This is a genomic window from Plantactinospora sp. ZYX-F-223, assembly GCF_039649625.1.
Classification (GTDB): Bacteria; Actinomycetota; Actinomycetes; order Mycobacteriales; family Micromonosporaceae; genus Plantactinospora.
This window is the reverse complement of the sequence record NZ_JBDJAV010000033.1, coordinates 57,672-109,425: the sequence shown is the minus strand read 5'-3', so window position 1 is coordinate 109,425 and position 51,754 is coordinate 57,672. Positions and strand designations below refer to the sequence as shown.

Genomic DNA, 51,754 nt, shown 5'->3' with positions numbered 1-51,754 from the left:
GCTAGTCTGGTACGCGCATCGACAGCCGACCCGGCCGGTAGCGCCGAGGTGCGGGTCAGCTGGCGGATTAGCTGGGCTGGTTGCCGAGAGCGAGGAAGCGGTCGACCGCCACCCGGGCATCGGCGCGGATGCGACGGATGGATGGGGGCGGCTCACCCAGCAGTGTCCGGATCTGCACGTCGCGGACCACCAGGCCGTAGAGGAGTTGAAAGGCGTCCGCGGGGTCTTCGACGCGCACGAGGCCCGCGTCGGCCAGCCGGGCGAGGAAGGCTTCGACCAGCGGACCGGTGGTGTGTCGGCCGTGTCGCAGCAGCAGCGCGGCGAGTTCGGCGGACGACATGGCGGCCCGGTTCAACGCCACCGAAGCGTCGCTGGTGAGCAGTCGCAGCAGGTTCTCGGCGATGGCGATCAGCGTCGCGCGGGGCTCGGCCGGACGGTCCAGCGCGGCCGACACGGCCGTGTTGACCTGCTCAGCTTGCCGCTCGATCAATGCCGAGAGCAGCCCGTCGCGGTTGTTGAACCAGGCGTACAGGCTCTCTTTCGAGCAGCCGGCGCGCGCGGCGACGGCCTGCATCGTGGTGCCTTCGATGCCATGGGTGACGAGTTCGGCCAGGGCCGCGTCGAGTGCGCCCTGGCGACGCACCGCCTGCTCCCCCGAGCGGGGTCGGCCGCGACGTGTCTGCCCGGTCAAGATGCCTCCTGAGGTCGACCTGGCGCTAAACCGAACTTGCCGGTACGGTTTAATCCGTACTCGCTGGTTCGATTCTAGCTCGGAGGTCTGGCGTGTCGCTGTCCGTGTCCGCACCCGTCATGGCGCCTGCGCCCCGCCGTACCACTCAGCTCGCCCGCGCCTGGTCGCTGGGCGGCGCTGTGGTCGCGATGGGGCTCATCGCCGGGTTCTTCTACGCCTACGCCTGCTCGGTCATGATCGGCCTGGCCCGGGTCGATGACCACACCTTCATCAGTACGATGCAGTGGATCAACGCGACGGTGCGCAACGGCTGGTTCGCGGCCAGCTTCTTCGGGGCGCTGCCACTGACCGCCATCGCCGCGATCCTGCACCTGCGCCGGGACGGCAGGCCCGTACTGCCCTGGATCGTCGCCGCCTTTCTGCTCTACGTGGTCGCCTTCGCCATCACGATGGGCATCAGCGTGCCGCTCAACGAGGAACTCGCGGCGGCCGGCGACCCGAGCGCCATCGCCGATCCGGCCGCCGTGCGCGCCGCGTACGAAGGGAGCTGGGTCAACTGGAACATCACCCGCGCCGTCGCCGCGACTGCGGCACTCGGTTGCCTCGTCCGAGCGCTCATCGTGCACGCCCGACTGATCCCGGCCGGTCCCACCCAGCGGTAGCCGCCGAACGGCGACGTACTCGCGCTTCTGACCACTTCTCCCGCACGCGCTCGCACCGACGGCGGTCGGGCGCTCAGAACTCCATTCCGTGCCGCCGGTCGCCGAGAATACGTTCGCAGTTCTCCTGCTCGGCGCGGGCCGAGAACGGCTCGTCGTCAGGGAACGGTGACGCCGTCCGCTCCTCGTCGCGCTGCCCCGCCCGCATGGCGTCGTTCTCGTCGATCATCGGTCGCCCTCCCGCCGCTTCGGCCCGGACTTCGGTTACCGGCACCGACGATCCGCCCGGTAGCGGCGTAGCGGCAAGTGAACTTGCCGACTCGGCAAACCGGGTCGGCGCGCCGGCCGACACCACCCGGGTCGGCGCGCCGGTCTACCTCGCGGAGTACCCGGTGGCGCCGTAGCCGGGCACCGGCGGCCGGCCGGGGTGTCCGGCCGGCCGCCGATCGCGGGCGAGGAACAGCTCGACCGGCGTCAGGAACAGGTCAACCGGGCGGCGGCCCAGTCGCCGTGGTCTTCACCGTTGCCGTTGCCGCCGTCGGTGATCCGCAACTCCAGCCGCTGGCCGCCGGTGACGTCGGCGGAGATCCGTTCGGGCCCGGCCGCACCGGTCAGCACCCCGGTCGCGGCCCGCCGCTCGCCGTCGACCCAGACCTCGAAGCCGACCGAGCCCCCGTCCACCTCGTCGTCGACCCCGACATCGGCCCGGAACGCGCTGCATCCGCCGGCCAGGTCGACCACGATCCGCGACGCTGCGTGCGCCCCGATCCCCTTGTCGTACGTCGTCGCGCCGATGCGCAGCGGCCCCCCGTCACCGGCCGGCTGCTCGCCGTTGCTCATGTCCCGCTCCACCGGCCCCCACCCGTTCTCGGCCTCCAGGAACGGCAGGTCGCTCACCCAGCGGTCGCCCGGCGGCAGCGGGGCGCGTACCGTCGTGCTGGCCTCGACGGTGCTCGGGAAGCCGTTGCCGACCGCGTCCAGCGTGGCGGTCAGCTGGTAGCTGCCGTAGTCGGTCTCCGGCGGCGCGGTGACCGTGAAGGCCGCCTCCTCGGGTGTCCCGAACGCCACCTCGGCCAGCGGGACGGCCGCCGGGCTGACCGTCCAGCCGGCCGGCGCGGCCAGCCTGACCACCGCATCCCGCAGGCCGTCGGCGCACCGGGCGGTGACCGTGACCGCCACCCGCTGCGGTTCGCCGGGGCGGATCTCCGCGCCGGCCGCCACCGCGACCTCCGGCGGGCAGGGCGCGGCCGCCCGGGAGTCGGGTACCCCGCCGGCCCGGATCTCCCGCTCATTCAGCGGGCGCAGCGTCAGGGTGTACTCGTGCGACCGGTTCGCCGGCACCCGGTACTCGTCCAGCACCGAGTTCGGCGTCTCGCCCATCCCGGTCTCACCGGCGGCGGCGTGCAGCGTCACCCAGCCCCGGTTACGGACCAGCGGAAGCTGGAAGTCGTATTCGGCGCGGGCCAGCTCGTCGTAGGGGGTGACGCTGACGTCGAGGTCGGCGCCGCTGGAGGTGCCGACCAGCAGTCCCCGCCGGCCGTCGGTCAGCGACGCCCACCGGGCCCCGGTGTGGTTTCCGTACGCCTGCGGCCGGGAGTAGCGCACGTACTCCTCGTCGACCGTGCTGCGCCAGACGCCGGTGAAGGCACCCCGCTGCCGGTCGTTGTAGGTCTCCTGCGGCCCCCGGCCGTACCAGGCGAACCGCTGCATCGAGTCCGGTACCCGGACCTGCACGCCGACCCGGGGCAGGTAGGGCAGTTGCCCGACCCCCGCCCCGCGCGGCGTGACCCGGTGTCGCAGCGTGATGGTGCCGCGCCCGTCGATCCGGTAGCGCATGGTCTGGTCGATCTCGAAGGCCGCCGAGCCCCGGGCGACGCTGCGCACCTCGACCACCGCCGCACCGCCCTCCAGCGCGGACGACACGCCGGTCACCTCGGTCCGCAGCCGGTCGAGGCCGAGCGCGTGCCAGACCTCCCGGTCGGCGGTGCCCCAGCCGTACGTCTCGTTGCTGGTCGGCGGCCGGTAGACGTCGAGTTCCGGACCCGTGCGCAGCAGTTCCCGCCCGCCGGAGGTCATCGAGCGCAGGATGCCGGTGCCGGTGTCGAAGCGGTACCGCCAGCCGGGACCGGAGACCAGCACGGTCTCGCCGTCCCGAGTCAACCGGGGGGCGGCGCCGGCCGGTGCCGGCGGGAGTACGCCGGGCACCGCCCGGCCGCCGGCGGCGAACTCGTCCCAGCCGTACCGGACACCGTCGGCGCCGATCGCCTCCAGCCGCAGCCGGCGCTGCCGGTCCTGCGGGTTCGGCGGCGCGGCACCGAGGGCGAGGTCGACGGTCTGGCCCGGGCCGAGCCGCAGCGAGCGGGTGCCGGAGCGGAGCGTCCGGTCCACCTCGACCAGCGACCAGCGCAGCCGCAGGTCGAGCGCGGCCGCCGGCTGCTCGTTCTGCACCCGGACCCGGCCCGTCGCCGCGTCGTCGGTACCGAACCGGACCGGCGCGTGTGCCCAGGCCACCTCCACGGTCTCCGGCTGGAGGTAGCGGTCGGTGCCGACCATCCCGTCCGTGCCGGAGAGGCTGAGGCCGAGGCTGTCGAACTCGCCGCGCGGCTGCGCCCGGTCGAAGTCCAGGGCCAGTGCGGCCCGGTGCACCGGATCGGCGGCCAGCTCGTCGGCGGTCAGCGCCGCGCCGTAGACCCGGACGTCGTCGACCAGCCCCCGGGCCAACCGGGTACCCAGGTCGTCCTGCTGGGTGGCGGCGTTGCGGCCGATGTTCACCTCGGACAGACCGGGATCCAGAGGGCCGGAGCGGGCGAGGCTGCCGACCTCGGTGCCGTCGACGTAGAGCCGCAACGCCGCCCCGTCGTAGCCGCCGCTGACCCGGTGCCAGCCGTCGTACCAGTCTGCCGGCACCGGCGCGGCCACCGAAGCCCAGCCGGCATCGGTGGTGACCCCGAACTCCAGGGTCGTGCGGTCCCGCATCTGCAGGGCGTACGCCCGGCCCTTGGTGACCACCGGGAAGCTGCCGGCCCACTCGCCGGGCCGTACCCAGGCGTCCAGGGTCACCGCACCGGTGAGGTCGAGCCGGGGATCGCGGAACACGTTGACGAAATCGTCCAGGCTGGACAGTGCGACGGCCTTGCCGCGCCGGCCGTCGGCCAGGGACGGCTTACCGACGAAGAACGCCTGGATCCGGTTGGCCGACGAGTCCGGGGTGAGGACCAGCGGTTGCCGCAGGTTGGCCTCGGCCCAGTCCCAGACGAAGCCGCCCTGTAGCGACGGGTAACGCCGGACGAGCGCCCAGAACCGGTCGAAGTTGCCGACGCTGTTGCCCATCGCGTGGGCGTACTCGCCGAAGACCACCGGCCGGGTGGTGGTGCGGGCGATCGACTCGACGTACCCGGGAGTCGGATAGCGCGGCCCCCACACGTCGGCGTACGGCGCGTCGCCGTTCGGGTTGTTGGACTGGTGGTAGAGCAGCCGGGTGGGCTCGTTGGCGTCCGCCCACTCGGCCATCGCGAAGTGCGCGGTGCCCAGGCCCGCCTCGTTGCCGGTGTCCCAGATGATCACACTCGGGTGGTTCTTGTCGCGGTGCACCATCGCCTGGAACCGGTCCGCGAACGCCGCCTGCCACTCCGGCCGGGAGGCGAGGCAGTCGTTCGGGCAGTTCTCGTGGGAGTGGGTCTCGATGTCCACCTCGTCGGCGATCCACAGCCCGTGCCGGTTGGCCAGGTCGTAGAGGTAGGGGTCCGAGGGGTAGTGCGAGGTGCGCACGGCGTTGATGTGCAGGCTCTTCATCAGCGCGACGTCACGGCGCTGCGCCGCCCGGCTGACGTGCCGGCCGGTCTCCGGGTCGGTCTCCGCCCGGTTGGTGCCCTTGATCAGGATGCGTTCGCCGTTGACCAGCAGTTGCGCGTCGCGCACCTCGACCTCGCGGAAGCCGACCGCCTGCGCGGTGGTGTGCACCACCCGGCCGTCCGGGTCGAGCAGCTCCAGCACCAGCGCGTACAGGTGTGGCGCGTCCGCGCTCCACTTGGCCGGGTCCCGCACGGTGGTGCTGAGCGTGCCCTGCCCGGTCATCGTGCTGACCGTCCGGCCGGTGGCGTCGCGCAGGGTGCCCCGCACGGTGTACCCGTCGACGGGTCCGGCCAGCTCGACCCGGGCGGTGAGGGTGGCGTCCCGGTACCGGTCGTCCAGGTCGGTGGTGACGTACGCGTCGCGCAGGTGGGTCCGCGGGGTGGCGTACAGCCAGACGTCGCGGAAGATGCCGCTGTAGCGCCACTGGTCGACGTCCTCCAGGTATGCCCCCGAACCCCACCGGTGCACCTGCACCGCGACCCGGTTGGTGCCCGGGCGCAGCGCGTCGGTCACGTCGAACTCGGCCGGGGTGTAGCCGCCCTGGTCGTATCCGACGTAGCGGCCGTTGACCCAGACGAAGTAGCCGCTGGTGACGCCCTCGAAGCGCAGGAACGTCCGCCGGCCGGACCAGGACGGGGAGACCTCGAACGCGCGCACGTAGGCGCCGGTGGGGTTGACGTCCCGGGGCACCCGGGGCGGGTCGTCGGGCCAGATCTCCTCCGGGATGTTGCGGAACATCGGGTGGTCGACGAAGTCGGACTGCCAGGTGTGCGGCACCGTGGCGATCGGCCAGCCGGAGACGTCGTAGCCCTCGGCGTGGAAGCCGGCCGGCACCTCGTCGGGGCGGTCGGCGATCGCCAGTCGCCAGTCGCCGTTCAGCGGCAGTATCCAGGGCGACCGGGCACTGTGCTCGGTGACGTCGGCGGCGGCGGTGCGGGCGTCCGGGTACGGGCGCAGCATCGCGTGCGGCGGCTGCTGCCCCTCACCGGTCATCCCGGGATCCTCCAGGTAGCGGTAGACGTCCTCGACGGTGACCGGACCGCCGGCAGCGGTGGCGCTGCCCCGGCGCTCGGCGGCGTGCGCGGCGGCCGGCGGCAGCACACCGGGCACCAGCAGGGCGAAGAGGGTGAACCCGGCGAGGATCCCTCGTGCTGGCATCAACACCCTCCCACCCGGATCTCGACAGATCCGCACAGAGATCGAAAATTATCAACTCTTCCTAACATCAAGAAGCGACGATATTCAAGAGAATCGGGGTCCCGACCGGACCGGACCGCAGGGCCGGAACGCGGCCGGGTCCGGGAACTACCGGCGGACGGCACCAGCACGCCCCGGCTGCTGGTGCCGGAGGCGGAGTCCCCGGCCGCTCTCGGCTGAGCGCGATCGGCGCCCCACCGGCCCGGCCGGGTCCGTCGGCCAGCGCCTCGGCTACGGGCCTCCCCGCGCTTCGCGGTGGAGAGGCCCGTAGCCAGCCGAGGTTGTCCAGTCAGGATCGGAGTTCCGTCAGGGCCGCCGCGAGGATCCCGGACAGCGATCTCCGCGCGATGTCGTCGCGAAGCGTTTGATAGTGCGGGTAGTAGTCCAGCATCCGACCGGGGTTGGCCGGATCGGGGTACCCGGCGAACGCCCCCCAGCGCCACAGCGCGTACTCATGCCGGGCCGCCATGGGTCCACCAGCGTGTTCCACACATTCGAAGTAACCGGGGATGAACAGCTCGGGGTAGATCTGCCACACCTCCTCCTCGTTCGGAATCGGAAGGTAGAACCGGTCGAAGTATGCGTTGCAGAACACCTGGAACGTGGTCTGGATCTTGGTGAAGGCGGCGATCAGGTACTGCTCCAGCTGTGCGGTCTGAAGGTTGGCCTGCGCCCGCGCCGCCAACGCGACCGGCCCCAGCGAGGTGAGCAGGACGCCGAGGTCGCGCATCGCCCCGAAGTTGAAGTTCTGCCCGACGACGTCGTAACGGACGTTGATCGCCGTGACGCAGGCGGTGGCGTCCTGGGCGAATCGCTGCTTGAGGCTCATCGAGAAGTCCTGGCTCTCGACGAACTCCAGCATGGCGTGCTCGGTGCAGCCCCGGACCTCGGCGACGGTCAGCGCGTCCATGTGGTTCTTGATCGCCTGCTCGGAGCGGCGGACCTCGCTGATCATCATGGTGACCGCCTGCTCCAGGGTCAGCCCACCGCTCCTCGAGTCGCTGTAGAGCGAGTACGCGGCGTAGGCGTACTGCGCCACCTGGATGATCGTGGCGGGGTCGATCGCCTGCGCCGGTCGCGGGGCGGCCGGCACCGCCACCCCGGTGGCCACCACCGCGGCGACCGTGCCTCGTACCGCCAACTTCCTCAGCCTGGCCCTCATCGTCAGATCCCTCCGTTGTCGATGTGGCGCTGGTTCCGGGAGCAACGTGCCATGCACCACTGGACAACGACTGGACGCGACGCCGTAGGAGCCCGGGACCGGGCCGCAGCGACCGCGCCAGCCCAGTCGGCAGCGCATGACGGGGCAGGGTCGCCACCTCGGCCGACCGGACCAATGCGGCGAGGTGCACCTGGACGGTTGCCGACACCGTTACCGACGACAACCGGACATGCCACTGCGGAAGTGACGTACCCGCGGAATAGACTCGGAAAAATCCTTGCGGGGGGAGGCAAGGGATGCGTTTCGGGATTCTCGGACCACTTGAGATCCACTCGGCTCGTGGTCCCGTGCGGATCGGTTCCAACCGGCAGCGGGCGCTGCTCGCCGCCCTGCTGGTCCAGCCGGCCCGGCCTGTCGCGGTCGACGAACTGGTGGCGGCCATCTGGGGTCCGGCCGCGCCGGAGAATCCCCGCGCCGCCGTGCACACCTGCGTGACCCGGCTGCGCCGCAGTCTCGACGAGGCCGGTGCCGAACCGGTCCGGATCGAGCGCCAGGTCGGCGGCTACCGGCTGGCGATCGACCCGCAGGACGTCGACGTCGGCCGGTTCGAGGTGGCGCTGCGGCGGGCCGAGGCGGCCAGGAAGGCGGCGGACCCGGCGACCGAGGCGACCTTCCTCCGGGCGGCCCTCGACCTCTGGCGGGGCGAGCCCCTGGTCGACGTCGGCTCGGACTACCTGGACCGCGAGGTCGTACCCCGGCTGGTCGAACTCCGGCTGGCCGCGCTGGAACGCCGCATCGACCTCGACCTGCGGGCACCGGGCGACCACTCGGCCCTGGTCGGCGAGTTGCACGGCCTGACCGGCCGGCATCCGTTGCGGGAGCGCTTCTGGGTGCAGCTCATGATCGGTCTGACCCGGTGCGGCCGGCGCGGCGAGGCGTTCGCCGTCTACCGCGACCTGCGGCGGCGCCTGCGGGAGGAGTTGGGTGTCGACCCCGGCGAGGAGGTGCAGCGGGTCCACCTCGCCCTGCTCCGGGGTGACCCGCCGCCGACCGGCGACAGCGACGACCCGACCCGGGCCGTCCCCGAGACGGCACCGTGGACGGCCTCCTGCCAACTGCCGCTGGACGTCGGCGACTTCGTCGGCCGGGGCAGGGAACTCAAGCAACTCCTCGACGAGCTACGGCAACCAGCGGGCGGCGGGCCGGCCGTGGTGGTCGTCAGCGGGCCGCCGGGGGTGGGCAAGTCCGCCCTCGGCATCCGGGTCGCCCACCAGGTCCGGGCCGACTTCCCGGACGGCCAGTGGTATGTCCGGCTGCGCGGCGCCGGACCGGGCCGGCGGGATCCGGCACACGTACTTGCCGAGCTGCTGCGTACCGCCGGGGTGAATCCGGTCGGTCTGCCGGACGGCACGGACGAACGCGCCGCCCTGCTGCGGTCCCGGCTCGCGGACCGTCGGGTGCTGCTGCTCCTCGACGACGCCGCCGACGCCGCGCAGGTGGCGCCGCTGCTGCCCGGTCGGCCGGGCTGCGCCGTCCTGATCACCAGCCGATCGGACCTCGGCGGGGTGACGGCGCTGTACGGCGCCCGCCGGCTGGTGCTCGGCCTGCTCGTCCCCGACGAGGCGCACGAGCTGCTCCGCCGGATCGTCGGGCCGGACCAGCTCGGTGCCGAAGAGGCGGCGGAACTGGCCGATCTCTGCGGCAGGCTGCCGCTGGCGCTGCGGATCGTCGCCGCGAACCTGGCCGGTCGGCCCTCGCTCGACCCGTCCCGGTACGCCAGCCAACTCGCCGCCGGGGACCGGCTGGCGAAGCTCACCGCCGACGGGGACGAGAATCTGACGGTCCGCTCGGCGTTCGACCTGTCCTACGCCGGCTCCGACGAGGCGCAGCGACGGGCGTTCCGGCTGCTCGGGCTGGTGCCCGGGCCGGACGTGTCGGTGCCGGGCGCGGCGGCGCTGTTCGGTCTCGACGAGGAGCGCGCCGGCCGGCTGCTGGACCAGCTCGCCGCGGCGAACCTGGTGGAGCGACACACCATGGAACGGTTCCGCCTGCACGACCTGCTCCGGCTCTACGCCGCCGACCGGGCCGCCGCCGACGAGTCGGCGGACGAGCGGGCGGCCGCGCTGCGCCGCCTCTTCGACTGGTACCTCTACGGCGCCAACGACGCGACGATCCGGTGCTACCCGATGATGTACCCGGCACGCCTCCCGGAATCACCGTCCGGGCTGCGCACACCCGAGCACGAATCCGCCCGGGCCGCTCTGGACTGGCTCGACGCGGAGCGGGCCGGCATCTGCGCCGCCGTGCAGTACGCCGCGCGGCAGGGCCCGACCCGGTACGCCTGGCTGCTCACCTATGCGATCCGGCCGGACATGCTGCTGCGCTACCACATGGCCGAGCTGGACGCGATGAGCGAGGCCGCGCTGGACGCCGCCCGGCGTACGGCCGACCAGCGGGCCGAGGCGATGATGCTGCTGACCCGAGGGACGCTCGGAGTGGCCACCAACCGATTCCAGGAGGCGCTCGGCCACCTCGCCGAGGCACAGCCGCTGGCCGAGGCGCACCAGCAGGCCGAGCTGGCCGCGAGCATCGCCAACATCTGGGGGCTGGTCCATCTCAACCTCGGCGAGCTGACGCAGGCCGCCGCGCAGTTCGACCGCTCGCTGCGCTGGGTCGACGTGATCGGCGAGTCGGCCCGGGCCCGGACCATCTCCACTCTGATCAACCTGGGCGTCGCCCGCCTCGAACTCGGCGAGCTGGACCGGGCCCGGACCTACTTCGCGCGTGCCCTGGAGCTGGCCGAGACGCACGGCTCGCCGTTCAGCGCGGCGACCGCCCTGGTCAACCTCGCCGCGGTCGAACTGGAACTGGGCAACCTGGACCGTGCCCTGGTCCTCTTCGAGGACTCGCTCGGCAGATACCAGGAGTGCGGGGCGCGCCCCGAGGAGGCGATCGCGCGGCAGGGGCTGGCAACGGTGCACCGGGACGCCGGACGCTACGACCGGGCCGAGAAGCAGGCCCGGCTCGCGGTCGAGCTGACCGAGCAGATCGGGCACCGGCGGTACGCCGCCGACTCGCTCGCCACGCTCGCCTCGATCTACCTGCTGACCGACCGACCGGACCTGGCGGTGGCGCACTACGCGCGCAGCCACGACCTCGCGGTCGAGTTGGGCTATCCCCGGGTCGAGATCGAGTCGCTGGCCGGTCTCGCCCTGCTGGAGGCCCTCGGCACCGACGGGGCCGCTCCGCCGCCGGGTCCGACGGTCCGGGAGCCGTTGCCGTCCCCGCCGGACGTGCCGATCACGGTGGTCGGTCCACCGGCAACCGGAGGCCCCGGCACGCCGGCCGGTCCCTCCGGCACCGTGCTTTCCGAGGCTCGGCCGGACGCGGTGGACCGGGCGAGGGCGGCCGGGCTGCGGCTGATGGAGGCGAAGGCCCTGGTGCTGCGCGCCCGGGTGCGGCTACGAGAGGGTCGCCTCGACGACGCGTCGGACGACGCGGAGCTGGCGCTGACGCTGCACCGCGAGTCGGGATGCCGACTCGGCCAGGCCCAGGCGCTGGTCCTGCTCGGCGAGGTCGCCGCGCTCCGGGAACGCCCGGAGGCGACGGGACGGTGGCGGGAGGCGGCGGAACTGTTCACCGCGATCGGTTCGCCGTTCGCGGCGGAGACCCGGGCACGGCTCGGTAAGCCGCTACCAAACCCCGCCTGATCCGGACGCGGCCTTGGGCACGCCGCGCCGGTCGGCGACCCCGCGCATGCGCGGCGCGGTCGTGACCGTCGGTAAGCGGCAGGTCCGGCGAACCGGCGAGCAGGTCGGCTCGACGGCGAGGGTGAGGGCGAGGTCCCGGCTGGGCCTGGCGGGCACCAGGCCCCGGTGTCGCCGGCCGGGGCCGTTCCGCCGGGCGGTCGAGGCCGGTCCGCCGGTCATGGGCGCACATAGCCGAGGGCGGCACGCACCAGTTCGACCAGGGGGCGCTCCGGATGGTCGGTCCAGTACTGGGTCGCCGCGCGCAGTGCGTGCAGAAACGTCCCGGCGAGTACCCGGGCGCGGAGCGGGGTTTCTGGTGCCTCGGGCAGGCGACGGGCGATCTCGGCGGTGAACTCCTGCTCGACGGTGCCGTACGCGGTGATCTGGTGGGCGGCGAGGCTGGGATGGTTGCGGATCAACCGCCGCTGGGCCAACCACAGCGGGTCGAGGCCGTCGCTCTCCCGGGCCAGTTGCTCGGCGGCGCGGGTGAGCGCGGTCCAGGGCTGCTCGTCGAGCGGCTGGGCGTGCACCAGCTCCAGCAGGCGCCGGATTCGCACCAGATCGGCGTGGAAGAGGGCTTCTTCCTTGTTTGCGAAGTAATTCGAGAACGTTCGGCGGGACACGTCGGCGGCGTCCGCGATCGCCTCCACGGTCACCCGGTCCGGCCCCTGCTCGGCGGCGAGCCGGAGCGCCGCCCGATGCAGTGCCTCACGCGTCGCGGCCTTCTTGCGCTCCCGCCGCCCCACCGTCTCATCCATCGGGAACAGCCTACGTGGCGGTGACTCACTTCTCAAAGCGAAAACTTGCACACTGGGCATCAACGCGGAATCCTTGTGTGTGACAACCAACCGACCGAGGAGGCGAGGTGGACACCACCGCTCGGCACACCGCGCTCGGTGACCGGCTCCGCGACCTGATGTCGGCCATGCGGCTGATCCGGCACCGGCGCGCGATCGAACGGCCGGCGGTGCCGTCCGGCCTGGTCGGCATGCTGTTGCAGATCGACGAACTGGCCGACCAGGCGGCCGGCTGCCACGCCAAGGAACTCGCCGACCGGTCCGGACTCGACCCGTCGACGGTCAGCCGAGCGGTCGCCGCGCTGGTGGCGCAGGGCCTGGTGACCCGGCGCGCCGACCCGGCCGACCGGCGGGCGAGCTTCCTCGTGCTCACCGACGAGGGAAGTACGGCACTGGCCGACGCCCGCGACTGGTACGGCGACCTGCTCCGCGCCGCGCTCGCCGGCTGGAGCCCGGCGGAGATCGACGCGCTGACCAGCGCGCTCGACCGGTTCGTCACCGACATCCAGGGCAGCCTCGACCAGGCCCCGGGACAGATCAACCCTCAAGAAAAGCTGGAGGCCGCGCGATGAGCGCACCGACAACCCTCGCACCCGCGCCGCAAGCGGAGCCGATGACCCATCGGCGCACCCTGGAGGCGCTCAGCGGCCTGCTGTTGGTGCTCTTCGTCGCGATGCTCAGCAGCACCGTCGTCTCGACCGCGCTGCCCCAGATCATCGGAGCGCTGAACGGATCGCAGACCCAGTACACCTGGGTGGTCACCGCCACCCTGCTCACCGCGACCGCGACCACCCCGATCTGGGGCAAGCTGGCCGACCTGTTCAGCAAGAAGGCCCTGGTCCAGACCGCCATCGTGATCTTCGTACTCGGCTCCGTGGTGGCCGGGCTGAGCCAGAACGCCGGCCAGCTCATCGCCGCCCGCGCCTTCCAGGGGATCGGGGTCGGCGGGTTGCAGGCCCTGGTCCAGGTGGTGATCGCCGCGATGATCCCGCCCCGGGAGCGCGGCCGCTACAACGGCTACCTCGGCGGCGTGATGGCGCTCGCCACCGTCGGCGGACCGCTGCTCGGCGGGCTCATCGTGGACACGTCCTGGCTCGGCTGGCGCTGGTGCTTCTTCGTCGGGGTACCTATCGCGATCATCGCCCTGCTCGTCCTCCAGGCCACCCTGCACCTGGTCACGGTCCGCCGGGAGAACGTGAAGATCGACTATCTCGGCGCCGCCCTGATCGCCGCCGGGGTCAGCGTGCTGCTCATCTGGATCTCGTTCGTCGACGGCTCGTTCGACTGGCTCTCCTGGCAGACCGGTGCCATGGTCGGCGCCGCGCTGGTGCTGCTCGGGCTCGCCGTCGTAGTCGAGGCCCGCGCCGCCGAGCCGGTCGTGCCGCTCGACATCGTCCGGCAGGGCACCACGGCACTGTCGATCGTCGCCAGCCTGGCGGTCGGGATGGCGATGTTCGGCGGCGCCGTCTTCCTCGGCCAGTACTTCCAGATCGGCCGTGGCTACAGCCCGACCGAGGCCGGCCTGCTCACCATCCCGATGATGGTCGGGGTGCTCGCGTCATCGATCGTCGCGGGGCGGCTGATCACCCGCAGTGGGCGGATCAAGCCGTACATCGTGGTCGGGGCGATCGTCCTGGTCGCCGGTTTCCTGATGCTCGGCACCATCGACCACCAGACCTCCCTGGTCTTCATCAGCGGGGCGATGCTGCTCGTCGGGATCGGGGTGGGGATGACCATGCAGAACCTGGTCCTCGCCGTGCAGAACGCCGTACCGCTGAAGGACGTCGGCGCGGCGAGTTCCTCGGTCGCGTTCTTCCGCTCGCTCGGCGGCACCATCGGGGTCTCGGTACTGGGTGCGGTGCTCGCCCGTCGGGTCACCGAGCAGATCACCCAGGACCTGACCGCGGCCGGGATCCCGGCCTCCGGAGCGGGCAGCGCCGGCGGCAGTCTCAATCTGTCCGGCCTGCCGGACGCCGTCGCGCACATCGTCCGCAACGCCTACGGCGACGCCACCGGGCACATCTTCCTGATCTCCGCGGCGATCGCGGTGGTCGGGGTGATCGCCGCCGCCCTGCTCAAGCCGGTCACCCTGCGGGCCAGCCTCGACCTGCCGGACCCGGCCACCAACGCGGCCACCGTCGCGGGTGCCATCGACGGCACCCCGATCGACGGTGCCCCGCCGGCCACCGACCCGGCCCGGGACGGGGCGGCGAGCCCGCGCTGACCCGCACACCGGTGCCCGCCGGCCGTGACCCGGCCGGCGGGCACCGCACCGATCCGGACGGCCAGCCCCACCCGGGCTGGTCGTCCGGCGTCGACCCCAGGCTCCAGCCCGGAAGCCCGCCGGGCGCCCCGCGCAGGCCGCGCAGCGCATCGTCAGCTCGACGGCTCCACCAGGGTGTTCCAGAACATCAGCTCGTAGTCGCGCAACAGCCGGCCGTACCGCCGGGCGTGCGGGAGCGGACGTCCCGCGTCCAGCCCGGCCTGCGCCGCGTCGACCGCCTGCCGCTCCAGATCCGGCGAGGGCGAGGCGAAGAAGTCCAGGAAGGCGCAGGCGGCGTCGTCCCACCCGTACCGGTCACGCAGTGCCCGGGCCAGCCCGGCACAGTAACCGCCCCAGTCGGCGAAGTTGACCGCCAGCGCGAGCGCGACCTCGGCCGGATCCGCGTTCACCGCCAGCCAGGCCACACATCCGGCGTACGCCTGGCAGCCCGCCCGGGGCTGGTAGCCGGCCAATTCCGCCTCTCCCATCCCGGCGCCGGCCGCCAACGCCGGCAGCAGGGGCAGCACCAGCCCCTCGCCCTGGGCGAGCGTGCTGAAGAAGTCGACGGCGGCCGGCTCGGCCGCCCGGGCGGCCAGCAGCAGGAAGGCGCGCCGGTCGGCGGGGACGATGTACCACTCCTCGGCGGCGAGCGCGGCCACCGCCGACAGTGGTGCCCGGCCCCGCACCACCGCCGAGACGAACCGGTTCTCCGCCGGTGCCGCCGCGAACTCCGTACGCATGGACTCCAGCAGTTCCGCCGCCGTGCTCGCCATTCCGGTGCTCCCCGATCTCCTCGTCGCCGTCGCCACCGACCGCCTCGGTACGGGCCCGCTGGTCACGCCTCCGTCCGCGCCACCAACTCGCCCGGCGCACCGTCCGGCACCTGCCCAGCATCGCCCAGCACTCGGCAAGGTCACCAGCGCCGGCCCGCCCGCACGCACACGTCGCCGCCCATGGCGCCGCCACGGTCACGCTGACGGTGAACGGCGGTGCCGCCCAGGTCGTCGACTATCCGAACACCGGCTGGGAGAACTGGCGGCAGGTGGCGGTCAGCGTCACCCTCGCCACCGGGGTCAACACCCTGCGGCTGGGTCACCGCAGCCGGTGGGCCGAACTCGACCACACCGAGATCGCCTGGGGACCGCGGCCGACCGTCGTCACCGTCCTGGCACGATGCCGGCGTCGTAGGCCCGGACGATGGCGCCGGCCCGGTCCCGGACGCCGAGTTTGAGGAAGATCGCCGAGACGTGCCCCTTCACGGTCCGCTCGCTCAGGTGCAGCGAAGCCGCGATCTCGACGTTGTTCGCGCCCGACGCCACCAGGCGGAGCACCTCCAGCTCGCGGCCGGTCAGCGCCGCCACCGAGGAGGCCGGCCGGCCGGCGCGGCGGCCCCGGACCAGCGCCAGCACCCGAGCGGCAACCTGTGGGTCGAACCACGAGCCGCCCCGGGCGGTGACCCGGATCGCGCCGACCAGTTCCGCCGCCGGCGCGTCCTTCAGCACGAAACCCGCCGCGCCGGCCTCGATGACACCCCAGAGCACCTCGTCGTCACCGAACGTGGTCAGCGCCAGCACCGGCGGTGCACCCTCCACGCCGGCCAACCGCCGGGTCGCCTCGATCCCGTCCAGCACCGGCATCCGGATGTCCATCAGCACGACGTCCGGGGCCAGCCGACCCGCGAGGTCGACACCGGCCCGGCCGTCGGCCGCCTCGCCGACGATCGCGAGGTCATCGTGGGCCGACAGGATCAGCCGCAGCCCCGCCCGGACGAGTTCCTGGTCGTCGACGAGTACGATCCGGATCACCCGGGCACCTCCGCGCCGGTACGCCGCACCGGCAGTGACGCCTCGACCAGCCAACCGTCGCCGTCCGGTCCGGCCGACACGGTGCCGCCGAGCGCCTCGACGCGCTGGCGCATGCCGGCCAGCCCGGTGCCGCCGCCCCGACCGCTCGGGGTGGGGATCCGGGCCGGAGCACCGTTGCGTACCGACACCGCGAGGCGGTCCGGGTGCCGGACGATCCGGACCACCGCCTCGGCCCCCGGGGCGTGGTGCCGGACGTTGCTGACCGCCTCCTGCACGATCCGGAACGCGGCGAGCCCGGTGTAGGTGTCGACCGACCCGAGGTCGCCGACCAGCTCGGTGCGGACCGGCAGACCGGCCTCGGCCACGCCCCGGACGAGGTCGACGATGTCCGCCGCACCGGGCAGCGGCAGTTGCGCCCCACCACCCTCGGCGGGATCGCGCAGCAGGCCGACAATCGCCCGTACGGACTGGAGACTGTCCCGGCCGACCTGCTCGGCCCGGTCCAGCGCCTCGGCCGCCGCCGCCGGGTCGCGGTCCAGCACCTGGCGGGCGCCGACCAGGTTGAGCAGCACGACGGTGAGCCCGTGCCCGACCGCGTCGTGCACGTCGTGCGCGATCCGGCGGCGCTCGGCCGCGGCGGCGGCGACGTCGAGTCGGGCCTGCGCCTCGGTCAGTGCGGCGACAAGCTGCCGCTCCCGCCGGAGGATGCGGCCGATCAACCAGGTGAACAGCGTCCCGGTGCCGAAGAAGACGACGGCGGGATAGTCCTCCCGCCACTCACCGTCGACCGCGACCAGCACCACCGGCACGGCGGCCGCGCCGACCGCGGCCACCGTCTCGGCCGGCCACGACCGGCCCATCGCCGCCAGCCAGGCCACCGCGAGCATGGCCAGGAAGATGGCGCCCGGCGCGTCGTACCAGAAGGTCACCAGCGCCGGTACGCCGACGCCGAGCGCCGCCATCGGCCACGGCCCGACCCGAACCTGGCCGGCCAGCAGTGCCCAGGGCAGCAGGGCGACGACGAGCGTGCCGACCAGGCCGACGGTGATGTCGGTGGTCAGGAAGACGAGCAGCGCCGCCGCCAGGGCCGCGAGCGGAAAGGCCAGGCCGGTGGTGAACGAACCGCCCCAGGCCCGCAGCCCCGTCTGCTCCACGCCCGCAGACTACCGCCGGGCCGGGTCGGTCGACCCCGTCCCCGGGTACGCCCCGACCCGGTCTCCGGTACGGGTCCGGACCCGGCCCGGGCCCGTACGGAAGCGTTCGCCGGTCCGATGTGGCCGGACGGGTCCGGAACAGACCATGGCGGGCAGCCCCTTCCCGCCACCCCAGGAGATCGCCGTGTTCCGCAGAATTGGTCACTTCGTCGTCCACCGCCGCCGGCTGGTGCTGGCCCTGACCGTCCTCTTCGTCGTCGCCGCCGGTGCGGCCGGATCGGGCGTCTTCGGCCAACTCGGCGGGGGCGGCTTCGCGGACCCGGACGCAGAGTCGACCCGGGCCGAAGCCTTCCTGGCCGAGGTCGGCGCGCCCCGACCCGAGTTGGTCCTGCTGGTCGAGGCCGCCGACGGCGCCGGGGTGGACGACCCGGCGGTGACGGCGGCCGGCACGGCGCTGACCCGGGAACTCGCCGACGGTCCCGGTGTGCTCGGGATCAGCTCGTACTGGTCGACGGGCGGGCAGCCGGCGCTCCGCTCGACCGACGGCAGCGCGGCGCTCGTCGTGGTCGACCTGGCCGGCGACGAGGAGCAGGTCGAGGCGGCCGCGGCCGGCATCGCGGCGGAGTACGCCGGAGGTCGCGGTCCGCTCACCGTCCGGGTGGGCGGCGGGTACGCGATCGACGAGGCCATCGGCGAGCAGCTCGACAGCGACCTGGTCCGGGCCGAACTGATCGCGGTCCCGGTGACACTGCTCCTGCTGCTGTTCGTCTTCGGCGGGATCGTGGCGGCGACCCTGCCGCTGGCCGTCTCGGTGGTCGCGGTGCTCGGCGCGCTCCTCGCGCTGTCCGGCGTCGCGCGCTTCACCGACGTCTCGGTCTATTCGATCAATCTGATGACCGGGCTCGGGTTCGGGCTGGCGATCGACTACTCGCTGTTCATCCTGAGCCGGTTCCGCGAGGAGTTGGCCGCCGGCAGGCCGACGGACGAGGCGGTGGTGCGGACCGTGCGGACCGCCGGCCGCACGGTGGCGTTCTCGGCGCTCACCGTGGCCGTCTCGCTCTCGGCGCTACTGGTCTTTCCGCTGTCCTTCCTGCGCTCGTTCGCCTACTCCGGGATCGCGGTGGTGCTCTGCGCCGCGGCGGGGGCCCTGCTGACCCTGCCGGCCCTGCTGGCGACCCTCGGCCCGAGGGTGAACGCCGGGTCGCTGCGGTCGCGCCGGCGTACGGCCCGGCTCACCGGTGGGCCGGGCGGCAAGGCCGGGCGGCCGGCCGGGCCGGGCTTCTGGTACCGGCTCGCCGGTGCGGTGATGCGCCGGCCGGTACCGGTGGCGACCGGAGCCGTCGTCTTCCTGCTGGCGCTCGGCATCCCGTTCCTCGGCGTCGACCCGGGACTGCCGTCGCACCAGGCGCTGCCGCCGTCCAACGAGGCCCGGCAGGTCGTCGAGGCGATCGAGAGCGGGTTCGCCGGCAACCGGACCGAGGAGTTCGGGATCGCCCTGCCCGGCGTCGACGCCGACGGCGCGGACGCCGAGGCGGTGGCGGCCTTCGCCGGCCAGGTCGGCGCGGTCGACGGGGTCGCCGACGTGACGCCGCGCGCGGCCCCGGGCGGCGCCTGGCTCAGCGTGGTGCCCTCCGTCGTACTGCGCTCCGCCGAGGGCGAGCGGCTCGTCGGGGAGATCCGGGCGCTGGATCCGCCCTTCGACTTCCGCGTCGGCGGCGACGCAGCGGAACTCGTGGACGCCAAGGCCGCCATCGGGGACCGGCTGCCGCTGGCGCTGGCGCTCATCGCGACGACCACCGCGATACTGCTCTTCGCCGTGTTCGGCAGCATCCTCGTCCCGGTCAAGGCGATCCTGCTGAACCTGCTGTCCCTGACGGCGACCTTCGGCGCGATGGTCTGGATCTTCCAGGAGGGGCATCTCTCCGGGATCCTCGGCTTCACCGCGACCGGCCAGCTCGACGTGTCGATGCCCATCCTGATGTTCTGCGTCGCCTTCGGCCTGTCGATGGACTACGAGGTCTTCCTGCTCTCCCGGATCAGGGAGGAGTACCTGCGCACCGGCGACAACAGGCAGGCGATCGCCACCGGGCTGGCCCGGACCGGTCGGCTGATCACGGCGGCGGCGGTACTGCTGGCCGTCTCGTTCGCCGCGTTCGGGATCAGCGGCATGAGCTTCCTGAAGCTGATGGGGCTCGGCCTGGCCCTGGCGATCCTGATGGACGCCACCGTCATCCGTGGGCTGCTGGTGCCGGCCGTCATGGCACTCGCCGGTAGGGCCAACTGGTGGGCGCCCGCCCCGCTCAGGCGGCTCCACCAGCGCTGGCACCTTCAGGAGAACTGACCGGCGGCGGCCCGGCCCCGGGCGCCGAGCCGGCGGTTGCGGTCCGGCCGACGGCGGCCCCGTCCCGGCCGTCGCCCAGAGTTCCCCAACCGTCAGAGGGCTCGTCTTCCCGGCCGGCAGGCCCGTCTCCCGCGTCGGCGTGTCCGGGCCGGCCGTCGGCGGGTGGGCGGGCGGCCGGCACCAGCAGGAGCGCGGGCAGCAGGATCAGCGGCACGACCAGCAGGGCCCGGAGGCTGCCGACCCGGTCGCCGAGCAACCCGACCAGGGGCGGCCCGGCGAGGAAGGCGGTGTAGCCGATCGCCGCCACCACGCTGACCCGGGCGGCGGCCCGGTCCTCCTGGTCGGCCGCCGCGCTCATCCCGATCGGAAAGCCGAGCGAGGTGCCGAGCCCCCACAGGACCACCCCGGCCATCGCCAGCGGCCACGGGCTGGCCAGTACCGCCACCGTGGCGCCGATCGCGGCCAACGTGGTGGTGCAGAGGAGCACCGGTACCCGGCCCCAGCGGTCCAGTGCGATCGTGCCGGCGGTACGGCCGACCGTCATCGCGGCGACGAAGACCCCGAAGGCCAGCGCGCCGACGGCGTCGGATACCCGGTGGCCGTCCACGAAGGCCAGCGCCAGCCAGTCGTTGGCGGTCCCCTCGGTGAAGGCCATCACCAGCACCAACAGGCCGATCAGCAGGGTACGGGGCTCCCGCCAGGCGGCCAGTGCACCGCCGCCCCGGGCCCGGCCGCTCTTCCCGTCGGCCGGCCGAGGGTCGCGATCCGGCAGGAACGACCGGACCGCGGGTAGCGTACCGGCGACCATCGCCACGGCGGCCAGCCCGAGATGCAGCCCGATCGGCACGCCGAGCCGGGCGCTGCCGGCTCCGGCGACCGCCCCGGCCACGGTGCCGAGGCTCCAGGCGGCGTGGAACCGGGGCATCACGGTACGGCCGAGCCGCCGTTCGACGGCCGCCGCCTCGACGTTCATGGCGACCTCGCAGGTGCCGGAGCCGCACCCGACGGCGAAGAGTCCGACCGCGACGGCCGGTACGGCGTGCCAGCTCCCGGCCGCGACTCCGGCCAGCGCCAGTCCGAGCGCGGCCAGCCCGGTCGCGGCGGCCACCACGCGGGCGGCGCCGAACCGCTGCGCCAGGGCCCCGGCGGTCGGCAGTGCCAGCAGGGCACCCGCGGAGAGCGCCAGCAGCAGCAGGCCCAACCGCCCCGGGGTGAGCCCGAGCGCGTCCCGGGCCGCCGGCACCCGGGCGAACCAGGAGGCGACGGCGAGCCCGTTGAGCCCGAAGACCACGGCGACGCCGGTCCGGGCGGCCAGGACCTGCCGGGGTACGACCGGTGGCCGGTGCGTATCGGTGGATGCGTTCACCTGCTGCTCCTCCGCTTCCTCGACGGCCAGCCTCTTCGCCGGCCCCGGCCGATCGGGTGAGCCACCGGGTGGCCCTGCCACCCGTGCGGTCCGTCGGTCGGCGGCTGGAGGTCGAGCCGTCCGCCGCGCTGCGCGGATCGAACCCGCCGCGCTGTCGCGATTGGATGTCTAGGTGATCGCACCCCTGGGAGCGCTCTCGACGCAACCCGACGACAACAAGACCTCGGGACTCGGCATTGCCCGGCGGCAGTGCTGCGAGCGCGTCCGCCGGTCGACCCGCCGCCGGGCACCGGCTCGCCGATCTTGCGTCGCGGGTGCATGATTTTCCCATGGCTCAGCCCGGTCGTCGCGTCTCCGCAGCACCATGCCCCGGTCAGGTCCGCTCCGGGGAGCTGGCGTGACCGGCGGGCCACCGCGGCGGGCCACCCTGGAGGACGTGGCCCGGGTGGCCGGGGTCTCCCGGTCGACGGCCTCCCGGGTCATCGCCGGATACGGCGCCGCTTCCGCGACCGCCCGGGACCGGGTCGTCGCGGCCGCCGCGCAGCTCGGCTACGCGCCCGACCCGGCGGCCCGGGCCCTGGCCACCGGTGCCGGGGTACGCCTGGTCGTGGCCGTCGCCGGCGCGGTGCCGACGGTGCTGCACGACCCGTACGTCGACCGGGTGGTGCGGGCCGCGGCCGAGGTCTGCGCGCCCCGGGAGGTCGGGGTCTCCCTGGAGTGGCTGCCGCTGCACGCACCCGCCCGGCTACGGCGGTTGGCGGAGGACCGCAGCGTCCGCGGGGTACTCGTGGTCAACACCACCGAACTGATCCTGGAGGCGGTGCCGACCGCACTACAGGGCCGGACGGTGTCGATCGGCATCGGCTCCCGGACCGTACCGTCCTTCGACGTCGACAACGCCGGTGCGGCCCGTACCATCTTCGGACACCTGATCGCCTCGGGCCGGCGCCGGATCGCGATGATCACCGGCTCGGACTGGATGCCCTGCAGCCGTCGACCGGTCGCCGCCTACCGGGAGGTGACGTGGGCGGCGGGGCTGCCGATCCGGTTGGTGCCGGGCGACTTCACCGCCACCGGCGGCGAGGCCGCGATGCTGACGATCCTGGAGCGCTGGCCGGACACCGACGCGGTCTTCGCGAACAGCGACGCCATGGCGCTCGGTGCGCTGGCGGCGCTGCGGCGGCGCGGGATCGACGTGCCGGGGGACATCGCCGTGGCCGGCTTCGACGACGTGCCGTTCGCCGCGCTGAGCGCGCCGGCCCTGACCACCGCGAGCCATCCGGTCGAGCAGATCGCCACGGCGGCCGCGACTGCGGTACTCGAGCGGGCCTGGGTGCCGCCGGCCACCGCATACCCCTCCGAGCTGATCCTCCGGGAGAGCGCCTGACGCTCGTCCTTCGGGGAAGCTGCTGCCGCTGATCGTCGAGGAGTGTGCCTGAGGCTCATCCTCCGCCGGTGGGAGGAGCGGGTCACAGGGGGTTGCGCACTGTGCCTTAGGGCAGGCTAACCTAACCGCACGACGTCGCCCTCCCCTGCACCCGATCGCACCCGAGACGACTGGAGAACCATGTCTGCGCACCTCGTGACCCGGCGCGGCTTCCTGTGCGGTGTCGGCGCCACCGGCGTACTGCTCGGACTGGCCGCCTGCGGTGACGCCGGCTCCCCGGGCGGCGGCGCCTCCGGCGGCACCTCGCCGTTCCGCTACACCGACGGGCGGGGCCGGACCGTCGAGCTGGCCAGCCGGCCGACCAGGGTGGTCGCGCAGAGCAGTGCCGCCGCCGCGCTCTGGGACGCCGGCTTCCGGGTGACCGGGGCGTACGGAGAGCTGAGCACCACCGACGGGAAGCTCAACTACCAGGCCGGGAACATCGAACTGGACAAGCTCGACGTCATCGGCAGGACCTGGGGCGAGTTCAACCTGGAGCGGTACGCCGCGCTGCGCCCGGAACTCCTGGTCGACCTCTCCTTCGACGACAAGACCCTCTGGTACGTCCCGCAGGCCAGTGTCGACGAGGTCGACGCCCTGGCCCCGTCGATCGGCATGAAGATGCCCGGCCTCGACCTGCCGCAGATCATCGACGGCTTCATGCGGCTCGCCGCGCAGCTCGGCGCCGACCCGGAGGCCGGGCCGGTGCGGGCGGCCCGGGCGGACTTCGAGGCGGCGGTCGCCGAGGTGAAGGCGGCGATCGCGGCAAAGCCCGGACTGCGGGTACTCGCCGTCTCCCGCGACGCGGAGAAGTTCTACATCGCCGACCCGAAGGCCCACCCGGATCTCAAGCACCTGGCGGCACTGGGGATGACGTTCGTGCTGCCGTCGGCGCAACTCGGACCCGGCGAGTACTTCCAGGAGATCAGCTGGGAGCAGATCGGCAGCTTCCCCGCCGACGTCGTCATTTACGACGGTCGGGAGGTGACCAGCGTGGCGGGCAAGGCCGAGAAGATCCCCACCTGGACCAACCTGCCGGCGGTGAGGGCCGGTCAGGTCTACCCGTGGAAGCCGGCCGCCCCGTACAGCTACCTGGCCAGCGCGCCCATCTATCGGGACGTGGCGGGCTGGCTCGGCAAGGCGAAGCCACTGGGCTGAGCCGCACCGGAAGCGACAAGCGGCATCCGGATCGGAATCGGGATCCAGTTTCAAGTTGCATACATTGCAATGTCCGCATATGTTGTCCCCATCGGCGTCGACGGCGGGAGGCTGGGCAGATGGGCGCGGGCCACGACCACGGCGGCCAGGCGATGCGGGCCGGCGAGCGCCATCGCAGACCGCTCTGGGCAGCAGTAGCCGTACTCGGCACCGTCCTGCTGCTGGAGGCCGGGGCGGCGTGGTGGACCGGCTCGCTGGCGCTGCTCTCCGACGCCGGGCACATGTTCACCGACGTGCTCGGCATCGGCCTGGCCCTGGCCGCGATCACCGCCGCCAGCCGGGCCGCCCGACACGCCCAGCGCACCTTCGGGCTCTACCGGCTCGAAGTGCTCGCCGCGCTGGCCAACGCGGTGCTGCTCTCCGGTGTGGCGATCTTCGTGATCGTCGAGGCGGTACGCCGGTTCGACGACCCGCCGGAGGTGCTGGCCGGGCCGATGCTGGTGGTCGCGATCGTCGGCCTCGCCGCCAACGTCGTGGCGTTCCTGCTGCTGCGCGCCGGCGCCAAGGAGAGTCTCAACGTCCGGGGCGCCTATCTGGAGGTGCTCGGCGACCTGCTCGGCTCGGTCGGGGTGATCGTCGCCGCCATTGTCATCGCCACCACCGGCTGGCGCCACGCCGACCTGGTCGTCGCGGTCGCCGTCGGCCTGTTCATCCTGCCCCGCACCTGGCAACTGGCCCGGGTCGCGGTACGGGTCCTGGTGCAGGCCGCGCCGCCGCACATCGACGTCGCCGCCGTGGCGACCAGCCTGACCGGCGTACCCGGGGTCGCCGGAGTGCACGACCTGCACGTCTGGACCCTGACCTCCGGGATGGACGTCGCCTCCGCACACCTCGCGCTGGCCCCCGGCGCCGACGTCGCCCCGGTACTCGCCGCCGCGCGGGCCCGGCTGCACGACGGCTTCGGCATCGACCACTGCACCCTGCAGATCGAGCCGCCCACCACACACCAGGTGTGCCAGGACGCCGACTGGTGACGACGGCCGGTCAAGCCCCCGGTGACCGACCTACCACCGGGCCGCCGTGGCACGCGGCGGCGCCGCCGGCGCTCAGCCGGGCTGCCGGAGTGGTGCGGTGCTCTCCCGTACGACCAGCTCGGTGACGAGGTCGATCCGGGTGGTCGACAGTTCCACCCCCCGGGCCAGGTCGAGCAGCATCTGCGTGGCGGTGCCGGCCATGTCCCGCAGCGGCTGGTTGACGGTGGTGAGGGCCGGGCCGACCCAGGAGGCCACCGGCAGGTCGTCGTAGCCGATCACCGAGAGGTCCGCCGGCACGTCCAGGCCGAGCTGCCGGGCGGCCCGGAGCACCCCCAGCGCCTGCATGTCGGAGCCGGCGAAGACCGCCGTTGGCCGGTCGGGCCGGGTCAGCAGCTCCAGCCCGTGCTGATAGCCGGCGTGCGCGGCGAACATGCCGTACCGGACCAGCTCGGGGTCGACCGGGATCCCGGCCTCGTCGTGCGCGGAGCGGAAACCGGCGGCCCGGGCCCGGCTGCACAGCACGTCCTCCGGGCCGGAGATGCAGGCGACCCGGCGGTGGCCCAGCTCCAGCAGGTGCCGGGTGGCGAGCAGTCCACCGTTCCAGTTGTTGGAGCCGACCGTCGGCACCGAGGCCGAGGTTGCGCTGTCGGTGTCGACCACCACCAGCGGAATCGACCGGCGCTGGAGCTGCTGCCGCTGCGGCTCGGTCAGGTGGCAGAGCACCAGCAGTACGCCGAGCGGCCGCCGCAGCAGCACCCCCTCCAACCACTGCTGTGAGGGCCGGTGCTCGCCACCCAACTGGGAGAGCACCACGTCGACCTTGGCAGCGTCGGTCACCGCGTGTACCCCGTGAATGATCTCCGTCGCCCAGCCCGAGTCGAGCTGGTGGAAGACCAGGTCGATCTGCTCCACCTCGGTCGGTTGGCGCTTCGCGCGACGCCGGTACCGGTGCCGTTCGAGACTGGCCTCGACCCGGGCCCGGGTATCGGGCGCCACGTCCGAACGGCCGTTGAGGACCTTGGAGACGGTCGTCAGGGAGACCCCGACCTCGTCGGCGATGGTCGCGATCGTCGCGGCACCAGTACTGACGATCCGCCGGGACCTCGTCATCGACAGCCTCCCGCAACTATCCGAAACTTTCGGTGCGAAACCCTAACACCGGGCGGACCGACCACGGTTCGATCTTGCGGTGGCATCCGGTTGACCGTCCGGACCGCTCTACGCACGATATGCGATGAGGTCACGGATCCAGCAGTTCAGCCACCCTTGACACATCTTCGCCACGACGCATAGGTTCCCCCGCACAGGTAACGCGGATATTGCCGAAAGTTTCGAAGACTCGCCGGCCTGACCAGCCCGCTGTCCGGATCGGACGGTGCCACGGTCGGCCCGAAGGGGTGGCATGAAGAGCCAGTTGCCCGTGGCCGCGGGCGCCACGACGGACATCGCCGCGCCATGGCGCGATCCGCGACTCTCCGCCGCCGAGCGGGCCGAGGCACTCATCCCGCTCATGTCGCTGGAGGAGAAGGTCGCCCAACTGGTCGGGGTCTGGGTCGGCGCCGACGCCTCCGGCGAGGGGGTCGCCCCACACCAGTTCGAGATGATGGACGACGCGCCGCAGTGGGACGTCGTCATCCGGCACGGGCTCGGCCAGCTCACCCGCCCGTTCGGCACCGCGCCGGTCGACCCGGTCGCCGGCGCGCGTTCGCTGGCGGCCTCCCAGGCCCAGATCGTCGCGGCGAGCCGGTTCGGCATTCCGGCCCAGGTCCACGAGGAGTGCCTCACCGGCTTCGCCGCCTGGCGGGCCACCGTCTATCCCGCGCCGCTGAGCTGGGGAGCCTCCTTCGACCCGGAACTGGTCGAGGAGGCGGCAGGCCGGATCGCCCGCTCCATGCGCGCGGCCGGGGTGCACCAGGGCCTGGCCCCGGTGCTGGACGTGACCCGCGACTACCGGTGGGGCCGGACCGAGGAGACCATCGGCGAGGACCCGTACCTGGTCGGCACGATCGGCGCGGCGTACGTGCGGGGCCTGGAGGCCGGCGGCGTCGTCGCCACCCTGAAGCACTTCGCCGGCTACTCGGCATCCCGGGGTGGCCGCAACCTCGCCCCGGTGCCGATGGGGCGCCGGGAACTGGCCGACGTCATCCTGCCGCCGTTCGAGATGGCCCTGCGCCTCGGTGGCGCCCGATCGGTGATGAACTCCTACGCCGAGATCGACGGCGTACCGGTCGCCGCCGACGAGAGCCTGCTGACCGGCCTGCTCCGCGACGAGTGGGGCTTCACCGGCACGGTGGTCGGCGACTACTTCGCGGTCCGGTTCCTCCAGACCCTGCACCGGGTCGCCGCCGGGCCCGGCGACGCCGCCCGGCTCGCGCTGCGGGCCGGGATCGACGTCGAACTGCCCACTGTGGACGCCTTCGGCGCCCCGCTGGTCGAGGCGGTCCACGCGGGCGCGGTCGACGAGGCGCTGGTCGACCGGGCCCTGCACCGGGTACTCGCGCAGAAGGCCGAACTCGGCCTGCTCGACGAGGACTGGCGGCCGATGCCCGACGACGTCGAGCGGCTGCGCCTGGACGACGAGGTCAGCCAGGACGTCTCGCTCCGACTGGCCCGGGAGTCCGTCGTCCTGCTCCGCAACAGCGACGGCGTGCTGCCGCTGGCCCCGGAGCAACGGGTGGCGCTGGTCGGCCCGCTCGCCGACGACCCGATCGGCATGCTCGGCTGCTACACCTTCCCCGCCCACGTCGGGGTGCGGCATCCCGAGCACGGGCTCGGAGTGGAGATCCCCTCGCTGCGCGACGCCCTGTGCCAGTCCCACCCCGGGCTGCGGTACGCGCCGGGCTGCGACATCACCGGCGACGACACCTCCGGCTTCGCCGAGGCGGTGGCCGCCGCGCGGGAGTCCGACGTCTGCGTACTCGCGGTCGGTGACCGGGCCGGCCTGTTCGGTCGGGGGACCTCCGGCGAGGGATGTGACGCCGTCGACCTGCGACTGCCGGGCGTACAGGCCGAGCTGGTGGCGGCGGTACTCGGCACCGGTACCCCGGTGGTGCTGGTGCTGCTGGCCGGCCGCCCGTACGCGCTCGGCGACGAGTTCGATCCGGCCGCCGCCGTCGTGGCGGGCTTCTTCCCCGGTCAGCGGGGCGGGCAGGCGCTCGCCGAGGTGCTCACCGGCGCGGTGAACCCGTCCGGGCGGCTGCCGGTGAGCGTGCCCCGGGACGCCGGTGGGCTGCCCGCCAGCTATCTCGCCCCGCCGCTGGGCCACCGCTCCGAGGTGTCGTCGGTCGACCCGACCCCGGCGTTCCCGTTCGGGCACGGACGCAGCTACACGACGTTCGAGTGGGGTACCCCGGAGGTCGTCGGACCGGACGGGCGGCCGGAGGCCGACCCGGACCTGGTCACCGACTGGCCGGTCGACGGCGAGGTGACCGTCCGGGTCGCGGTCCGCAACACCGGCTCCCGGGCCGGCACCGAGGTGGTGCAGCTCTACCTGCACGATCCCGTCGCGCAGACCACCCGACCGGTGGTCCGGCTGGTCGGCTACACCCGGGTCCCGCTGGAGGCCGGCCAGGCGGCGTACGCGACGTTCACGGTCCCGGCCGACGTCACCTCGTTCACCGGACTGCACGGCCGGCGGATCGTCGAGCCGGGCGACGTGGAGCTGCGGTTCGGCCGCTCCAGCGGTGACCAGGCGGCGCCGATCCGGCTCCGCCTCACCGGCGCCGAACGCGAGGTCGGCCACCGGCGGCAGTTGCTGTCGCCGGCCCGGGTCGAGCCGGTCCCCACGCTCCCGCCCACCGCCGCGGAGGTACGAGGATGAGTGCACCCACGACCGCGGGCCCCCCGCCCGTGACCGTCGAGCCCGACCGGCCGGACCCCGGCGGCACCGGCCGCCGGTCCCGAAAACACCGCCGGACGTGGCGGCAGGCGATCCGCCGGGACTGGCAGCTCTATTCGCTGGCGATCCTGCCGCTGCTGTTCTTCCTGATCTTCCGGTACCTGCCGATGCTCGGCAACGTCATCGCGTTCCGGCGTTTCCAGCCCGGCGGCAACGTCTTCGGCGAGTACTGGGTCGGCCTGCGGTACGTGAAGATGTTCCTCTCCGACCCGACGTTCTGGGAAGTCTTCACCAACACCCTGATCCTGGGCACGCTGACCCTGGTGGTCTGCTTCCCGCTGCCGGTCATCCTGGCGCTGCTGCTCAACGAGGTCCGGACCCGCAAGCTCAAGCGGTTCGTCCAGTCGGTCTCCTACCTGCCGCACTTCCTGTCGATCGTGATCGTGGCCGCGATGGTGATGCAGCTACTCTCCACCGACGGCACGGTGAACCAGCTCGTGCAGGCCACCGGTGGGGACGCCATCCCGTTCCTGCAACGGCCGGAGTGGTTCCGCACCATCTACGTCTCCTCGGAGGTGTGGCAGACGGTCGGCTGGGGCACGATCCTCTACCTCGCCGCGCTGACCACGATCGACGACAACCTCTACGAGGCGGCCCGGATCGACGGTGCCAACCGGTGGCGGCAGACCTGGCACGTCACCCTGCCCGGCATCCGGCCCACGATGGTCACGCTGCTGATCCTCAACATCGGAACGTTCATGGCGGTCGGCTTCGAGAAGATCCTGCTGCTCTACAACCCGTTGACGTACCCGACAGCGGACGTGATCTCCACGTACCTGTTCCGGATGGCGTTCCAGTCCAGCAACTTCAGCTACGCCGCCGCGATCGGACTCTTCGAGGCCCTGATCGGGCTGACCCTGATCCTTTCCGCGAACGCGATCTCCCGTCGCACAGTGGGGACGAGCCTGTGGTGACCGTGGATTCCAGCACCGTCGCGCCCGAAGCCGCCGACCCGGAGCGGGCCGCCGAGCGGCTCGGCCGGCCCCGGCGACGGCGGGGCATCCAGACCACCCGGGGCTACCGGGTGTTCCAGGTGATCAACGCCATCGTGCTGACCGGCGTCGTGGTGGTGACGCTGTATCCGTTCCTCAACATCGTGGCCCGGTCGCTCAGCGACGAGGCGTACATCATCGCCGGCCGGGTCAGCGTGGTGCCGCGCGGCTTCAACATCGACACGTACAAGCTGGTGATGTCGGACTCGCTGTTCTGGACCAACTACCGGAACACGGTGGTCTACACCGTCGTCGCCACGGCCATCGCGATGGTCCTGACCACCTGCTTCGCCTACGTGCTGTCCAAGCACCACCTCAAGGGCCGCACCGTGCTGATCGGCATCGCGGTCTTCACCATGTTCTTCAACGGCGGGCTGATCCCCAACTACGTCCTGATCAGCAGCCTGGGCATGACGAACACCATCTGGGCGATCGTGCTGCCGAACGCGATCAGCGTCTTCAACCTGCTGGTCATGAAGGCGTTCTTCGAGAGCCTGCCGGTGGAGCTGGAGGAGGCCGCCGCCGTCGACGGCCTGAACACGTACGGGATCCTGCTCCGGATCGTGCTACCGCTGTCGAAGGCGGTGATCGCCACGATGATCCTCTTCTACGCCGTCTCCTTCTGGAACTCCTGGTTCTCCGCCTTCCTCTACATGGATCGGCAGGATCTGCTGCCGGTCACCGTCTATCTGCGCAATCTGATCGCCGGAGCCGTCGGCGCGGAGAACGTCGGCGCCATCAACGAGGCGAACGAGGTACAGGCCGAGGCGACGCTCAAGGCCGTGACCATCGTGCTCACCACCCTGCCCATCCTGCTGGTCTACCCCTTCGTCCAGCGGTACTTCGTGTCGGGCGTGATGCTCGGCGCGGTGAAGGGATAGCCCGGCAGGCGGGGGTGAGCCGTCGAACCCACGAACCACCAGCGAAAGGAAGCCCGATGTTCCAACGAGCCCGGCGCCGAGCAGCGGTGGTCGCTGCCGGCGCGCTCACCCTCTCGCTCGTCGCCTGCGGCAGTGGCGACGATGGGGAGTCCGAGGACCTCTCGGAGAACCGCGCCGGCGCAATGGCCGAACTCGGCGTCAACCAGCAGTTCAAGGCGACCGAACCGGTTTCCTTCTCCCTCCTCTACAACAACCACCCGAACTATCCATTAAAGAACGACTGGCTGTTCTGGACGGAGCTGAACAAGCGGACCAACGTCACGATCGAGCCGGTCGCCGTACCGCTGAGCGACTACGAGCAGAAGCGCAGCCTGCTCATCGGCGCCGGCGACGCGCCGATGATCATCCCGAAGACGTACCCGAGCCAGGAGGACACCTTCGTCTCCTCCGGCGCCATCCTGCCGGTCAGCGACTACCTCGACCTGATGCCGAACTTCAAGGACAAGATCGAGAAGTGGAACCTCACTCCTGAGATCAACCAGCGGCGCCAGGCGGACGGCAAGTTCTATCTGCTGCCCGGGCTGCACGAGAAGCCCTGGCACGACTACTCGCTCGCGGTGCGGACCGACATCCTCGCCGAACTGAACCTGGAGATCCCGAAGACCTGGGACGAGCTCTACACCGTACTCAAGGCGATGAAGGCGGCGTACCCGAACACCTTCCCGTTCTCCGACCGGTTCAGCCAGCCCAACCCGGCCGGCAACCTGCTGAACATCCTCGCGGCCTCGTACGGCCTGGAGGGCGCCGGCTGGAACTTCCAGCACGTGAGCTGGGACCCGAACGCCAAGAAGCTCTTCTACACCGCCGCCAGCGACAAGTACAAGGAGATGTTGACCTACCTCAACAAGCTGGTGAAGGAGGGGCTGCTCGACCCGGAGAGCTTCACCCAGACCGACGACAACGCCCGGCAGAAGCTGGCCAACGGCAAGTCGTTCGTGATCAGCAGCAACGCGCAGACGCTGGTCAACGACTACCGCCCGGACCTGGCCAAGACCCTGCCGAAGGCGACGCTGACCAAGATCCCGCTGCCGATCGGCCCGGCCGGCGAGATCAACCCGGCCAGCCGGCTGGAAAACGGGGTCATGATCTCGAAGAAGGCCCGGGAGAGCAAGAACTTCGTCGCCATGATGCAGTTCATCGACTGGCTGTTCTACTCCGACGACGGGCAGACGTTCGCCCGCTGGGGCGTCGAGGGCACCACCTTCGTCAAGGACGCCGCCGGCAAGCCCACCCTGCACTCCGACGTCAACGTCATCGGGCTGCGCCCGAATGCCCCTAAGCACCTGCAGAAGGACTTCGGGTTCTACAACGGCGTCTTCGCCTACGGCGGCAAGCCGGAGCTGGTGCAGTCCTTCTTCTCCCCGGAGGAGCAGGAGTTCCAGAAGGTGATGAACGCCCGTACGCCACGGGCGGTGATGCCGCCGTTCCCGTTCACCGACGAGGAGCGCGAGCAGGTGTCGCTGTGGCAGACACCGCTGAAGGACTTCGTCTACCAGGCGACCCTCCAGTTCATCCTCGGTCAGCGGGACCTCGCCCAGTGGGACGCCTACCTGACCGAGCTGAAGGGCAAGAACATGGACGCCTACATGGACAAGGTGCAGGAGGCGTACGAGCGGTACCAGAAGGAACACGGCTGACCATCCCGGTCCGGTCCTGACTGCGGCGGGCACGACCGGACCGGACGTCGGCGCAGCGGCCCGCCCGCACCGGTGGTGCGGGCGGGCCCGCCCGACCCGGAACAGAGGACCACGATGCACATCCCCGTACCGGAGCGGCCGACCGGGCGGCTGACCGACGCCTGGCGGGCCTGCGTCGGCACCGGCCGCTTCGACCTGGCGCTGCGGCGTGACTACCAGGACTCCCTCGCGCTGGTGCAGCGGGAGATCGGCTTCCGGCACATCCGCGGGCACGGGCTGCTCAGCGACGGTGTCGGCGTCTACCGGCCCTACCAGCACCAGGGCTCGCGCCGGATCCGGCACAACTTCAGCTACGTCGACCAGGTGGTCGACGCCTATCTCGAACTCGGCATCCGGCCCTTCGTCGAGCTGGGCTTCATGCCGGCCGCGCTCGCCTCCGGCGACCAGACCGTCTTCTGGTGGCAGGGCAACGTCACCCCGCCCCGCTCGGAGTCGGAATGGACCGACCTGGTCAAGGCGACCGTCGGGCACCTGGTCGACCGGTACGGCCTCGCCGAGGTACGCCGCTGGCCGATCGAGGTGTGGAACGAGCCGAACCTGGAGCAGTTCTGGCAGGGCGCCGACGAGAAGGCGTACCACCGGCTCTACGAGGTGACCGCGCACGCCGTCAAGGAGGTGGACGCCGACCTCCAGGTGGGCGGGCCGGCCATCTCCCCCGGCGCCGACGAGTGGCTGCCACGCTTCGCCGACTTCGTCGCCGCCCGTGACGTGCCGGTCGACTTCGTCAGCAAGCACGCGTACACCTCCGGGCCGGCCCAGCACGTGCCGTTCGGGGTACACCAGACGCTGGCGCCGGCGTCCCGGCTGCTGGAGCAGTTCGGCACGCCGAGGGAGCTGCTCCGGGACACCGCCCTGGCCGGGCTGCCGGTGCACATCACCGAGTTCAACTCGTCGTACCGGCCGGACAACCCGATCCACGACACGGCGTTCCACGCCGCGTACCTGGCCCCGGTGCTGGCGGGCGGCGGTGAGCTGGTCGACTCCTTCTCGTACTGGACCTTCAGCGACATGTTCGAGGAGGTCGGCATTCCGACCTCGCTTTTCCACGGCGGCTTCGGCCTGCTCACCCACCGCCAGATCAAGAAACCCACCTACCACCTGTACGCCTTCCTGGCCCGGCTCGGTGACCAGGTGCTGGCGCGCGGCACGGACCACCTGGTGACCCGGGACTCCGCCGGCCGGATCGCGGTGCTCGGCTGGGCCCCGGTGGACGTCACCGGGGCGGCACCGGTCGACCGGCATCGGGTGGCACTCTCCGTCCCGGTCGGACCGCCGGGCGCCACCTCCGCCTTCCTGCTCCGCTCGACGGTCAACGAGGAGCTGGGCAACGCCTGGACGGCCTGGTCGGAGATGGGTCGGCCGCGCTCGCCGCGCCCCGGCCAGCTCGACGCGCTGCGGGAGGCGGCCGAGCCGGCCCGCACCCACCGGAGCCTGCCGATCGTGGCCGGCCGGGTCGACCTCGACCTGACCCTGGCCCGGCACGAGGTGACCCTGGTAGAGATCACGGCGGTGGTCGACGAGACCCCGCCGTGGTGGGACGAGGACCGGCTCCTCGGCCTGGCACCGGCGGACCGAACGTCCCGGGAGGAGCCGGAATGAACGACACGAGGCAGGCCGGCAGCCGGTTCGGCACCGGACCGCTGTCCCGGGCCATGGCGCTGGTCTACAGCCTGCTGGTGGTGGAGCTGCTGCTGGTGCTGACCACGCTGCCCGGACTGGTCCCGCTCTTCCTGCTGGACCGGCACGCCAGCAACCTTCCCCTGGTCGCGCTCTGCGCGCTGCCGCTCGGGCCGGCCCTCTCCGCCGCGCTGTACGCGCTGCGCCACCACCGCCCCGACCTGACCGAGCTGAGCCCGGCGACCCTGTTCTGGCGCGGTTACCGGGCCAACGCCCGGGGCGTGCTGGCGATCTGGCTGCCCTGGCTGGCCTGGCTGACCATCGTCGCGCTGAACCTCAGCTACTTCGGCGCCGCCGGCGTACCCGGCTGGTGGCGGGTGCCGCTGCTGCTGGTGGCGCTCGGCGTCACCCTGTGGGGGGTCAACGCCCTGGTGATCACCTCGCTGTTCAGCTTCCGGATCCGGGACGTCGCGCGGCTGGCGATGCACTTCCTCGGGCACACCCCCGGGGTGACCCTCGGCAACGCCTGCCTGCTGGTGGTGGCGGCCGGCGTCATCTGGGTCTCCTCCGAGGCGGTGCTCGGGCTACTCGGTTCGGTGCTGACGCTGGCCCTGCTCCGCAACTGCCGCCCACTGGTCAGCAAGGTCGAAGAGGAGTTCACCGCGTGAGCGAGCGCAGCGAGCGAACAGTCAAACCCAGTGCCGATGAGCCTCAGGACGGCACGGAGCGCAGCGGAGTGCCGGCATGAGCCTGCCCGACATCTCAAAGGTCGCCTTCGGCGGGGACTACAACCCCGAGCAGTGGCCCGAGGACGTCTGGAAGGAGGACTACCGGCTCTTCGACGCCGCCCGGATCGACACCGTCACGCTCGGCGTCTTCGACTGGGCACTGACCCAACCCGGGCCGGACGTCTACGACTTCAGCCTGCTTGACCGGATCGTCGAGCGGGCCACCGCGCACGGCCGGCAGGTCTGCCTGGCCACCGGCACCGGCGCGCACCCGGCCTGGCTGGCCCGGGCCCACCCGGAGGTGACCCGGACGGACTTCGAGGGCCGCAAGCACCGGTACGGCCAGCGGCACAACTCCTGCCCCAGCTCCCCCGTCTTCCGTCGACTCTCCACCGAACTGGCCCGGCGGATCGCCCGGCGGTACGCCGGCAACCCGGCGGTCGTCGCCTGGCACGTCGGCAACGAGTACGGCGGCGCCTGCTACTGCGACCTCTGCGCCGCCGGCTTCCGGGACTGGCTGCGCGACCGGTACGGCAGCCTCGACGCGCTCAACGCGGCCTGGTACACCACGTTCTGGTCGCACACCTTCACCGACTGGGCCGAGATCGAGCCGCCGTCGGCGCTGACCGAGCACTGGCGCGGGCCGAACCACACCGCCTTCCAGGGCATCACCCTCGACTACCTGCGGTTCATGTCGGACGCGATGCTGGCCAACTTCTGTGACGAGAAGGCGGCGATCCGGGAGTCGAGTCCGGACGTCCCGGTCACCACGAACTTCATGGGGATGTACCGGCCGATCGACTACCACCGCTGGGCCCCGCACCTCGACTTCGCCTCCTGGGACAACTACCCGCCGGACGACAACTCCCCGGCCTGGATGGCGCTGACCCACGACCTGATGCGCGGGCTCAAGGACGGCCAGCCGTTCTGGCTGATGGAGCAGACTCCGAGCTACACCGCGTCGCGGGACGTCAACCCGCTGAAGCGGCCCGGGGTGATGCGGCTGTGGAGCTGGCAGGCGGTGGCACACGGCGCCGACGCCGTGCTCTTCTTCCAGATGCGCGCCTGCAGGGGCGCCTGCGAGAAATACCACGGCGCGGTGATCGGGCACGCCGGGCGGCAGGACACCCGGGTCTTCCGGGAGGTGGCCGAACTCGGCGCCGAGCTGGACCGGCTCGGCCCGGCGACGCTGGGCGCCCGGACCCCGGCCCGGGTCGCCCTGCTCTTCGACTGGGACAGCTGGTGGGCGCTGGAGATCTCCGACGGCCCGTCCCGGCTGCTGCGCTACCAGCAGATCGTGCACGCGTACTACCGGGCGCTCTGGGAGGCCGGGGTCGACGTCGACGTCGTACCGGTGACCGCGGACCTCGCCGGCTACCAGGTGGTGGTCGCGCCGGCGCTGCACATGCTCAAGGGTGACCTGGCGCAGCGGCTCGCGGCGGTGGCCGAGCGCGGCGGTTCGGTGCTGAGCACCTTCCTGTCCGGCCGGGTCGACGAGGACGACAACGCCTTCCTGATGGACGTGCCGGGTCCGCTCGGGTCGCTGATGGGCATCCGGATCGACGAGTGGGACGCCCGTCCGCCCGAGGTGGTCAATCCGGTACGCCTGCACGGCGCCGGCCCCGAGGTCGAGGTCACGGTCGAGTCGCGGCTCCTCTTCGAGCTGGTGATACCGCAGGGTGCCGAGGTGCTCGGCAGGTACCAGGCGGACTTCTATGCCGGTACTCCGGCGGTCACCCGGAACAGCTACGGCGCCGGCCACGGCTGGTACGTCGCCGCCGGCCTCGACCAGCCGGGCGTGCACTGGGTGGTCCGCCGGGTACTGGAGCGGCACGACCTGGTCGGGCCGTACGCCGACGTGCCCGGCCTGGAGTCGACGGTGCGGGTCGGCCCGGACGGGACGCGGCTGCGGTTCCTGCTCAACCACGGTGCCGAACCGGTCGAGACGGTGGCGCACACCGCCGGTACCGACCTGCTCGGCGGGGGCCGGATCGATCCGGGCCAGCCGATCCGGCTCGCCCCGTTGGGCGTGCTGGTGCTGCGCGAGGACCCGGTCCCGGCCCGACCGACGGCGAGTCCTGACAGCAACCGGGAAGGGATGCCATGACCACCGCCGACGGGTCGGGCAGCAGTCGGGCCGGCGCCGACCCGACGTCTGCGCATCCGGCCTGGTTGCCGGCGGAGGCGTTCCGGGCGATCGGTTCGGGCCGGACGCTGGTCTGCGGCGACGGCATGCTCGTGGCGACGGTGCGCGACGAGGTCGCCCGGGCCTGCGCCCGCTACGGCGGCACGGTCAGCCGCCTGCCCGGCGAGGCGGTCGGGCCGGAGTGGACCGGCGACGGCGACGGGCCGTACGACCTGGTGTTCGCGCTCGGCCCGACCGAGCCGCTGCCGGCCGGTGCGGCGCTCGCGGCCGAGGTCGGGCGCGAGTTGGGGCCGGATCGCGGCGGGCTCGGCCCGGAGGGCTTCGCGCTGGCCCGCCGGGGCGGCGTGACGGTGGTACTGGCCGACCAGCCGGCCGGGCTGCTCTACGGCCTGTTCCACGTCGTCCGGCTCGGACCGGCGGCGTTCGGCGCCGACCGGCCGGTCGAGCGGCACCGGCCGGCGATGCGGCTACGGCTGGTCAGCCACTGGGACAACGTCGACGTGCATCCGGTGATGGGGCAGGTCGAGCGCGGCTACGCGGGCGGGTCGATCTTCTGGCGCGACGGTGCGCCGCGCCGCGACCCCGACCGGGTACGCGACTACGCGCGGCTGCTGGCCGCCTGCGGCATGAACGCGATGACGGTCAACAACGTCAACGTGCACGGCACGGCGACCCGGCTGCTGACCGACCGGCTCGACGACGTCGCCGCGATCGCGGACCTGGTCCGCCCGTACGGGATCCGGGTGCACCTGTCGGTCAACTTCGCCGCGCCAGTCACCCTCGGCGAGCTGCCCACCGCCGACCCGCTCGACGGCGACGTGCGGGCCTGGTGGGTCAAGGCCGCCGGGCGGCTCTACGAGACCATCCCGGACTTCGGCGGCTTCATGGTGAAGGCCGACTCCGAGGGGCAGCCGGGCCCGTACCGGTACGGGCGCACCCATGCCGACGGCGCGAACATGCTCGCCGACGCCCTGGCGCCGTACGGCGGGGTGGTGCACTGGCGTGCCTTCGTCTACAACCACCGGCAGGACTGGCGCGACCGGTCCACCGACCGGGCCCGGGCGGCGTACGACCACTTCACGCCCCTGGACGGCCAGTTCCGGGACAACGTGATCGTGCAGGTGAAGCACGGTCCGATGGACTTCCAGACCCGCGAGCCGGTCTCCCCGGTGCTCGCGGCCATGCCCGGCACCCGGCTGGCGGTGGAGGTGCAGGCGACCCAGGAGTACACCGGACAGCAGCGGCACGTCTGTTATCTGGGTCCGTGGTGGAGCGAGGTGCTCCGGTTCGCGCCCTGGGGCCCGGGCCGGCCGACGGTCGCGTCGGTGGCCGCCGGCACCGCGGGCGACGACGGCGGCGCGGCGCCGTCGGGTGGCGGCGGTCTGGTGGTCGTCTCCAACGTCGGCGACGACCACTACTGGACCGGGCACCCGCTGGCCCAGGCCAACCTGTACGCCGTCGGCCGGCTGGCCTGGGCACCCGACCTCGACCCGCTGGCCGTACTCGACGAGTGGATCGAGCTCACCTTCACGCCGTCGGCGACCGCCGAGCCCGACCTGCTGCGCGGGACGCTGCACGCGCTGCTGGACGACTCGTGGCGCACCTACGAGCGGTACACCGCACCGCTCGGGGTCGGCTTCATGGTCTCGCCGGGGCACCACTACGGCCCCGACGTGGACGGCTACGAGTACTCGCGGTGGGGCACCTACCACTTCGCCGACCGGGACGGCGTCGGAGTGGACCGCACCCGGGCCACCGGAACCGGGTTCACCGGCCAGTACCCGCAGCCCTGGGCGGACCGGTACGAGTCGCTGGAAACCTGCCCGGACGAGCTGCTGCTCTTCTTCCACCACGTGCCCTACCAGCACGTACTGCACTCCGGGTCGACGGTGATCCAGCACATCTACGACACCCATTTCGCCGGGGTCGAGCAGGTGGCGGAGATGGTGCGCCGGTGGGCGCGGATCGGCCCGGCAGGTCTGCTGGACCCGGCGTTGCACGCCAGGGTGACCGACCGGCTCGCCGAGCAGTTGCGCTGTGCCGAGGAGTGGCGCGACAAGGTCAACACCTACTTCCTCCGCAAGTCCGGAGTACCGGACGCGCACGGCCGCCGGATCTACTGAACCCGCCGGCCGCTGGCCGCCGGCGACCTCGGCTGACCCCGACCGGGCGGGCCGGCGCGTCCGCCGGGCCACCTGCCACCTGCGGTCCGGGCCCCGACACGCCTTGTACGATGTCGTCCCGGAGGAAAGTTGAGGTAGGTGGCCAGCCAAGCCGAGCCCGGAGCCGAGCCCCGGATCCCGTTGAGCCGCGAGCGGGTACTGCGGGCCGCGGTCAGCGTCGCCGACTCCGGCGGCATCGAGTCGCTGACGATGCGTCGTCTCGCGGAGCACCTCGGGGCCGAGGCGATGTCGCTCTACTACCACGTCGCCAACAAGGAGGACGTGCTCGACGGCGTCGTGGACCTGATCGCGACGGAAATCAACGAGGTCGTCGACCGGATCGACGTACCGGCCAGCGGGGCCGACTGGAAGAAGGCGGTCCGCCAGCGGATCCTCTCCGCCCGCGAAGTCCTGCTCCGGCACCGGTGGGCTCCCGGGGTCTTCGAGACCCGCACCAACACCAGCCCGGCGGTGCTGCGCTACTACGACGCCCTACTCGGCCTGATGCGCGCGGGTGGCTTCTCCTACGACCTGGCGCACCACGCCCTGCACGCGCTGGGCAGCCGGGCGTTGGGTTTCACCCAGGAGTTGTTCGACCCGAACAGCGGCGCCGGTGCCGCCGATCCGGCGGCCGGGCTGGCGGAGATGGCCGGGCAGTTCCCGCACCTGGTGGGGATGCTGGCCGAGATCGCCCACGACGATCCCGACTCGACGCTGGGCTGGTGTGACGACCAGAGCGAGTTCGAGTTCGGGCTCGACCTGATCCTGGACGGCCTGGACCGGATCCGCGAGCGGAGCTGACCGTCCCGCCGTCCGCTCGGACGGTCCCGACACCCTCCCATCCACCGTTGGTCCCTGTTTGGGCGCGAACCCTCGACAACCTTACGCCGTACGAGTACCTTACGTTGTACGACTTACGATGTAAGGGCAGCTACCGCGTCCACTCGGGACAGCCGCCCGTCCGCCCCGACCGCACCCGGACAAGGAGACGACGATGAAGGCGGCAATCCTGCGTTCGTACGGCCCACCCGATGCCCTGGACCTCACCGACGTGCAGCGGCCCGCTCCCGGCGACGGCGAGGTGCTGGTCAGGGTCCGGGCCACCTCCGTCAACCCGTACGACTGGCACCACATCCGGGGCGAGCCGTTGGTGGCCCGCCTGCTGCCCGACGGCCCCGCGCTGCGGGCACCGGGCATCAGCATCCTCGGCTGCGACATGGCCGGTCAGGTCGAGGCGGTCGGCCGGAACGTGACCGAGTTCCGCCCCGGCGACGACGTCTACGCCCTGCTCTCCGGGGGCGGCTTCGGCGAGTACGTCTGCGTCCGGGAGGACCTGCTGGCAGCCAAACCGGCGAACCTGTCGTACGAGCAGGCGGCGGCGGTGCCGATGGCCGGCGTCACCGCCCTGGTGGGGCTGCGCGACGTGGGCCGGATCCAACCCGGTCAGCGGGTACTCGTCAACGGCGCCTCCGGCGGGGTGGGCACCTTCGCCGTACAGCTCGCCCGGGCGTTCGGCGCCACCGTCACCGGCGTGTGCAGCAGCCGGAACGTCGACCTCGTCCGGTCGCTCGGCGCGGACGAGGTCGTCGACTACACCACCGAGGACTTCACCCGGCGCGGACGCCGCTACGACCTGCTGCTGGACAACGCGGGCAGCCGTTCCGTGCCGGCGTACCGGCGGGTGCTGACCCGCAACGGCACCCTCGTCCTCGTCGGTGGCCCGGCCGGTCGCTGGCTACAGCCCGCCGGCCGGGTCTTCGCGGCACTCGCCGTGGGCCCGCTGGTGTCCCAGCGGATCGCCATCGCCGACGCCGTCCGCTGCCCGGACAAGAAGCAGTGCCTGCGACTGCTGGCCGAACTCATCGAGGACGGCAGGGTCACCCCTGTCGTCGACCGCCGCTATCCGTTCGCGGAGATCCGGGCGGCCGTGCGCTATCAGGAGGAGGGACACAGCCCGGGAAAGGTGGTGGTGACGCTCTGAGCGCCCGCCCGGCGACCCGGCGGCGGGGCGACCGGATGCTCCCCGGATCGCTCCGGCCGCCGGGAGTCGGCGCCGGGCGGCCGGGGAGTCGGAGCCGGTCAGCCGCCGCTGACCGGACGGAACGGGTCGACCGAGTGCCGGGCCTTCGCCGTCCGGTTGGTGGTCGTCGCGATCGTGTCGAACATGACCCGGCCGAGCGCCGCGTGCGCCTGCACCGCCGGGTGCGTCGCCCCGTAGTTGTCCAGGTCGGCGAGGGAGTCGGCGAACATCGCGTACGTCAGCGTCGGCGCGCCCGCAGCGTCGAACATGATCCCGGCCTCGTGCCGGGCCGCGCCCAGGTCGTCGAAGTCCGCGCCGTACTTGGTGGCGACCCGGCTGCGCTCGGCCGACGACATGTTGCGGCGGACCCCGTCGTGGTATCCGTTGATCCACCGCAGGATGCCGAGCAGGAAGTCGGCCGACCTCGGCGTCACGATGGTCTTGTTGGCCAGTCGCCACAGCAGGTCGTGGGTCTCCCGGGGCGTGGTGACGCCGAGGAAGAACCGGTTCGGGTTGGCGACCGGCTCGACCCGGGTGTGCGTGAAGCCCAAGCTGGCGAGGATCTCGTTGATCTCCAACGCCGGCACCACCCGGCCGCACATCCGGACCGCCGTGTTGTCCGAGACCAGCAGCATCGCGGTGAGGAAGTTGGCGACCGTGATGTCGTCGCCCCAGACGGTGTGCAGGAAGTAGATGCCGGTGCCGCCGAGGATGATGTCGGCGGTGAGGTCGAGCTTCTGGTCGAGCCGGAGCTGACCACGGTCGATCTTGTCCATCACCGCCACCGCGACCGCGAGCTTCTGCACGCTGTAGCCGTGGGTCACCCGGTCGGCGTCGTCCGCCACGACGGTCTCCAGCGTGCCTGCGGCGTTGACCATCGCGATGTGCGAGTGCCACACCCCGCCGGCCCGGGCCTTCTGCGTGGCGTACGCCTGCTGGATCACCGTCTGCGGGGTGCCGGGCACCCGCGGCGGGCCGACCGGCCCGCAGACCGGCGCCCGACCGACCGCCACCGTGGTGGCCGGCGCGGCGGCTGCCGGCCGACCGGTCGCGGCCAGCGCGGCCGCCGCCGCTCCCATCCCGATCGCCGCGCGGCGGCTGACATGCTCGGGCACAGTTCCTCCCCCGTGAACATCGACAACTGTCGTGGGGGAGCGTACCGAGCGTGATTTCAGGCAACAACCCGGACGAGGTCGGACACGCCGGGCGGTCCCCGGTCCGTCCCGTACCGCGCTTGGTTCGTCCACTATCGACCTGGGTACTCCGCGCGCCGCTCTCCGCCGCCGGGCGATCTTCAATCGACCGGCCGTTGCACCGGCGGACGATTCGATCTCTGGTCCGGCCTGCTTCCGGGCCATCACCGTCCGCTCACCACGCCGGGGAAGAACGGCCCGAAGCGGCCCGCCGGGCGTAGGCTGGGCAACGTGGATCAAGAAGACCGGATCGCCCTCTTCCTCGACTACGAGAACCTCGCGCTCGGCGCGCGGGACCATCTCGGCGGCCTGGCCTTCGACTTCCGCCCGATCGCCGACGCGCTGGCCGAGCGCGGCCGGGTGGTGGTCCGCCGGGCGTACGCCGACTGGTCGTACTTTGACGAGGACCGCCGGATGCTCACCCGGTCACACGTGGAGTTGATCGAGATCCCGCAGCGGATGGGTGCGAGCCGCAAGAACGCCGCCGACATCAAGATGGCGGTCGACGCCGTGGAGTTCGCCTTCGAGCGCGACTACCTGTCCACCTTCGTGATCTGCACCGGCGACAGCGACTTCACCCCGCTGGTGCACAAGCTCCGCGAACTCAACAAGCGGGTGATCGGCGTCGGAGTGGAGAAGTCCACCTCGGCGCTGCTGCCGCCCGCCTGCGACGAGTTCCTCTACTACGACCGGCTGGAGGGTGTGGACATCCCCTCGGCCCGCCCCCGCCGGGGCCGACCGGCCCGGCCCACCGGCCCGGAGGCGCCACAGGCCGGTCCGGACCAGCAGGCGGAGCCGGGACCCGAGCCGGCGCAGGGCATCGAGGAGCCGGTACGCGACGTCGACACCCTCGCCGAGCTGGTCGCGCAGACCGTGGCGGGCTTGCAGGGCAGCTCCAGCGGGGAGGTGACCGCCTCCACGCTCAAGCGCACCCTGCTACGCAAGGACCCGACCTTCAGCGAGTCCGACTACGGGTTCCGGGCCTTCGGCGAGCTGATCCGGCACCTGGCCGAGCACAACGTCGTCGAGCTGACCGAGGGCCCGGCCAAGGGTGACCCGGGGGTGTCACTGCCCGAACACGGCGACCGGGAGGTGGCGTTCGGGCTGCTCCGTACCGTGCTCCTCGACCTGGCCGGCGCGGACGGCTCGGTGGCGCTCTCCGGGCTGAAGAACCAGCTCCGCCGGGCGCGCCCCGACTTCAGCGAGAAGAAGCTCGGCTACCGCAGCTTCCTCCAGTTCTGCAAGGCGGCCGCCACCAGCGGCGCGGTCGAGCTGCGGTGGAGCCCCGAGACCGACGACTACCTGCTCACCGCGCGTCCCGCGTGATCCCGGGGCACCCGCAGAGCCGGCCCACCGCCGCCGGAGGCCGGGCGGACGGCTGGCGATAGGGTCTTGGCCCATGCGGTCGAAGCAGGAGCTGGACGCCGCCATCCGGCGGGAGCGCCGGGCGGCCCTGGTGGTCAACGCCCGCTCCCGCCGGGGCCGCCGGCTCTACCAGGAGGCGCGGACCCGGCTGACCGGGGCGGGCTTCACCCTGCTCGGCACCTACCCGGCGGACCGGCCGGGTGAACTGGAGGCGAGCCTGACCGCCGCCGCCGCGCTCGGCCCGGACCTGCTGGCCGTCGGCGGCGGCGACGGCACCATCGGGGCCGCCGCGCGGCTGCTCGCACACCGGGACATGGCGCTCGGGCTGCTGCCGCTCGGTACCACGAACAACTTCGCCCGGACCGTCGGGATCCCGCTCGACCTCGACGCGGCCGTCGCGACGCTGGCCGGCGGCAAGGTGATCGACGTCGACCTCGGGCTCGCCGACGGCATGCCGTTCGCCAACCACGTCGGCGTCGGGCTCTCCGCCGACGTGATGGCCCGGGCACCGGCCCGGCTCAAGCGGGTCACCGGCCGGCTGGCGTACCCGGTGACCGCCCTGGCGCTGCTCACCGGACACCGCCCGATGCGGATCACCGTGCAGGCCGACGGGCAGGCCCGGGAGTTCCTGACCCACCAGCTCTACGTGGCCAACGGCGGCTTCCAGGCCGGCCGGCCGATCACGGCGGACGCGAACGCCGACGACCGGCTGCTGGTCGCGTACCCGGTGGGCGGCCCGACCCGGCGCGACCTGCTGCGCGCGACGGCGCGCAACGCGGCGACCGGTCATCGCCGCACTCTCGACGACGAACCCTTCCTCACCGCCGGTGAGATCCTGCTCGCCACCGACCGGCCGGCCCCGGTCGAGGTCGACGGCGAGGTACGCGGCCGTACTCCGATCCGGATCGGGCTCGACGCCAACGCCCTGCGGGTGATGGCCCCCGCCGACGCCCTCGACCGCTGAGCAACGGCTCGCCGCCGCCGGCCACGCCGCGCTGACCCGGTCCGGATCCCGCAGCGGGCCGGCAGATCTCAGGTGCGGCGCAGGAACGCCACCAGCTTATCGACCGACTCGAACGGCTTGACGACGCTGACCAACTCCCAGCCCCACTGGCTGAGGATCTCGGCCGCGATCAGGATGCCGGTGGTGCGCGGCATCGGAAGGTCGCTGCCCGCCACGACGGCCAGGTGCCGGTACGGATAGCCGCGCAGGTCGCACCGGCCGTGGATCAGGGCCGCTGCGTCGACCTCGCGGGTCTGCGCGATCTGCTGCGCGGCCTGGAACGGGTGCATGCGGCACACCGTACTCGGACGGACGCGGTGGCGTCGACCGTTCAGACGGCGCCAGCGGGCTGGCACGAATCGGTTAGGATCTATCCCCTGGGAATCAGGCAGTGGGCCGGCCGGAGGCTGGGATCCGAAATCGGGCCCTTCTCCGGCACGGCGACGGGGCATGGGGGAAGCATGTTGCAGACATCGCGCACCGTCAGCCCCGACGATCCCAGGCTGGACCAGGCCCGACGCTTCGTGCGGCAACTGGAGGAGTCGCTGGCCGGCACGCCCCGTCACCTGCCGGTCGAGGGGCTGGACCGGATTCGAGGCGACGACCAGACCGGCACGGTCACCTGCGTGGTCGATGCCCGGGGCGACTTCGTGGACCTGCGGGTCAACTCCGACTGGTGGTACACGGTGGGACCGTCGGGCGTCGCATCGGCCATACTGGACGCACTCCAGTACGCCCAGGACAAGGCGATGCTGGCCATGGCGGTGCTGCGCCGCCACCGTCGGACGCCGCCGCCCCCGCCGGGCGGGGACCCGTTCCCGCACGAGGACGGATCCGCCGCGCGGCCGGGAGACGTCTGGGCCGAGTGGGGGGCAGCGGAAGCGCGGGTCGAGCGGGGATACGACGTCATGGCGGCAGCGGATCAGTTCGTCGAAACCCGGGACTCCGCCGAGCCGAGGACGATCTCCGGGCCGCGCGGCCTGTTCCACCTGAGACTGGTCGGGTTCACCGTCGCCAGCGCGGAGGTCAGCCCGCGCATCGCGCCGGAGGACGCCGACGCGATCGCCGATGACGCGCGGGTCGCCCTGCGACAGGCCACCCGCGAGAAAGACCCGACGTACTGGTTTTCCGGGGAGGGCTGACGCCGATGAGTGACTACGACTGGTTCAGTGCGGAGAGCATCGAAGCGGCCACCGACGGCATTCGCGCCGAGGCGAAGAAGTGGTTCGGCTTCTCCGACAAGATGGAGACCATCGCACAGAACATGGCGAGCCTGACGCTCCAGCCGACGGCCTTCCTGGTCATCGACCCGGGAACCGCCGCGATGACCATGACCGACCAGTACGGTGCGTACAACAAGACCCACGGCTGGCTCACCGGCCTGTTCCAGGACGCGACGACCAAGTTCGAGGAATTCGGCAACGCGTTGAACAAGTGCGCTGACGAGTACGACAGGACAGACGGCCGGAGCAAGGCCAGCTTCGACGAGATCGCGAACCGCTAGCGGGATCCGCGCGTCCAGAAAGGGTACGGTCTTGCCGCCTCCCGGAACCGACTCCAGTTACACGCCCATCTCGGTACGCGCGTTCGACGGCGCGGTCAAGCTCGTCGAGCAGCTGATCGCCAAGATCCGTACCGAGCTCAACAACCTGATCAACCGGATCAACGCCTTCATGCAGAAGGTGCAGAAGGAACTTGAGGACAGCTGGGTCGACTCCTTCTTCGAGTTCTTCAACAAGGACATCAGCGAAGGTCTGGGCGAGATCCGCAAGCGCCTCGAGCAGATCAAGACCAAGGTGCAGGAGCTGCTGGGCAAGGCCGAGAAGTCCGTGGCCGGCTCGATCCCGGTGGCCTCGCTCTTCTCCCGGGCGTTCGACCTGGGCGACAAGGTGAACCGGCCGCTCACCGGCATGCACGGTGACATGACCGGATCCGGCGAGATCGACTTCTGGCGCGGCCCGACCAAGGTCACGTACGAGAAACGGCGGGCGGACCAGCAGGAGGCGGTCACCAACGCCTCCGGCAAGGTCGAGGCGCTCGCCGGCTATCTCGGCGACGCCGCCACCGGCAACATGACCTACATGTCGAGCCTCGGCGAGCGGATGGGCGAGGTGTACGGCTCCCTCGTCACCACCTGCGTCGACCTCGCGGCGGCCGGCGCGGGCGCCATCACCCAGGTGATGGACGCGCTGGCGCACTTCTCCGAGACCATCGGCACGGTCGTCAACCAGGTCATCGGCTACATCACCTCGCTCGGCAGCCGGATCGCCGAGGTGCTGAACCAGATCCTCGCGCTGGAGACGGAGAAGTCGGACCTCACGGGGCTGACGGCGGACGGGAAGTGGCCGGCACCGGTCGCCGACTAGCTACGCCGGCCCGGGCGATGGCGCCCGCACAGCCGGGAATTCGGAGAGGATGGAGTGCATGTCCCGCAAACCCGGCCGACTCCGTCGGCTCGCGCAGACCTCCCTGCCGGTGCTGGCCCTTCCGCTGCTGGCGACGGGATGCGGGACCTCCGGGTCACCCTCGGCCGACGGCACGGTGGCGCCGGTGCCGGCGCCCTCCGGCGTTTCCTCGACCGGGTTCACCGGCAAGTGGGCCAAGCTCAGCGCCGCGTGTCCGACGCTGAGCGGCCAGACCGCCACGTCGTTGCAGAGGACCGGCCCCGGGAAACCCGGCCCGGCCGACGCGGACACTCCGGTGGCGCAGAACGTCAACTGCACCTGGGGCGAGGGCACCGGCTCCGTCGGGGTCTCGCTCTATCTCACCCGCAGTGACGGCCCGCTCCCCGCCGACCAGGCCACGGCGCAGGAGTTCCAGCAGGAGTTCGACCGGTACGTCCGGGATGGCTCGACCCTGCACTGGAAGGCCGAGCCGGGCCTGGCGGACAAGGCGTACCTCGGCATCCACAAGGACCGGGCCACCATCGAGCTGTCCGTACTGTCGAGCAACGCCAGGTTCACGGTCTCCTACCAGGTCCGTGAGGTGGCGCAGACGGCCTGGGAAGCGGCGCTGACCGAGCACCGGGAGACCATGCGGGGGCTGGCCGCCGACGTACTGGACGATCTCAGTTAGGAAGATCGGGATCGGCGGGGTGGGCCGGCGATCCGCGTCCGGTACCGCCGCATCGGACATCCGGGGACTTCCCGTTGCGCCGTGCGGAGATTGTTGCCAAGCGCGCATCGACGGGTGACAATAACTTTCGCTAGTCCCTCGATCTCCGAGCTCGCCCCCTGCTCTCACCGGAGACGCCATGCGACGATCAGCCCTCGCCGTCCCGTTGTCCGCACTGATCGCCTTCGTCGGCATCGGCACCGCGACGTCCGCCCCGGCGGTCGCGGTCACCGCCAACCCCGACGTCGGAACGCTCGCCACCACGCCGCTGGCCCCCGGCCTCTCCCTGAGCACCACCTCGACGGCCGGCCCCAATCAGATCAACATCCTCACCGCGAACCTGTCCGAGCCCACCCTGAAACCGAAGTACCTCAATCCGGGGACCGTCGGCGCCACAGCCACCCTGAGCAGCCAGGCGAACCGGGTGGGTGCGGTCGCCGCCGTGAACGGCGACTTCTTCGACATCGGCGCCACCGGGGCGCCCCGGGGCATAGGGCTGGACGACGGCACGCTGCTCAACGGCCCCGCCTCCGGCTGGAACAACGTGGCCGCGCTCTACGCCAACGGCACAGGCACCCGGGGCGGCCTGGCCCAGATCTTCCTCGACGCGAAGATCACGCTGCCCGGCGGTACCCAACTCACCGCCACCAATCTCAACTCACCGAACATCGCCGCCGACGGCATCGGCGTCTACAACGCCCTCTGGGGCGACGAGCCACGTAGCCAGGTACTCGACGGCGCCACCCGCAGCCGCGAGGTAGAGGTGAGCGGTGGCCGGGTCAGCAGGGTCAGCACCACCGCCGGCGGCAAGGTGCCGGCCGGCTCCGTCGTCGTGCTCGGCGTCAACGCCGGTGCCGACGCCCTGGCCGGGATCGCCGTCGGCGACCCGGTCACCGTCAACTACGCGCCGCGCGGCGGGGCCGGAGCCGCCCAGGTCGCGATCGGCGGCAATCTCGTACTGGTCAGGGACGGAGTGGCCACCACGGTCTCCCATCCGCGGAATCCACGGACGGCGGTCGGCTTCTCGGCGGACGGCCTGACCATGTGGATGGTCGTCGTGGACGGCCGGTCCAGCGCGAGCGTCGGCATGACCTATGTGGAACTCGCGAACTACATGAAGTCGCTCGGCGCCGACGACGCGATCAACCTCGACGGCGGGGGTTCGAGCACCCTGGTCGCCCGGATGCCCGGAGCGACGTCGGTATCGGTCCGCAACACCCCGTCGGACGGCGCGCAACGAGCGGTCCCGAACGGAATCGGCTTCGTCTCGACCGCACAGGCGTGGAGCAGTACGGTCGACAACACCACGGCCGGGCGGTTCACTGCGAGCGCGAACTGGGGAACGTCCAGCTACTCCAGCCAGAGGTTCGGAGCCGACTACCGGTTCGCCGACCCGGTGCTCTCCAGCGACGTCGCCTGGTACCGGGTGAACGTCCCGGAGACCGGCAGCTACGCCGTCTCGGTCTGGTATCCGGCCGACCCTGGCTACAACGACTCGACGCCGTTCATCGTGGCCACCACCAGCGGCAACCAGACGGTACGGGTGAACCAGCGCGTCAACGGCGGCCGATGGGTGTCACTCGGGGTGTTCACGCTGGCCGCAGGGGATGCGAACACGGTGGGAGTGAGTCGATGGACATCCGGCACCGGTTACGTCGTCGCCGACGCGGTGCGGGTCACCCGGGTCTGAGCGTCCGGCGCGCCGTAGCCCGAGCGCAACGGTTCCCCGCCTAGCGTGCCGGCGGCCGTGGGGTCTGGTCCCTGACCAGGTCGCCGCAGGCGTCCCGGTCGTAGGGCAGGCCGGCGTCGCGGAAGACCAGACCGACGGTGCCGTTGCGCGGGTCCCACAGGTCCTCGTTGGCGACGAGCGCGCCGAGGTAGCGGCGTTGGGCCGGGGACAGCGGGCCGGGGTCGCGCCCGGCGAAGAGGGCGTGCAGCAGCGGCCCCCAGTCGTGGCGGACGGTGTAACGGCTGGCGATCGGGGCGATGGCCAGCGCGGCCGGCAGCAGCCGGTCGGGATCGTCGACCCGGGCGATCGCCGCGGCGACGAGCGCGAACCGGATCCGGGTATCTAGCTGCGGCGGGCGGTGGGTGAACCAGTCGTCGGTGGCGGCCGGGTCTGCCAGGGCGGCGAGGATTTCGGCGGTGGCGGTCGGATCGTGAGCCAGGGTCGGCGCCAGCGCGGCGCAGGCCCGCACACCCGGATGCGGGTCGTCGAGGTAGGCGCGCGGCGCGAGCCCGAGCTCGCCCATGGCCAGGACCAGCGCGGCACGCTCGTCCGGCCCGGCCTCGGCGGCAAGGGCGTCGAGGCGCTCGGCGAGACCCGCCGCCTCGGTCGTGCCGGCCGGCACCGCGCTGCACGCGCTGACCGCGTGCGCCGCGGCCGCGCGTACCGCCGGTTCGGGGTCGGACAGCGCCGACGTGGCCGCGGCGAGCAGGGTGGGGACGATATCGCGGCAGCCGAGCACGGCGCGGGCGTAGAGGGCGTTGGCCAGCGCCTCGTCGGCATAGAGTTCGTCCTCGTCGCCGGAGTCGAGCGCCGCCGCCAGGGCGGCGTCCACGTCGACGCCGACCGGCGCGGCGAACTCGTCGAGGTCGGGGTGCGACCGGCCGGCCTCGGCGACGGCGGCGAGGAAGCCGAGCAGGTTGGCCCGGAGTTCCGCATCGGCGGCGCCGGAGAGCCGGGGATCGCCGAGCAGCGCGGCGACCGCGACGGCGGCGGGTGGGGTCGCCGTCCACGGTGTGCCCTGGTGGATCACGGCCGACCACAGGTGCTCCAGTGCGGCCCGCCGGCCGGCCGGGTCGCCACCGGCGAGGGCGGCCAGGTGCTCGGGGGTGTCGCTGGCCCGGCCGTACGCGTGTAGCAGGGTCGCGAACCGCGCGGTGTCGATCTCGGTCACCCGGGAAAGCTACTACCGGCCCCCGACAGAGCCGCCGTCCGGGCCACCGAACGGGCCGGCACTGCGGCTGGTGCCGGCGTCCCGCCTTCAGCTCGCCGACACCTCGGTTTCGGGCTGCCCGGTGGCTCGACGGGTCGGTTCGACTCGGCCACTCCCCCGACCCGACGGCTGGGTGACGCCTCGTCGAACAACGCATTCGGCAATGCACCGGAGCAGCGATTGTGTGCCGGTCCTGGACCACAAACACGTACGAAACGCCGGCGCATTTGGCCCGGATGGTTGGCAGTGGTCGATTTCGGGACCGAGCGGGCCGGAAGCGTCCATCTCGGTATTCCGCCGGACGGCCGCCACAAGTCGGGGTCACCAGGCAAACGCACAGGCCAGACGGGGTGAACACGATCTCGGGGTTGCCGTACCCATCGATGGTTGTTATCTTCCACACGGGTCACGGGGGAACGGCGACCTGGCGCAGCGCTGCGGTCTGTCACCGTCCTCGCACGACGTGTCGAGGAGGAGCCTGCGTTGGTCGGACAATCGACGTCGACAATTGCACCGCAACCCCCGAAACGGGGTCTCCGGCAGTTACCGAAAAAGCGTTCCGGATGTGCTGCACCTATCGCATTCGGAACCCACTCGGTCGCCGCACCGAACCTTTTTCAGCCTCCCCTTGCGGTCCGCCGGACCGCACGGTCGGACGCGGTGCGTGAGCGCCGCGCGGTTCAGGTGGACAAAGGGTCGTTCCGATGATCGTCCCGACGAACGAGCGACTCGCCCCGGCAGCGGGGGCGGGCCCCGCACCGACCGGGGCCGAGACCGTGGTCAAGCAGTACGTGGACGATCTGACGCTGGCCCTCGCCCAGCTCGAGACCGGCGCGGTGACCGATCTGCTGGAGACACTGGTCCTCGCGTTGCACTCGGGTAGCCGGGTCTTCGTGGCCGGCAACGGCGGCAGCAGCACGGCCGCCATCCACATCGCCAGCGACCTGATGGCGGCGGCAGGCCCACTCGGCGGTGCGCCGCAGGTCGTGGCGCTGACCGAGAACATCGCCCGGGTCACCGCGATCGCGAACGACCACTCCTACGACGAGATCTTCTCCCGGCAACTGGTCGGCTGGGGCAGGCCGCGCGACGTGCTGCTGCTGTTGAGCGTCAGCGGCCACTCGACCAACCTGGTCCGGGCGGCCACGGTCGGCCGTCACCTCGGGATGACCGTGTTGGCGGCGCTCGGCAACGCCGGTGACCTCGCCCGGCTCGCGGACCGGCTCGTCGTCTTCGGCCAGGCGGACTACGGGCTGACCGAGGACCTGCACGTCGCGCTCGGCCA

General features: G+C 72.1%; 39 protein-coding genes (1 of these 39 running past the window's edge). 26 read left to right on the top strand and 13 right to left on the bottom strand.

Annotation, left to right across the window (positions count from 1 at the left end; all coding sequences use genetic code 11):
- Window positions 1-67: 67 nt before the first annotated feature.
- Window positions 68-691, bottom strand: coding sequence for a TetR/AcrR family transcriptional regulator (locus tag AAH979_RS29465; RefSeq protein WP_346261391.1), 624 nt, complete (start codon window positions 689-691; stop codon window positions 68-70).
- Window positions 692-783: 92 nt separating this feature from the next.
- Here AAH979_RS29465 and AAH979_RS29460 point away from each other — a divergent pair, with 92 nt between their 5' ends.
- Window positions 784-1,353 (top strand): anthrone oxygenase family protein, encoded by a 570-nt coding sequence (locus tag AAH979_RS29460; RefSeq protein ID WP_346261390.1) that lies wholly within the window; start codon window positions 784-786, stop codon window positions 1,351-1,353.
- 73 nt (window positions 1,354-1,426) lie between these two features.
- On the opposite strand, the gene AAH979_RS29455 is transcribed toward AAH979_RS29460, so the two are convergent.
- From AAH979_RS29455 to AAH979_RS29445, 3 genes are all read right to left on the bottom strand, one after another.
- Window positions 1,427-1,579 (bottom strand): hypothetical protein, encoded by a 153-nt coding sequence (locus AAH979_RS29455; protein ID WP_346261389.1) that lies wholly within the window; start codon window positions 1,577-1,579, stop codon window positions 1,427-1,429.
- A gap of 245 nt (window positions 1,580-1,824) precedes the next feature.
- Window positions 1,825-6,360: a glycoside hydrolase family 2 TIM barrel-domain containing protein gene (locus tag AAH979_RS29450; RefSeq protein ID WP_346261388.1), complete on the bottom strand. Its 4,536-nt coding sequence runs from the start codon at window positions 6,358-6,360 to the stop codon at window positions 1,825-1,827.
- Window positions 6,361-6,688: 328 nt separating this feature from the next.
- Entirely contained in the window at window positions 6,689-7,561 is an 873-nt protein-coding gene (locus tag AAH979_RS29445; RefSeq protein WP_346261387.1) for a hypothetical protein, read from the bottom strand.
- A gap of 347 nt (window positions 7,562-7,908) precedes the next feature.
- On the opposite strand from AAH979_RS29445, the gene AAH979_RS29440 reads away from it, so the two are divergent.
- The gene (locus AAH979_RS29440; protein ID WP_346261386.1) at window positions 7,909-11,271 is read left to right on the top strand and encodes a BTAD domain-containing putative transcriptional regulator; all 3,363 of its coding nucleotides are present in this window, start codon (window positions 7,909-7,911) and stop codon (window positions 11,269-11,271) included.
- A 215-nt stretch (window positions 11,272-11,486) separates the two neighbouring features.
- On the opposite strand, the gene AAH979_RS29435 is transcribed toward AAH979_RS29440, so the two are convergent.
- Window positions 11,487-12,068, bottom strand: a complete 582-nt coding sequence (locus tag AAH979_RS29435; protein ID WP_346261385.1) for a TetR family transcriptional regulator — start codon at window positions 12,066-12,068, stop codon at window positions 11,487-11,489.
- 107 nt (window positions 12,069-12,175) lie between these two features.
- Here AAH979_RS29435 and AAH979_RS29430 point away from each other — a divergent pair, with 107 nt between their 5' ends.
- Window positions 12,176-12,679: a MarR family transcriptional regulator gene (locus tag AAH979_RS29430; protein WP_346261384.1), complete on the top strand. Its 504-nt coding sequence runs from the start codon at window positions 12,176-12,178 to the stop codon at window positions 12,677-12,679.
- Window positions 12,676-14,331: an MDR family MFS transporter gene (locus tag AAH979_RS29425; protein WP_346261383.1), complete on the top strand. Its 1,656-nt coding sequence runs from the start codon at window positions 12,676-12,678 to the stop codon at window positions 14,329-14,331. Before AAH979_RS29430 ends, AAH979_RS29425 begins: the two co-directional genes overlap by 4 nt.
- 152 nt (window positions 14,332-14,483) lie before the next feature.
- Here the strand turns inward: AAH979_RS29425 and AAH979_RS29420 are convergent, their stop codons facing one another.
- The 3 genes from AAH979_RS29420 to AAH979_RS29410 all read right to left on the bottom strand — a co-directional run bounded on the left by AAH979_RS29420 (window position 14,484) and on the right by AAH979_RS29410 (window position 17,329).
- Window positions 14,484-15,143, bottom strand: coding sequence for a hypothetical protein (locus AAH979_RS29420; RefSeq protein ID WP_346261382.1), 660 nt, complete (start codon window positions 15,141-15,143; stop codon window positions 14,484-14,486).
- A 384-nt stretch (window positions 15,144-15,527) separates the two neighbouring features.
- The gene (locus AAH979_RS29415) at window positions 15,528-16,175 is read right to left on the bottom strand and encodes a response regulator transcription factor (protein ID WP_346261381.1); all 648 of its coding nucleotides are present in this window, start codon (window positions 16,173-16,175) and stop codon (window positions 15,528-15,530) included.
- The gene (locus AAH979_RS29410; protein ID WP_346261380.1) at window positions 16,172-17,329 is read right to left on the bottom strand and encodes a histidine kinase; all 1,158 of its coding nucleotides are present in this window, start codon (window positions 17,327-17,329) and stop codon (window positions 16,172-16,174) included. Before AAH979_RS29410 ends, AAH979_RS29415 begins: the two co-directional genes overlap by 4 nt.
- 184 nt (window positions 17,330-17,513) lie before the next feature.
- On the opposite strand from AAH979_RS29410, the gene AAH979_RS29405 reads away from it, so the two are divergent.
- Window positions 17,514-19,670 carry an MMPL family transporter gene (locus tag AAH979_RS29405; RefSeq protein ID WP_346261379.1) on the top strand — a complete coding sequence of 719 codons (2,157 nt, stop codon included), beginning with the start codon at window positions 17,514-17,516 and terminating at the stop codon, window positions 19,668-19,670.
- Here AAH979_RS29405 and AAH979_RS29400 read toward each other — a convergent pair.
- Window positions 19,630-21,036 (bottom strand): MFS transporter, encoded by a 1,407-nt coding sequence (locus AAH979_RS29400; RefSeq protein WP_346261378.1) that lies wholly within the window; start codon window positions 21,034-21,036, stop codon window positions 19,630-19,632. The two genes, AAH979_RS29405 and AAH979_RS29400, sit on opposite strands and share 41 nt — an antisense overlap.
- A gap of 397 nt (window positions 21,037-21,433) precedes the next feature.
- On the opposite strand from AAH979_RS29400, the gene AAH979_RS29395 reads away from it, so the two are divergent.
- From AAH979_RS29395 to AAH979_RS29385, 3 genes are all read left to right on the top strand, one after another.
- Complete coding sequence (locus AAH979_RS29395; RefSeq protein ID WP_346261377.1) at window positions 21,434-22,423, top strand: LacI family DNA-binding transcriptional regulator; 990 nt, start codon at window positions 21,434-21,436, stop codon at window positions 22,421-22,423.
- 180 nt (window positions 22,424-22,603) lie between these two features.
- The gene (locus AAH979_RS29390) at window positions 22,604-23,620 is read left to right on the top strand and encodes an ABC transporter substrate-binding protein (protein ID WP_346261376.1); all 1,017 of its coding nucleotides are present in this window, start codon (window positions 22,604-22,606) and stop codon (window positions 23,618-23,620) included.
- A gap of 119 nt (window positions 23,621-23,739) precedes the next feature.
- Complete coding sequence (locus AAH979_RS29385) at window positions 23,740-24,654, top strand: cation diffusion facilitator family transporter (protein ID WP_346261375.1); 915 nt, start codon at window positions 23,740-23,742, stop codon at window positions 24,652-24,654.
- Window positions 24,655-24,726: 72 nt separating this feature from the next.
- Here AAH979_RS29385 and AAH979_RS29380 read toward each other — a convergent pair whose 3' ends face one another.
- Window positions 24,727-25,764: a LacI family DNA-binding transcriptional regulator gene (locus AAH979_RS29380; RefSeq protein WP_346261374.1), complete on the bottom strand. Its 1,038-nt coding sequence runs from the start codon at window positions 25,762-25,764 to the stop codon at window positions 24,727-24,729.
- 292 nt (window positions 25,765-26,056) lie between these two features.
- On the opposite strand from AAH979_RS29380, the gene AAH979_RS29375 reads away from it, so the two are divergent.
- The 10 genes from AAH979_RS29375 to AAH979_RS29330 all read left to right on the top strand — a co-directional run bounded on the left by AAH979_RS29375 (window position 26,057) and on the right by AAH979_RS29330 (window position 40,816).
- Window positions 26,057-28,474, top strand: a complete 2,418-nt coding sequence (locus tag AAH979_RS29375) for a glycoside hydrolase family 3 N-terminal domain-containing protein (RefSeq protein ID WP_346261373.1) — start codon at window positions 26,057-26,059, stop codon at window positions 28,472-28,474.
- Window positions 28,471-29,466, top strand: a complete 996-nt coding sequence (locus tag AAH979_RS29370; RefSeq protein WP_346261372.1) for an ABC transporter permease subunit — start codon at window positions 28,471-28,473, stop codon at window positions 29,464-29,466. Before AAH979_RS29375 ends, AAH979_RS29370 begins: the two co-directional genes overlap by 4 nt.
- On the top strand, window positions 29,463-30,425 hold the full coding sequence (locus AAH979_RS29365) for a carbohydrate ABC transporter permease (protein WP_346261371.1): 963 nt from the start codon (window positions 29,463-29,465) through the stop codon (window positions 30,423-30,425). The genes AAH979_RS29370 and AAH979_RS29365 overlap by 4 nt, the downstream gene beginning before the upstream one ends.
- A 56-nt stretch (window positions 30,426-30,481) precedes the next feature.
- Window positions 30,482-32,122 (top strand): extracellular solute-binding protein, encoded by a 1,641-nt coding sequence (locus AAH979_RS29360; protein WP_346261370.1) that lies wholly within the window; start codon window positions 30,482-30,484, stop codon window positions 32,120-32,122.
- Between the two features lie 114 nt (window positions 32,123-32,236).
- Window positions 32,237-33,781 (top strand): xylan 1,4-beta-xylosidase, encoded by a 1,545-nt coding sequence (locus tag AAH979_RS29355; protein ID WP_346261369.1) that lies wholly within the window; start codon window positions 32,237-32,239, stop codon window positions 33,779-33,781.
- Window positions 33,778-34,467 carry a hypothetical protein gene (locus AAH979_RS29350; RefSeq protein WP_346261368.1) on the top strand — a complete coding sequence of 230 codons (690 nt, stop codon included), beginning with the start codon at window positions 33,778-33,780 and terminating at the stop codon, window positions 34,465-34,467. Before AAH979_RS29355 ends, AAH979_RS29350 begins: the two co-directional genes overlap by 4 nt.
- A 76-nt stretch (window positions 34,468-34,543) precedes the next feature.
- The gene (locus AAH979_RS29345) at window positions 34,544-36,634 is read left to right on the top strand and encodes a beta-galactosidase (protein ID WP_346261367.1); all 2,091 of its coding nucleotides are present in this window, start codon (window positions 34,544-34,546) and stop codon (window positions 36,632-36,634) included.
- On the top strand, window positions 36,631-38,796 hold the full coding sequence (locus AAH979_RS29340) for an alpha-glucuronidase (protein WP_346261366.1): 2,166 nt from the start codon (window positions 36,631-36,633) through the stop codon (window positions 38,794-38,796). The genes AAH979_RS29345 and AAH979_RS29340 overlap by 4 nt, the downstream gene beginning before the upstream one ends.
- A 138-nt stretch (window positions 38,797-38,934) precedes the next feature.
- Window positions 38,935-39,636: a TetR/AcrR family transcriptional regulator gene (locus AAH979_RS29335; RefSeq protein ID WP_346261365.1), complete on the top strand. Its 702-nt coding sequence runs from the start codon at window positions 38,935-38,937 to the stop codon at window positions 39,634-39,636.
- A gap of 193 nt (window positions 39,637-39,829) precedes the next feature.
- A complete protein-coding gene (locus AAH979_RS29330; RefSeq protein WP_346261364.1) occupies window positions 39,830-40,816 on the top strand; it encodes an NAD(P)-dependent alcohol dehydrogenase in 987 nt (328 codons plus the stop codon).
- Window positions 40,817-40,914: 98 nt separating this feature from the next.
- Here AAH979_RS29330 and AAH979_RS29325 read toward each other — a convergent pair whose 3' ends face one another.
- Window positions 40,915-41,970 carry a serine hydrolase gene (locus AAH979_RS29325; RefSeq protein ID WP_346261363.1) on the bottom strand — a complete coding sequence of 352 codons (1,056 nt, stop codon included), beginning with the start codon at window positions 41,968-41,970 and terminating at the stop codon, window positions 40,915-40,917.
- Window positions 41,971-42,279: 309 nt separating this feature from the next.
- Here AAH979_RS29325 and AAH979_RS29320 point away from each other — a divergent pair, with 309 nt between their 5' ends.
- On the top strand, window positions 42,280-43,374 hold the full coding sequence (locus AAH979_RS29320; RefSeq protein ID WP_346261362.1) for an NYN domain-containing protein: 1,095 nt from the start codon (window positions 42,280-42,282) through the stop codon (window positions 43,372-43,374).
- Between the two features lie 73 nt (window positions 43,375-43,447).
- Window positions 43,448-44,377, top strand: coding sequence for a diacylglycerol kinase family protein (locus tag AAH979_RS29315; RefSeq protein WP_346261361.1), 930 nt, complete (start codon window positions 43,448-43,450; stop codon window positions 44,375-44,377).
- A 68-nt stretch (window positions 44,378-44,445) separates the two neighbouring features.
- Here AAH979_RS29315 and AAH979_RS29310 read toward each other — a convergent pair whose 3' ends face one another.
- On the bottom strand, window positions 44,446-44,706 hold the full coding sequence (locus AAH979_RS29310) for a transcriptional regulator (protein WP_346261360.1): 261 nt from the start codon (window positions 44,704-44,706) through the stop codon (window positions 44,446-44,448).
- Between the two features lie 171 nt (window positions 44,707-44,877).
- Between AAH979_RS29310 and AAH979_RS29305 the strand changes: the two genes are divergently transcribed.
- From AAH979_RS29305 to AAH979_RS29285, 5 genes are all read left to right on the top strand, one after another.
- Window positions 44,878-45,558 carry a hypothetical protein gene (locus AAH979_RS29305; RefSeq protein WP_346261359.1) on the top strand — a complete coding sequence of 227 codons (681 nt, stop codon included), beginning with the start codon at window positions 44,878-44,880 and terminating at the stop codon, window positions 45,556-45,558.
- 5 nt (window positions 45,559-45,563) lie between these two features.
- Window positions 45,564-45,920 carry a hypothetical protein gene (locus AAH979_RS29300; RefSeq protein ID WP_346261358.1) on the top strand — a complete coding sequence of 119 codons (357 nt, stop codon included), beginning with the start codon at window positions 45,564-45,566 and terminating at the stop codon, window positions 45,918-45,920.
- Between the two features lie 31 nt (window positions 45,921-45,951).
- A complete protein-coding gene (locus AAH979_RS29295) occupies window positions 45,952-46,782 on the top strand; it encodes a hypothetical protein (RefSeq protein WP_346261357.1) in 831 nt (276 codons plus the stop codon).
- 58 nt (window positions 46,783-46,840) lie between these two features.
- Window positions 46,841-47,491 carry a hypothetical protein gene (locus AAH979_RS29290; protein ID WP_346261356.1) on the top strand — a complete coding sequence of 217 codons (651 nt, stop codon included), beginning with the start codon at window positions 46,841-46,843 and terminating at the stop codon, window positions 47,489-47,491.
- Between the two features lie 178 nt (window positions 47,492-47,669).
- Complete coding sequence (locus AAH979_RS29285) at window positions 47,670-49,220, top strand: phosphodiester glycosidase family protein (protein WP_346261355.1); 1,551 nt, start codon at window positions 47,670-47,672, stop codon at window positions 49,218-49,220.
- Between the two features lie 40 nt (window positions 49,221-49,260).
- Here AAH979_RS29285 and AAH979_RS29280 read toward each other — a convergent pair whose 3' ends face one another.
- Window positions 49,261-50,430 (bottom strand): hypothetical protein, encoded by a 1,170-nt coding sequence (locus AAH979_RS29280; protein ID WP_346261354.1) that lies wholly within the window; start codon window positions 50,428-50,430, stop codon window positions 49,261-49,263.
- A gap of 743 nt (window positions 50,431-51,173) precedes the next feature.
- Here AAH979_RS29280 and AAH979_RS29275 point away from each other — a divergent pair.
- On the top strand, window positions 51,174-51,754 hold the 5' portion of the coding sequence (locus AAH979_RS29275; RefSeq protein ID WP_346261353.1) for an SIS domain-containing protein. Its footprint extends 130 nt past the window's final position; 581 of the gene's 711 nt are visible here — the first part of the coding sequence; the start codon lies at window positions 51,174-51,176; its stop codon lies off the right edge, out of view.

Bases quoted from the DNA above. Each gene is read 5' to 3' on its own strand.
- AAH979_RS29290 (WP_346261356.1), top strand. From the start codon at position 46,841: ATGTCCCGCAAACCCGGCCGACTCCGTCGGCTCGCGCAGACCTCCCTG.
- AAH979_RS29350 (WP_346261368.1), top strand. From the start codon at position 33,778: ATGAACGACACGAGGCAGGCCGGCAGCCGGTTCGGCACCGGACCGCTG.
- AAH979_RS29315 (WP_346261361.1), top strand. From the start codon at position 43,448: ATGCGGTCGAAGCAGGAGCTGGACGCCGCCATCCGGCGGGAGCGCCGG.
- AAH979_RS29305 (WP_346261359.1), top strand. From the start codon at position 44,878: ATGTTGCAGACATCGCGCACCGTCAGCCCCGACGATCCCAGGCTGGAC.
- AAH979_RS29360 (WP_346261370.1), top strand. From the start codon at position 30,482: ATGTTCCAACGAGCCCGGCGCCGAGCAGCGGTGGTCGCTGCCGGCGCG.
- AAH979_RS29390 (WP_346261376.1), top strand. From the start codon at position 22,604: ATGTCTGCGCACCTCGTGACCCGGCGCGGCTTCCTGTGCGGTGTCGGC.
- AAH979_RS29455 (WP_346261389.1), bottom strand. From the start codon at position 1,579: ATGATCGACGAGAACGACGCCATGCGGGCGGGGCAGCGCGACGAGGAG.
- AAH979_RS29370 (WP_346261372.1), top strand. From the start codon at position 28,471: ATGAGTGCACCCACGACCGCGGGCCCCCCGCCCGTGACCGTCGAGCCC.
- AAH979_RS29425 (WP_346261383.1), top strand. From the start codon at position 12,676: ATGAGCGCACCGACAACCCTCGCACCCGCGCCGCAAGCGGAGCCGATG.
- AAH979_RS29445 (WP_346261387.1), bottom strand. From the start codon at position 7,561: ATGAGGGCCAGGCTGAGGAAGTTGGCGGTACGAGGCACGGTCGCCGCG.
- AAH979_RS29380 (WP_346261374.1), bottom strand. From the start codon at position 25,764: ATGACGAGGTCCCGGCGGATCGTCAGTACTGGTGCCGCGACGATCGCG.
- AAH979_RS29300 (WP_346261358.1), top strand. From the start codon at position 45,564: ATGAGTGACTACGACTGGTTCAGTGCGGAGAGCATCGAAGCGGCCACC.
- AAH979_RS29385 (WP_346261375.1), top strand. From the start codon at position 23,740: ATGGGCGCGGGCCACGACCACGGCGGCCAGGCGATGCGGGCCGGCGAG.
- AAH979_RS29435 (WP_346261385.1), bottom strand. From the start codon at position 12,068: ATGGATGAGACGGTGGGGCGGCGGGAGCGCAAGAAGGCCGCGACGCGT.
- AAH979_RS29345 (WP_346261367.1), top strand. From the start codon at position 34,544: ATGAGCCTGCCCGACATCTCAAAGGTCGCCTTCGGCGGGGACTACAAC.
- AAH979_RS29355 (WP_346261369.1), top strand. From the start codon at position 32,237: ATGCACATCCCCGTACCGGAGCGGCCGACCGGGCGGCTGACCGACGCC.
- AAH979_RS29420 (WP_346261382.1), bottom strand. From the start codon at position 15,143: ATGGCGAGCACGGCGGCGGAACTGCTGGAGTCCATGCGTACGGAGTTC.
- AAH979_RS29450 (WP_346261388.1), bottom strand. From the start codon at position 6,360: ATGCCAGCACGAGGGATCCTCGCCGGGTTCACCCTCTTCGCCCTGCTG.
- AAH979_RS29310 (WP_346261360.1), bottom strand. From the start codon at position 44,706: ATGCACCCGTTCCAGGCCGCGCAGCAGATCGCGCAGACCCGCGAGGTC.
- AAH979_RS29340 (WP_346261366.1), top strand. From the start codon at position 36,631: ATGACCACCGCCGACGGGTCGGGCAGCAGTCGGGCCGGCGCCGACCCG.
- AAH979_RS29285 (WP_346261355.1), top strand. From the start codon at position 47,670: ATGCGACGATCAGCCCTCGCCGTCCCGTTGTCCGCACTGATCGCCTTC.
- AAH979_RS29330 (WP_346261364.1), top strand. From the start codon at position 39,830: ATGAAGGCGGCAATCCTGCGTTCGTACGGCCCACCCGATGCCCTGGAC.
- AAH979_RS29375 (WP_346261373.1), top strand. From the start codon at position 26,057: ATGAAGAGCCAGTTGCCCGTGGCCGCGGGCGCCACGACGGACATCGCC.